The sequence below is a fragment of the Mesorhizobium sp. M8A.F.Ca.ET.207.01.1.1 genome, assembly GCF_004794715.1.
Classification (GTDB): domain Bacteria; phylum Pseudomonadota; class Alphaproteobacteria; order Rhizobiales; family Rhizobiaceae; genus Mesorhizobium.
Genome location: NZ_SRUS01000005.1, coordinates 385233 through 442058, shown reverse-complemented (window position 1 = coordinate 442058; position 56826 = coordinate 385233). Strand labels below are relative to the sequence as shown.

The 56826-nt window shown below is 64.0% G+C and carries 53 protein-coding genes and 1 pseudogene (1 of these 54 cut by a window edge); 28 read left to right on the top strand and 26 right to left on the bottom strand.

Going from position 1 to position 56826, the window contains the following annotated elements; translation table 11 throughout:
• The first annotated feature begins 258 nt into the window (after positions 1 to 258).
• Positions 259 to 1701: a 2-hydroxyacid dehydrogenase gene (locus tag EN850_RS17580; protein WP_136091883.1), complete on the top strand. Its 1443-nt coding sequence runs from the start codon at positions 259 to 261 to the stop codon at positions 1699 to 1701.
• Between the two features lie 10 nt (positions 1702 to 1711).
• On the opposite strand, the gene hutH is transcribed toward EN850_RS17580, so the two are convergent.
• The 5 genes from hutH to EN850_RS17555 all read right to left on the bottom strand — a co-directional run bounded on the left by hutH (position 1712) and on the right by EN850_RS17555 (position 7990).
• Positions 1712 to 3208, bottom strand: coding sequence for a histidine ammonia-lyase (gene hutH, locus EN850_RS17575; protein WP_136091882.1), 1497 nt, complete (start codon positions 3206 to 3208; stop codon positions 1712 to 1714).
• Between the two features lie 142 nt (positions 3209 to 3350).
• Positions 3351 to 4454 (bottom strand): alcohol dehydrogenase family protein, encoded by a 1104-nt coding sequence (locus tag EN850_RS17570; RefSeq protein ID WP_136091881.1) that lies wholly within the window; start codon positions 4452 to 4454, stop codon positions 3351 to 3353.
• 9 nt (positions 4455 to 4463) lie between these two features.
• Positions 4464 to 5843 carry an aspartate aminotransferase family protein gene (locus tag EN850_RS17565; RefSeq protein ID WP_127870499.1) on the bottom strand — a complete coding sequence of 460 codons (1380 nt, stop codon included), beginning with the start codon at positions 5841 to 5843 and terminating at the stop codon, positions 4464 to 4466.
• Positions 5844 to 5875: 32 nt separating this feature from the next.
• Positions 5876 to 7369: an NAD-dependent succinate-semialdehyde dehydrogenase gene (locus tag EN850_RS17560; protein ID WP_136091880.1), complete on the bottom strand. Its 1494-nt coding sequence runs from the start codon at positions 7367 to 7369 to the stop codon at positions 5876 to 5878.
• A 129-nt stretch (positions 7370 to 7498) separates the two neighbouring features.
• A complete protein-coding gene (locus tag EN850_RS17555; protein ID WP_127870501.1) occupies positions 7499 to 7990 on the bottom strand; it encodes an Lrp/AsnC family transcriptional regulator in 492 nt (163 codons plus the stop codon).
• An 83-nt stretch (positions 7991 to 8073) separates the two neighbouring features.
• Between EN850_RS17555 and EN850_RS17550 the strand changes: the two genes are divergently transcribed.
• From EN850_RS17550 to EN850_RS17490, 13 genes are all read left to right on the top strand, one after another.
• Positions 8074 to 9459, top strand: a complete 1386-nt coding sequence (locus EN850_RS17550; protein WP_136091879.1) for a PLP-dependent aminotransferase family protein — start codon at positions 8074 to 8076, stop codon at positions 9457 to 9459.
• A 183-nt stretch (positions 9460 to 9642) separates the two neighbouring features.
• Complete coding sequence (gene ehuA / locus EN850_RS17545; protein WP_127279510.1) at positions 9643 to 10434, top strand: ectoine/hydroxyectoine ABC transporter ATP-binding protein EhuA; 792 nt, start codon at positions 9643 to 9645, stop codon at positions 10432 to 10434.
• A gap of 64 nt (positions 10435 to 10498) precedes the next feature.
• Entirely contained in the window at positions 10499 to 11350 is an 852-nt protein-coding gene (ehuB, locus tag EN850_RS17540) for an ectoine/hydroxyectoine ABC transporter substrate-binding protein EhuB (protein WP_135916082.1), read from the top strand.
• A gap of 166 nt (positions 11351 to 11516) precedes the next feature.
• Entirely contained in the window at positions 11517 to 12176 is a 660-nt protein-coding gene (gene ehuC, locus EN850_RS17535; RefSeq protein ID WP_127870504.1) for an ectoine/hydroxyectoine ABC transporter permease subunit EhuC, read from the top strand.
• A gap of 34 nt (positions 12177 to 12210) precedes the next feature.
• Positions 12211 to 12870, top strand: coding sequence for an ectoine/hydroxyectoine ABC transporter permease subunit EhuD (ehuD, locus tag EN850_RS17530; protein WP_127870505.1), 660 nt, complete (start codon positions 12211 to 12213; stop codon positions 12868 to 12870).
• A 3-nt stretch (positions 12871 to 12873) separates the two neighbouring features.
• Entirely contained in the window at positions 12874 to 13653 is a 780-nt protein-coding gene (gene eutA / locus EN850_RS17525; RefSeq protein ID WP_136091878.1) for an ectoine utilization protein EutA, read from the top strand.
• Between the two features lie 5 nt (positions 13654 to 13658).
• Complete coding sequence (eutB, locus tag EN850_RS17520) at positions 13659 to 14651, top strand: hydroxyectoine utilization dehydratase EutB (RefSeq protein WP_136091877.1); 993 nt, start codon at positions 13659 to 13661, stop codon at positions 14649 to 14651.
• Positions 14648 to 15640 (top strand): ectoine utilization protein EutC, encoded by a 993-nt coding sequence (gene eutC / locus EN850_RS17515; RefSeq protein ID WP_136091876.1) that lies wholly within the window; start codon positions 14648 to 14650, stop codon positions 15638 to 15640. Before eutB ends, eutC begins: the two co-directional genes overlap by 4 nt.
• Positions 15641 to 15775: 135 nt before the next feature.
• Positions 15776 to 16954, top strand: coding sequence for an ectoine hydrolase DoeA (gene doeA, locus EN850_RS17510; RefSeq protein ID WP_136091875.1), 1179 nt, complete (start codon positions 15776 to 15778; stop codon positions 16952 to 16954).
• Positions 16955 to 16959: 5 nt separating this feature from the next.
• Complete coding sequence (gene doeB / locus EN850_RS17505) at positions 16960 to 17961, top strand: N(2)-acetyl-L-2,4-diaminobutanoate deacetylase DoeB (protein ID WP_136091874.1); 1002 nt, start codon at positions 16960 to 16962, stop codon at positions 17959 to 17961.
• 174 nt (positions 17962 to 18135) lie between these two features.
• Positions 18136 to 18804, top strand: a complete 669-nt coding sequence (locus tag EN850_RS17500; protein WP_189591162.1) for a GntR family transcriptional regulator — start codon at positions 18136 to 18138, stop codon at positions 18802 to 18804.
• A gap of 105 nt (positions 18805 to 18909) precedes the next feature.
• Positions 18910 to 19698 carry a DeoR/GlpR family DNA-binding transcription regulator gene (locus tag EN850_RS17495; protein ID WP_136091873.1) on the top strand — a complete coding sequence of 263 codons (789 nt, stop codon included), beginning with the start codon at positions 18910 to 18912 and terminating at the stop codon, positions 19696 to 19698.
• Between the two features lie 82 nt (positions 19699 to 19780).
• Positions 19781 to 22258 (top strand): FAD-dependent oxidoreductase, encoded by a 2478-nt coding sequence (locus tag EN850_RS17490; protein WP_136091872.1) that lies wholly within the window; start codon positions 19781 to 19783, stop codon positions 22256 to 22258.
• A gap of 50 nt (positions 22259 to 22308) precedes the next feature.
• Here the strand turns inward: EN850_RS17490 and EN850_RS17485 are convergent, their stop codons facing one another.
• Positions 22309 to 23178 carry a LysR substrate-binding domain-containing protein gene (locus EN850_RS17485; RefSeq protein WP_127870513.1) on the bottom strand — a complete coding sequence of 290 codons (870 nt, stop codon included), beginning with the start codon at positions 23176 to 23178 and terminating at the stop codon, positions 22309 to 22311.
• Between the two features lie 263 nt (positions 23179 to 23441).
• Here EN850_RS17485 and EN850_RS17480 point away from each other — a divergent pair, with 263 nt between their 5' ends.
• The 9 genes from EN850_RS17480 (at position 23442) to EN850_RS17435 (ending at position 34170) form a co-directional block, all read left to right on the top strand.
• A complete protein-coding gene (locus tag EN850_RS17480) occupies positions 23442 to 24641 on the top strand; it encodes a 2-aminoethylphosphonate--pyruvate transaminase (RefSeq protein WP_136091960.1) in 1200 nt (399 codons plus the stop codon).
• Positions 24642 to 24664: 23 nt separating this feature from the next.
• On the top strand, positions 24665 to 25924 hold the full coding sequence (phnA, locus tag EN850_RS17475) for a phosphonoacetate hydrolase (RefSeq protein ID WP_136091871.1): 1260 nt from the start codon (positions 24665 to 24667) through the stop codon (positions 25922 to 25924).
• Between the two features lie 233 nt (positions 25925 to 26157).
• The gene (phnY, locus tag EN850_RS17465; RefSeq protein ID WP_136091870.1) at positions 26158 to 27615 is read left to right on the top strand and encodes a phosphonoacetaldehyde dehydrogenase; all 1458 of its coding nucleotides are present in this window, start codon (positions 26158 to 26160) and stop codon (positions 27613 to 27615) included.
• 70 nt (positions 27616 to 27685) lie between these two features.
• Entirely contained in the window at positions 27686 to 29044 is a 1359-nt protein-coding gene (locus EN850_RS17460) for an aspartate aminotransferase family protein (RefSeq protein WP_136091869.1), read from the top strand.
• A 1-nt stretch (position 29045) separates the two neighbouring features.
• The gene (locus tag EN850_RS17455; protein ID WP_136091868.1) at positions 29046 to 30056 is read left to right on the top strand and encodes an NAD(P)-dependent oxidoreductase; all 1011 of its coding nucleotides are present in this window, start codon (positions 29046 to 29048) and stop codon (positions 30054 to 30056) included.
• A 254-nt stretch (positions 30057 to 30310) separates the two neighbouring features.
• Positions 30311 to 31339 (top strand): 2-aminoethylphosphonate ABC transporter substrate-binding protein, encoded by a 1029-nt coding sequence (locus EN850_RS17450; RefSeq protein WP_136091867.1) that lies wholly within the window; start codon positions 30311 to 30313, stop codon positions 31337 to 31339.
• Positions 31340 to 31371: 32 nt separating this feature from the next.
• Positions 31372 to 32517, top strand: a complete 1146-nt coding sequence (locus EN850_RS17445) for an ATP-binding cassette domain-containing protein (RefSeq protein ID WP_136091866.1) — start codon at positions 31372 to 31374, stop codon at positions 32515 to 32517.
• Positions 32510 to 33370 carry a 2-aminoethylphosphonate ABC transporter permease subunit gene (locus tag EN850_RS17440; protein WP_136091865.1) on the top strand — a complete coding sequence of 287 codons (861 nt, stop codon included), beginning with the start codon at positions 32510 to 32512 and terminating at the stop codon, positions 33368 to 33370. Before EN850_RS17445 ends, EN850_RS17440 begins: the two co-directional genes overlap by 8 nt.
• A 2-nt stretch (positions 33371 to 33372) precedes the next feature.
• Entirely contained in the window at positions 33373 to 34170 is a 798-nt protein-coding gene (locus EN850_RS17435; protein ID WP_136091864.1) for an ABC transporter permease subunit, read from the top strand.
• Positions 34171 to 34179: 9 nt separating this feature from the next.
• Here the strand turns inward: EN850_RS17435 and EN850_RS17430 are convergent, their stop codons facing one another.
• The 8 genes from EN850_RS17430 to EN850_RS17395 form a co-directional block, all read right to left on the bottom strand.
• Positions 34180 to 34635 carry a MaoC/PaaZ C-terminal domain-containing protein gene (locus tag EN850_RS17430; protein ID WP_189591158.1) on the bottom strand — a complete coding sequence of 152 codons (456 nt, stop codon included), beginning with the start codon at positions 34633 to 34635 and terminating at the stop codon, positions 34180 to 34182.
• A complete protein-coding gene (locus EN850_RS17425; protein WP_127870522.1) occupies positions 34632 to 35717 on the bottom strand; it encodes a Gfo/Idh/MocA family oxidoreductase in 1086 nt (361 codons plus the stop codon). The genes EN850_RS17430 and EN850_RS17425 overlap by 4 nt, the downstream gene beginning before the upstream one ends.
• Positions 35710 to 36039, bottom strand: a complete 330-nt coding sequence (locus EN850_RS17420) for an L-rhamnose mutarotase (RefSeq protein WP_135921369.1) — start codon at positions 36037 to 36039, stop codon at positions 35710 to 35712. Before EN850_RS17420 ends, EN850_RS17425 begins: the two co-directional genes overlap by 8 nt.
• A 10-nt stretch (positions 36040 to 36049) precedes the next feature.
• Positions 36050 to 37162, bottom strand: a complete 1113-nt coding sequence (locus EN850_RS17415; protein ID WP_136091862.1) for a mandelate racemase/muconate lactonizing enzyme family protein — start codon at positions 37160 to 37162, stop codon at positions 36050 to 36052.
• 5 nt (positions 37163 to 37167) lie between these two features.
• Positions 37168 to 38265: a sn-glycerol-3-phosphate ABC transporter ATP-binding protein UgpC gene (gene ugpC / locus EN850_RS17410; RefSeq protein WP_127279175.1), complete on the bottom strand. Its 1098-nt coding sequence runs from the start codon at positions 38263 to 38265 to the stop codon at positions 37168 to 37170.
• 4 nt (positions 38266 to 38269) lie between these two features.
• Positions 38270 to 39136: a carbohydrate ABC transporter permease gene (locus EN850_RS17405; protein WP_127279176.1), complete on the bottom strand. Its 867-nt coding sequence runs from the start codon at positions 39134 to 39136 to the stop codon at positions 38270 to 38272.
• Between the two features lie 17 nt (positions 39137 to 39153).
• Complete coding sequence (locus tag EN850_RS17400; protein WP_127870525.1) at positions 39154 to 40050, bottom strand: sugar ABC transporter permease; 897 nt, start codon at positions 40048 to 40050, stop codon at positions 39154 to 39156.
• Positions 40051 to 40169: 119 nt separating this feature from the next.
• Positions 40170 to 41489 (bottom strand): sugar ABC transporter substrate-binding protein, encoded by a 1320-nt coding sequence (locus tag EN850_RS17395; RefSeq protein WP_127870526.1) that lies wholly within the window; start codon positions 41487 to 41489, stop codon positions 40170 to 40172.
• A 168-nt stretch (positions 41490 to 41657) separates the two neighbouring features.
• Here EN850_RS17395 and EN850_RS17390 point away from each other — a divergent pair, with 168 nt between their 5' ends.
• Together EN850_RS17390 and EN850_RS17385 are read left to right on the top strand one after the other, a co-directional pair.
• Positions 41658 to 42443 (top strand): IclR family transcriptional regulator, encoded by a 786-nt coding sequence (locus tag EN850_RS17390; protein WP_127870527.1) that lies wholly within the window; start codon positions 41658 to 41660, stop codon positions 42441 to 42443.
• 66 nt (positions 42444 to 42509) lie between these two features.
• Complete coding sequence (locus tag EN850_RS17385; RefSeq protein WP_136091861.1) at positions 42510 to 43349, top strand: amidohydrolase; 840 nt, start codon at positions 42510 to 42512, stop codon at positions 43347 to 43349.
• An 18-nt stretch (positions 43350 to 43367) separates the two neighbouring features.
• Here the strand turns inward: EN850_RS17385 and EN850_RS17380 are convergent, their stop codons facing one another.
• The 4 genes from EN850_RS17380 to EN850_RS37155 form a co-directional block, all read right to left on the bottom strand.
• The gene (locus EN850_RS17380; protein WP_136091860.1) at positions 43368 to 44513 is read right to left on the bottom strand and encodes an extracellular solute-binding protein; all 1146 of its coding nucleotides are present in this window, start codon (positions 44511 to 44513) and stop codon (positions 43368 to 43370) included.
• A complete protein-coding gene (locus tag EN850_RS17375; RefSeq protein ID WP_127278598.1) occupies positions 44510 to 45670 on the bottom strand; it encodes a CaiB/BaiF CoA-transferase family protein in 1161 nt (386 codons plus the stop codon). Before EN850_RS17375 ends, EN850_RS17380 begins: the two co-directional genes overlap by 4 nt.
• A 2-nt stretch (positions 45671 to 45672) precedes the next feature.
• A complete protein-coding gene (locus tag EN850_RS17370) occupies positions 45673 to 46224 on the bottom strand; it encodes a MaoC family dehydratase (protein WP_127278599.1) in 552 nt (183 codons plus the stop codon).
• Between the two features lie 111 nt (positions 46225 to 46335).
• Positions 46336 to 46617, bottom strand: coding sequence for a hypothetical protein (locus tag EN850_RS37155; RefSeq protein WP_246689232.1), 282 nt, complete (start codon positions 46615 to 46617; stop codon positions 46336 to 46338).
• On the opposite strand from EN850_RS37155, the gene EN850_RS17365 reads away from it, so the two are divergent.
• Positions 46607 to 47263 (top strand): lactonase family protein, encoded by a 657-nt coding sequence (locus EN850_RS17365; RefSeq protein WP_246689231.1) that lies wholly within the window; start codon positions 46607 to 46609, stop codon positions 47261 to 47263. The genes EN850_RS37155 and EN850_RS17365 overlap by 11 nt on opposite strands.
• A 21-nt stretch (positions 47264 to 47284) precedes the next feature.
• Here the strand turns inward: EN850_RS17365 and EN850_RS17360 are convergent.
• From EN850_RS17360 to EN850_RS17350, 3 genes and pseudogenes are all read right to left on the bottom strand, one after another.
• Positions 47285 to 48285, bottom strand: a pseudogene (locus EN850_RS17360) (Tim44 domain-containing protein).
• Between the two features lie 71 nt (positions 48286 to 48356).
• Positions 48357 to 48656 carry a zf-TFIIB domain-containing protein gene (locus EN850_RS17355; protein ID WP_167531354.1) on the bottom strand — a complete coding sequence of 100 codons (300 nt, stop codon included), beginning with the start codon at positions 48654 to 48656 and terminating at the stop codon, positions 48357 to 48359.
• A gap of 187 nt (positions 48657 to 48843) precedes the next feature.
• Complete coding sequence (locus EN850_RS17350) at positions 48844 to 49833, bottom strand: zinc-dependent alcohol dehydrogenase family protein (RefSeq protein ID WP_136091859.1); 990 nt, start codon at positions 49831 to 49833, stop codon at positions 48844 to 48846.
• A gap of 102 nt (positions 49834 to 49935) precedes the next feature.
• Between EN850_RS17350 and EN850_RS17345 the strand changes: the two genes are divergently transcribed.
• Together EN850_RS17345 and EN850_RS17340 are read left to right on the top strand one after the other, a co-directional pair.
• Positions 49936 to 50838, top strand: coding sequence for a LysR family transcriptional regulator (locus EN850_RS17345; protein ID WP_136091858.1), 903 nt, complete (start codon positions 49936 to 49938; stop codon positions 50836 to 50838).
• Positions 50839 to 50931: 93 nt separating this feature from the next.
• Positions 50932 to 52578 (top strand): acetolactate synthase large subunit, encoded by a 1647-nt coding sequence (locus tag EN850_RS17340; protein ID WP_136091857.1) that lies wholly within the window; start codon positions 50932 to 50934, stop codon positions 52576 to 52578.
• Positions 52579 to 52614: 36 nt separating this feature from the next.
• Here EN850_RS17340 and EN850_RS17335 read toward each other — a convergent pair whose 3' ends face one another.
• The 5 genes in view from EN850_RS17335 to urtB are tightly spaced (at most 42 nt apart) and all read right to left on the bottom strand, a layout consistent with a single transcriptional unit that may run on beyond the window.
• Positions 52615 to 53784: a substrate-binding protein gene (locus EN850_RS17335; protein ID WP_136091856.1), complete on the bottom strand. Its 1170-nt coding sequence runs from the start codon at positions 53782 to 53784 to the stop codon at positions 52615 to 52617.
• 42 nt (positions 53785 to 53826) lie between these two features.
• Complete coding sequence (locus EN850_RS17330) at positions 53827 to 54528, bottom strand: ABC transporter ATP-binding protein (RefSeq protein WP_136091855.1); 702 nt, start codon at positions 54526 to 54528, stop codon at positions 53827 to 53829.
• Positions 54529 to 54530: 2 nt separating this feature from the next.
• Complete coding sequence (locus tag EN850_RS17325; RefSeq protein WP_136091854.1) at positions 54531 to 55235, bottom strand: ATP-binding cassette domain-containing protein; 705 nt, start codon at positions 55233 to 55235, stop codon at positions 54531 to 54533.
• Positions 55232 to 56218 (bottom strand): branched-chain amino acid ABC transporter permease, encoded by a 987-nt coding sequence (locus EN850_RS17320; RefSeq protein WP_136091853.1) that lies wholly within the window; start codon positions 56216 to 56218, stop codon positions 55232 to 55234. The genes EN850_RS17325 and EN850_RS17320 overlap by 4 nt, the downstream gene beginning before the upstream one ends.
• Positions 56215 to 56826: the 3' portion of an urea ABC transporter permease subunit UrtB gene (gene urtB / locus EN850_RS17315; protein ID WP_127277729.1), read on the bottom strand. Its footprint extends 246 nt past the window's final position; 612 of the gene's 858 nt are visible here — the last part of the coding sequence; its start codon lies off the right edge, out of view; the stop codon is at positions 56215 to 56217. Before urtB ends, EN850_RS17320 begins: the two co-directional genes overlap by 4 nt.

The window sequence follows — 56826 nt, the reverse complement described above, 5'->3', positions numbered from 1 at the left end:
CTGGATTTTACGCGCGTCCGGCTTGCCCGTACAAGGGGCCAATGGCGACATCGCACTGTACCTGAAAGGGGTGCCGCGTGCCTTCTCGGCCATGGCCATCAGGGCCTGATCGGCGGCGCGGTCACCGGCAAGATCGTGTCGCAACTCGCTGCTGGTCTGCCGCCGGTGATCGATCTCACGCCGTTCCGGGCGGATAGGTTCTGAGTGTTCAGCGCCTGCTCCACCAGCAGGCCTTCCGTCCTGCATGAGGGGAACGACGTGACCGCGACCACAGACACACACGCCGTTGAGGCGATCGATCCGCAACGCGCCTACGCCGTCCTGGTCTGCGATCTGATCGGCCTGCGCTTCGACGCTGACGGAAAACCGGACCCTACGGAGGTGCGGGCCCATATCGAAGCCAAGGGCGGCCGCTTTCATGCGGCCGGACTTGGCGACAAGGCCGCTGTCGAACGCGGGCGCGTTCATTTCTTCTACCAGCCGGATCTCAGCACTCGCGAAGAGCTGATCGAAGCCGCCGGCGACGGACGCTATGATGCCGTCATAGCCGCCGCGACCTTCTTGCCCGCCGAAACCGTCTTTCCGCTGGCCGGCGTGCGCATCGGCGCCGGCACCGGCAATATGGGCTCGCGCTCGTGGGGTGGCGGCAGTGGCGAGGGCGGCACTGCGGTGCTGATGAACACGCCAGGCATCAACAGCCGCGCCACGGCGCAGATGGTGATGAAGGCGATCCTGAAAGTGCTGCCGGATCTCCCGGTCGACACGCTTCACGGGCGTGTCGCGCGGGGCGCCTTCGACACCGGCAGGGAGCTGCGCGATTTCCGCACCGAAAAGCTCGAAGGCAAGACCATCACGATCATCGGCTACGGCAATATCGGTCGCGAAGTGGCCAAGCTGGCTCGCGCCTTCGGCATGCGCGTGGTGATCCACGCGCGGCCACGGCACCGCGAATGGATAGAAGCCGAGGGCTTTGCCTTTGCCGCGGACCTTGTCGAGGCGGCCGGAGGCGCCGATGTGCTCAGCGTTCACGTTGGCCTGGGCAAGCAGGATGCGCAGACCGGCCGCTACGCCAATGCCGGGCTCATTGGCGCGGACGTCTTGTCCCGCATGAACAAGGGCGCGGTGCTGGTCAACTACGATCGCGGCGAGCTTGTCGATGTCGGGGCTCTTGATGAAGCTCTGAATACAGGCCGGCTACGCCACGCCGCCATCGATGCCGACCTGTTCAGGGATGCCTCGACCGGCCGCCTGTCCGGGCCGATGCTGCCTTATCTCGGCCTCGTCGAGAAGCATGGCGCCAGGCTTGAGCTCCTGCCGCACGCTGCCGCCGATACGGACCACCCGTCGCGCGTCGCAGGCGCCAAGCAGGCTGTCGACCAGATATTCGACGTCATCTGCCGCAAATCGGTAACGAATGCGAAAGGCACAATGCCGCAAGGCTACCTTTCCCTTGGCACCACCACGCCTCCAGGCATTGGACCTGTGACGGCGGACCACCTTTTGAAACTAACCTCCAGCGACTGCGCCGAATTGGCGGATCTCTGCGATCGGCAAGGCCGTCTGTGGAAGGCTCTCTCCGATACCCCGCCTGCCGAGCGAGGCGCGATTGTCGTCGAACAGGGCGACGAGCTTGTCCGGTTGATCGACCGCTTCTGCCTTCTGGCCGAGAACCTCAATCTGAGGGGACCTTTTCAGAAATAGTCCGGAGTTCTCAGTCCCGGGGACCGGCCACCATACGGGCGACCCGCGTCATGTCGGCGCTCATCTCACGATCGTCGTCGAGCGGGCTGACGAGCGCACGCACCGCAGCAAAGGTGCGCTGGGGTCCTTCGCCCATGCTGTCGACGACGCCGCGCAACTCCACGCCCGTCGCCGCGAAGATCAGTTCCATCGCAACGAGATAGCGCAGGCGCTCGATGATTTCGGCTGTCTTGGCCACCACACGCGGCGCCATCGACGACTGGTCCTCGATGCCGTCCGAAACGGCCAGCGGGCTGAGCGACATCGGGTTGGCCAGATGCCGGATCTCGGCTTCCAGCGCGGCGAGCGGCTTCTGCAGTTCCGCGTAGCCCTGGCGACTGCCGCCCCTGGCCGACAGGAAGCGCGGCAGCTCGGCAATTGTCGGCGACATCAGCTTCATGCAGCGGTTGGCGGTGCCAACCGCGCAATGCGCGAGCGCCTGGCCGAGTTGCTCCCAGGCCAGCGTCATCGCGGTGAGGTCGAAATTGCCGTTCGAGACGACGCGTTCGTCTTCGGGCAGGATCACCGGGTTGTCGCCGGAATGGGTGAGTTCGATCTCCGTCGCCAGCTTCGCCTGTTCGAACGCGTTGAGCAGGCCGCCCCAGACTTGCGGCACACAGCGATAGCTGAGCGGATCTTGCAGCCGCCGCGCCGCTCTGTCCTTCCACAGGCCGCTTCCGGCGAGTTCCGCGCGCAGCCGTGCGCCGATCTCGCGCTGGCCGAAGGCCGGCCGCGCGGCCAGGGCATCCTCGTCGATCGCGGTCAGCGAAGAACGGAACGCCTCATAGTTGAGCGCCACCGCGGCCAGCGCCCAATCGATGAGATGGGCGACATCCTCGAGACACAGGCATGCCGTGCCGGTCGACAGGCTGTTGGCGACGATGATGGCGTGGCCGTCCTTCTCGCGCAGGTCGAGTGGTTCGAGCCCGGCCAATGCAAGTGCCTCGGCGGAGGGCATTATCCTGCCCTGGAACTCCGTCTCGCCGTCGCCGCGCAGCGCTCGCGCCATGTGGCCGAGATGAGCAAGGTCCGCCGCGCCGATCGATCCCCAGGTGGGGATCACCGGATGGACGCCGGCGTTGAGCGCCGCCACGAGGCCCATGACCACGCGTTCGGAAGTGCCGGTGCCGCCGGCGGCCATGCCCGAAATGCGCGCGGTCATCAGCGCGCGCACCGCCTCGGTCGGAAGGCCCGGGCCGATGCCCATGCTGTGGCTGAGGGGCACGCTGTGCTGGAAGGCGATGAGATCGGCCTGCGCGAGCGGCGTGTCGACACAGGCGCCGAGGCCTGTCGTGACGCCGTACATCGGCTTGCCGAGCCCGGTGAGGTGCTCGATCAGCGCGCGGCTCGCCCGGATGCGCCGCATCGCCTCCTCGCCCAGCATCAGCCGCGCATTGCGCCGCGAGATCTCGGCGACGTCAGCCGCGCCAAGCGGCTTGGCGTCGAGCAGTATCATTCGGGCTGTCATGTCTCGCCTGTATCCCGTGACCAGAGGCCCGGACCAGCGGCGCGGCGGGCGTCACCATTTGTGGCGGCATGCCGGCTGGACTGCAAGCCATTCCCATTATGGCAGCGATGAGAAGGCAGGCGAAGGGACCAGGATTTTGCGATTACGCCGATCGCTCCGCGACAGCGTCCGGCACCACCACCAGCTTGCCGACAAAATCCTTTGCGACGAAATCGGCCTGCGCGTGGTGGAAATCGGAGAGCTTGTAGACGCCACCGACCAACGGTCTGATCTTGCCCCCCTCGATGTAGCGCACGATGCGGCGGAAGTCGGCGCGCGTGCCCTGGCTGGAGCCATGCAGCTGCAGCTGTTTCAGATACATGGTGCGCAGGTCGAGCTGCACCACAGGTCCGGCGATCGCGCCGGCGGTGGTGTAGCGGCCCTCGGGCCTCAAGATACGCAGCAGGTCGTTGAAGATCGCGCCGCCGACCAGGTCGGCCACGACGTCGATCGGCTGGCCGCCGGTCACCTCGGCCACGGCTTGCGGCAGGTCCGCGACGCCGCGGGTGATGACAGCCTCGGCACCGATGCCGAGCACGGCCTGTTCCTTGCCCTTGCCGACGACGGCATAGGGAATGGCGCCGCGTGCGCGGGCCAGTTGCACGATGCCGGAGCCGACGCCGCCGGAGGCGCCGGTGACCAGCACACGCTCGCCGGCTCTCAGGCCGGCGCGTTCCAGCATCTGTTCGCCGGTGAGGTAGGCGCAGCAGAAAGTGGCGAGTTCGACATCGCTCAGCGTTGTGTCGACGACATGCGCATTCTCGGCCGGCACGGCCTGATACTCGGCGTAACCGCCATCGCGGCCGTGGCCCATATAGTCGATATCGGCGAGTGAATCGTCGTCGCGGTTGTAGATGGAGAAATCGACCATCACCCGTTCGCCGATACGGTCCGGTGATACACCTTCGCCGACGGCGGCGATGGTGCCGACAGTGTCGGTGCCCTGGATGCGCGGGAAGGTCAGCGTATTGCCCTGCCTTCGCCAGGTCGACACCGCGCCCGCATCCTCCTCGGTACCATAGGCGCCCTGGCGCACCCAGACATCGGTGTTGTTCATCCCGCAAGCGCTGACCCTTATGAGCACTTCACCTGAAGCGGGGGCAGGCACTTTGACATCGGTGCGGTAGACGAGTTTTTCAGGTCCGCCATGCCCGGTGAGCAGCACGGCGGCCATGGTGGCGGGGAGGGTTTTGGTCATGGCATTCATGGGTCGGTCTCAGAGATTGGCGAATACGCTGTTCACGGCATCGGCGGTCTTGGCCACCACGATGTCGGCCTCCTCGCGGGTCAGGCACAGCGGCGGCGCGAAGCCAAGTATGTCGCCCTGCGGCATGGCGCGGCCGATGACGCCGCTGGCGGCAAGGGCCGTGGCGACCTGCGGTCCGATCTTGAGCGAAGGATCGAAGAAGACACGGTCGTCGCGATCCCTGACGAATTCCACCGCCGCCAGCATACCGTCGCCGCGCACCTCGCCGACGTGTTTGTGGCCGCCGACGGCCTTGGCCAGTTCGGCACGGAAATAAGCGCCGGTCTCGCCGGCATTCCGCACCAGGTCCATCTCATCGATTAGCTCGAGATTGGCGACGCCGGCTGCGACGCAGATCGGATGCGCCGAATAGGTCCAGCCATGGCCAAGCGAGCCGAGCTTGTCGGAACCCTGCACCAGAACCTGCCACATCTTGTCGGCGACGATGACGCCCGACAGCGGCGCGTAGGCCGAGGTCAGGCCCTTGGCGATGGTGATCAGGTCGGGCTTGATGCCGTAATGGTCGGAGCCGAACATGGTGCCCAACCGGCCGAAGCCCGTCACCACTTCGTCGGCGACCAGCAGCACGTCGTACTTTTTCAGCACCGCCTGGATTTTCTCCCAATAGCCGGCAGGCGGCGGCACGATGCCGCCAGTGCCGAGGATTGGCTCGCCGATGAAGGCGGCGACGGTTTCAGGCCCTTCGGCGAGGATCATCTCCTCCAGCTTGTCGGCGCAATGCTGCGAGAACTGTTCCTCGCTCATCGAGCGGTCGGCGCGGCGGAAATAATAGGGCGCCTCGGTGTGCAGGATCGGCGCGCGGGGCAGGTCGAAGGCATTGTGGAAGAGGTCCAGCCCCGTCAGCGATCCCGTCATCACGCCCGAGCCGTGATAGCCGCGCCAGCGCGAGATGATCTTCTTCTTCTCCGGCCGGCCCAGCACATTGTTGTAGTACCAGATCAGCTTGATGTTGGTTTCGTTGGCATCCGAACCGGACAGGCCGAAATAGACCCTCGACATGCCCTTCGGCGCGCGGTCGATGATCATCTTCGCCAATGTGATCGAGGCCTCGGTGCCGTGCCCGACATAGGCGTGGTAATAGGCGAGGTTCTTTGCCTGCGTGGCGATGGCGTCAGCGATCTTCTGGCGGCCATAGCCGACATTGACGCAATAGAGGCCGGCGAAGGCATCGATGCTCTTCCTGCCGTTGTTGTCCCAGACGGTGACGCCTTCGCCGCCGGCCATGATCCTTGTCGGCGATTCACCGCGAGCGTGCGTGCCCATATGGGTCGAGGGATGGAAGAAATGGTCGCGATCCCAGGCGGCGAGTTCGTTGGACTGGTCGAGCATTTTTTTTTACTCCTTGAAAATTCCAGTGTGGCCTACGCCACGTCGAGGCATAGATATTTGAGATCAGTGAAGGCCTCCAAGCCGTGGCGCGAGCCTTCGCGGCCGATGCCGGACTGCTTGACGCCGCCGAAGGGGATCGGCGCGCCGGTGATCTTCACACGGTTGATGGCGACCATGCCATAGTCGAGCGCGCGGCCCATACGCTGCTGGCGCGCGCCATTCTCGGTCACGACATAGGCGACGAGGCCATATTCGGTCGCATTGGCGCGGGCGATCACCTCGTCCTCGTCGTCGAAGGATGTGACGGCGGCGACCGGACCAAAGGTCTCCTCGCGCATGATCAGCGCTTCGTCGGCGACGTCGGCGAGCAGTGTCGGCTGGTAGAACAGCGGCCCGGCCTGATGCCGCTTGCAGCCGGCAAGGCAGCGCGCGCCAAGAGCCATGGCGTCAGCGACCTGCTCTTCGACCTTCTTGACAGCACGCTCATGCATTAGCGGCCCGATGTCGATGTCATCGCCGAGGCCATTGCCGGTCCGCAGCGCGTCTATGCGCTTGGCAAATGCGGCGCAGAAGCGGTCGTAGAGCGGACGCTGGACATAGATGCGGTTGGCGGCCAGGCAATCCTGGCCTGATGTGGCGAATTTGGCGTCGACGGCAATGGTCACCGCTTTGTCGATATCGGCATCGGCAAAGACGATCAGCGGCGCGTGGCCGCCGAGTTCCATGACCAGCCGCTTCATCGTCGGCGCACTTTGCGCGGCGATCAGCCGGCCGATCTCGGTCGAGCCCGTAAAACTCATGGCCCGCACGCGCGGATCTTCGCACATGCGTCCAACGATCGTCGCGGCCTTGCCTGTGACGATGTTGAAGACGCCGGCCGGCAACCCGGCGCGCTCGCCGAGTTCGGCCAGCGCCAGCGCCGAAAGTGGCGTCTCCGAGGAGGGATGCGCGACGATGGTGCAGCCGGCGGCAAGCGCCGCCGCCGCCTTGCGGGTCAACATGGCCGACGGAAAATTCCACGGCGTGACCACGCCGACGACACCGAGCGGTTCGCGCCGCACCATCATTTCCGCGTTCGGCAGATGGCTGGTGACGCTCTCGGCGTTGAGGCGCTTCGCTTCCTCGGCATACCATTCGATGAAGGAGGCGGCGTAGTCGATTTCGCCGAGCGACTCTTTGAGCGGCTTGCCCTGCTCAAGCGTCATCAGCAGAGCCAGATCAGCCTTGGCGGCGATGATCAGCTCGAACCATTTTCGCAGGATTTTCGAGCGCTCCTGCGGCAACAGCGTCCGCCAGGCCGGAAAGGCGCGCGCCGCGGCGTCGATGGCCTTTGTCGTCTGACGGCTGTCGAGTGCTGCGACGAAGGCGACGGTGGTGCCGGTCGCCGGATCGGTGACCTCGAAACTCTCGGCCGCATCGCTCGCCGTCCAATGGCCGTCGACGTAAGCGAGTTCGCGCAGCAGCCGGCGGTCGGCGAGCCGGTCGAGCGCTTCGTGGCGATGCGAGCGGGCGAAATGCGCGGACATGGTCGAAGCCTCCCGGTCGGTTTGATGCGAGGAGACTATCCTTCACCGGCAGACAGAGAGGCTGTTTGGGCGCCTGATCAGAGAGAGAATCTCTCTATTGCGCCGTGAGGGCAGCCCGTTTCTCCGGCGCTATGCCGATGCCGGCAACAGGTCCGCAATGGGCAGAGCGATATCATCCTTCACCGTCTTGATGACGATGTAGGTGAAGTAGCGGTCGATGCCGATCTCGCGATCGAGCAAGCCGTCGACCAGCCGCTGATAGGCGTCGATGTCGCGCGCCATCACCTTCAGCACATAGTCAACGCCGCCACCCACCGACCAGCAGGCGACGATCTCGGGGATATCGCGGATGACGCGCTCGAAGCGGTCGAAATCGGCCTGACGGTGGCTGGCCAGCGTCACCTCCATCAGCACTGTGGCGACAGGCGCCACGACGCGCATGGCGATGCGGGCGTGATAGCCCGAGACGATGCCGGCTTTTTCCAGCTTGCGCAGCCGCATCCAGCACGGCGTCGGCGACAGCCCGACCTGCTCGGCCAGCGCCAGCTTGGTGATGCGTCCGTCACGCTGGATGGCGTCGAGGATTTTGAGATCGATCGGGTCGAGTTTCGCAGCAGTCATCAGCGCTCACTTTTTCGTCCATCGTACCATGAGGGCGCATTATTTCGATTGTCAATTGCACTGATTTCGATCTCTAATAAGTCATGACATTGTGGCAACCCGATCCCGCGCTTATCCGCCGGCCAGCCTATCAATCATTGGCCGACCAGTTCGCGCGCGCCATCCATGACGGACGCCTGGCCAATGGCGCGAGGCTGCCGACGCATCGCCGGCTGGCGGACGATCTCAAGCTCTCGGTGCAAACGGTCAGCCGGGCCTATGAGGAATTGATCCGCCGCGGCCTGATTTCGGGCGAGATCGGGCGCGGCAGCTTCGTCCAGACACAGCGCCGCGAGCCGGACCCGCCCTATCTGCCCGAGCGCCTCGGTGAGGTCATCGACCTCTCGATCCTGAAACCGGTCTGCGAGCCGATGCATCTGGAGCGGATGAAGCAGGCGCTGGGCTGGCTTGCCGAAAACCTGCCGTCGAGTTCGGCACTGTCGTTCCGGCCAAACATGGTGTTCCCGCGCCACCGCGCCGTGGCGGTCGAATGGCTGAAACTGTGCGGCCTCGAAGCCTCCGCGCAGAACATCAGCCTGACCAATGGCGCCACCGCCGGCATGACGGTGGCGCTGATGAGCGTCGCGCCACCGGGCTCCACCGTTGCCACCGAGGCGATAGGCCATCACACGCTGGTGCCGCTCGCCCGCTATCTCGGTTTCAACCTCGAAGGCCTGCCGATCGACGAAAACGGCCTGATTCCGGAAGCGCTGGACGAGGCCTGCCGGCTGTCCGATATCCGCGCCGTATTCGTGCAGCCTTCGGTGATCAACCCGACCGCAACGCTCATGGATGCGGCGCGCCGTGAGCAGATCGCGGCGGTGGCGCGCAAGCATGACATCGCCATCATCGAGAACGATGTGCTCGGTCCCCTGGTCGAGGATCGACCGCCGCCGGTCGCTGCTTTCGCGCCGGAGCGGACGCTCTACGTCACCTCCTTCACCAAGATCACCGTGCCCGGCCTGCGCATAGGTTATCTCGCCGCGCCCGACCGTTACGTTGCGGCCGTCGCCAACCGGCATCTCGTCTCGAACTGGATGGCGACACCAATGGTGGCCGAGATCGCCACCAAATGGGTAACCGACGGCACCGCGATGGATCTGGTGCGCTGGCAGCGCGCGGCGTTGCGTCGCCGGCAGGATATCGCTGGCGAGGTACTGGCCGGCGTCGACTACCGTGCCCGTCGCGACGGATTGCATATCTGGCTGCAACTGCCGGCTGACCGTTTCGAGGAGAGCTTTGTCGCCCAGGCCCGGTTGCAAGGCGTGGCCATAGCGCCGGGCACCTCGTTCCGCATATCGGATGCGCCCTGGCATCCGGCAGTGCGCATCTCGCTGGGTTCGACCACCGAAGGGGAACTGCGCGCCGGTCTCGGCGTTGTCACCAAGCTCTTGCTTGGCGATCCGGAGCATCTGCTGCTCGCAATCTGAACACGCCACCCACTATCGCCAGGTGGTTCTGGGGCAACGGCATGCCCAAAAAGCCAGCTGTGATTGACCGGAAAATGTGCGCAATCAGAATAATTGTCATGATATTATTTTACCAATTGACATGATTTGGCGTGTTCCCCATCGTTAAGGGGCACCAAGCTTCTCCAGCACGGGGAAATTCATTTGTCCGCAACCGCCCCCATCATCAAGGTCGACGCCATCTCGAAGAGCTTCGGCGCCTTCAAGGTGCTGGACGGCTTGTCCATGCAGGTCATGCCGCGCGAGAAGCTGGCGCTGATCGGCCCCTCTGGCTCGGGCAAGACCACGATCCTGCGCATCCTGATGACGCTGGAGCGCATCGACGGCGGCCACATCCAGATCGACGGCGAGCAGCTCTACCACATGGAGCGCAACGGCCAGCTGCTGCCGGCCGACGAGCGGCATCTGGCAAAAATGCGCCAGAAGACCGGCATGGTCTTCCAGCTGTTCAACCTGTTTCCGCACAAGAGCGTCATCGACAATGTGACGCTGGCGCCGATGCTGACCAAGGGCACACCGCGCGCCGCTGCCGAAAAACGCGCGATGGAACTGCTCGACATGGTCGGCATGGCCGACAAGGCCAAGGCGATGCCGGCGCAGCTATCAGGCGGCCAGAAACAGCGCGTGGCGATCGCCCGCGCGCTCGCTTTGCAGCCGAAGATCATGCTGTTCGACGAGGTGACATCGGCGCTCGACCCGGAATTGGTCGAGGAAGTGCTCAACGTCTTGTGGCGGCTCTGCGCCGAGACCGACATGACCATGCTGCTGGTCACCCACGAGATGGGTTTCGCCCACGACTTCGCCGACCGGGTGCTGTTCTTCGATCGTGGCCGAATAGTCGAGGAAGGCAAGCCCGACGAGATTTTCCGCAATCCCAAGCAGGAACGCACGCAAGGGTTCCTGAAGAAGATCATCGCGGCCGGACACCGTGTCTGACCGCCATGCGGGCGTGCGAACCGCCCACAGGCAAACCAAGAAGAGAAACAAGGAGTTGGGAACAATGAAGAAACTTGGCATTTTGGCTGGCGTCGCCGGCCTTGCAATTGCGGCGGTGCTCGCGACATCGAGCGTAGGCTCGGCCGCGGACAAGAAGCTCGAACAGCTGAAGGCTCAAGGGTTCGCCCGCGTCGCCATCGCCAACGAGCCGCCTTATACGGCGGTCGCCGCTGACGGCAAGGTTTCGGGCGCGGCGCCCGACGTGGCGCGCGAGATTTTCAAGCGTCTCGGAGTGGCCGATATCGTCGCCTCGATCTCTGAGTATGGCGCGATGATCCCCGGCCTGCAGGCCGGCCGCTTCGACGTCGTCACCGCCGGCCTGTTCATGAAGCCGGAGCGTTGCGCTGCGGTCGCCTATTCCGAACCGGTCCTGTGCGACGCCGAGGCGATGCTGGTGAAGAAGGGCAATCCGAAAGGCTTCAAGAGCTACGAGGATGTCGCCAAGGACACGTCCGCCACGATCGGCGCGCCGGGCGGCGGCACCGAGGAGAAGCTGGCGCTCAACGCCGGCGTGCCGCGTGAACGTGTCATCGTCGTGCCGGATGGCCAGAGCGGGCTGAAGATGGTGCAGGACGGCCGCATCGACGCCTACTCGCTGCCCGTGCTCTCGATCAATGATCTGATGAAGAAGGCCGCCGATCCGAACCTCGAAGTCATCGCCCCGGTGCAGGGTGCGCCGGTCTATTGCGACGGCGCCGCCTTCAAGAAGGGCGACGAGGCGATGCGCGACGCCTTCGACGTCGAACTCGCCAAGATGAAGAAGTCGGGCGAGTTCGCCAAGATCATCGAGCCCTACGGTTTCTCCGCGGCGGCGGCGATGTCGACCACACGCGACAAGCTCTGCGCCGCGAAGTAGCGCTTCCTTTTTCCTTCTCCCCGTGAACGGGGAGAAGGTGGCCCGAAGGGCCGGATGAGGGGCAGCACAAGCTTTGCTTACGCTGGCACTGCCCCTCATCTGCCTGCCGGCATCTTCTTCCCGTTCAACGGGGAGAAGGAAGCTAACCGCCAACGTTGGAACCCAGATGACCCAGTGGTCCGGCTATTTCGGCCTGATATTGCAGGGAGCGCTTGTCACCATCGAACTGACGCTGATGGGGTCGGTGCTTGCCCTGATCATGGCCTTTCTTGCTGGCATGGGGCGCCTATCGCGCTTCTTCGTGCTGCGGGCCCTGGCAACGGCCTATATCGAATTCTTCCGTGGCACCTCGATCTTCGTGCAGCTGTTTTTCGCCTATTTCGTGTTGCCGCTGGTGGGTTTCGAGCTGACCCCGCTGCAGGCCGGCGTCTTGGCGCTGGGCTTGAATGTCGGCGCCTATGCCGCGGAGGTGGTGCGCGGCGCCGTGCAATCGATCGGCGGCGAACAGCATGAGGCCTGCATCGCGCTCAATCTGGGCCGCTGGCAAGGCATGCGCCATGTCATCCTGCCGCAAGCGTTTCTGGTGATGCTGCCGACCTTCGGCAACAATGCGATCGAGCTGCTCAAGGCGACATCGGTCGTCTCGCTGATCTCGCTCGCCGACCTGACCTTCCAGGCGCAGGTGGTGCGCGCCCAGACCGGCAACACTATGGTGCCATTCACCACCATTCTCGTCATCTATTTCATCCTGGCCTTGCTCATCTCGTGGGGTGTGCGCTCGCTGGAACGCCGCATGGCGCGCGGCCTCGACGGAGTGCGCGTCTGATGGCCAGCGCATTCCTGATGAATTGGGTCCGCTGATGGATTGGGATTGGGATTTTGTCCGGCAGATCCTGCCGACGTTAATCCAGGGGGTGAAGATCACCATCCTGGCGACGTTGCTCGGTTCGGTGCTGGCGGCGATCGTCGGCTTGGGCATCGCGCTGGCGCGCCGCTCGCCCAACAAGGCGGTGTCGCGCACTGTCGGCTGGGTGGCCGAATTCATCCGCGGCACACCGCTCCTGGTGCAGCTCTATTTCATCTTCTATGTGCTGCCCGACATCGGCATCCTGCTGCCGCCGCTGGTCGCCGGCGTCATCGGGCTCGGGCTGCATTACGGCACCTACACGGCGGAGGTCTACCGCGCCGGCATCGACAATGTGCCGCGTGGCCAGTGGGAAGCCGCCAAGGCGTGCAATCTCAGCGCCCGGCAGACCTGGTCCCACATCATCATCCCGCAGGCCATTCCGCCGATGATCCCGGCATTGGCCAACTACTTCATCGCCATGTTCAAGGAGACGCCGCTGCTCTCGGCGATCACCGTGCTGGAACTGATGAACCAGGCAAAAAGCGTCGCCAACACCTATTATCGCTACCTCGAGCCGATCACGCTTGTCGGCGCCTTCTTCCTCGCCATCAGCCTGATCTCGGTCGTGCTGCTGCGCTGGCTGGAACGCCGTTACGGCAAGATCGAAAGATAAAAGATGAAGCCTTTGCCCCAGATCAAGCTTGTGCCCAACCGGCCAGCGCTCGATGAGCGTCCGCTGGAGCGGCGCGTTGGCCTCATCATCCTGGCCACCGACCATACGACCGAGCCGGATTTTCGCCGCATGGTGGCGAGCGAACGGATCGGCGTCTATGTCGCGCGCATCCCCTATGCCAATCCGACGACGCCTGAGAACTTGCGCAAGATGCAGCCGGCGCTGACGGCGGGCGCGGCCTTGATCCTGCCTGACGAGCCGCTCGACGCCGTCTGCTATTCCTGCACATCGGCCTCGGTGGTGATTGGCGATGCCGAGATCGAGACAGCGATCCAGGCCGCCAAGCCAGCCGTGCCCGTCGTCACGCCAACAATGGCCGGCGTGCGCGGGCTGAACGCGTTCGGCGTGCGCCGGATCAGCATCCTCACGCCCTACACCATGGAAACCGCCAGGCCGATGGCGACCTATTTCGCCGAACGCGGCTTCGAAATCCTAGGCTTTACCTGTCTCGGCTTCGAGGACGATCGCGAGATGGCGCGCATTGCCCCAGCGGCCCTTGTCGATCTGGCGCGCCAGGCAATGCATCCGCAGGCCGATGCGCTGTTCGTGTCCTGCACGGCGCTGCGCGGTGCGCTCGCGGTCACCGGCATGGAACAGGCGATCGGCCGCCCGGTGGTGACCAGCAACCAGGCGACCGCCTGGAATTGTCTGCGCCTTTGCGGCGATGAGACGGCCCATCCTGAATTTGGCAGTCTGATGACGCTGCCCTTGCCGCGCGGCTGACGACCATGGCGACAGTGACCCTTGGCGATATCCTTGACGCGCGCGAGCGAATTGCCGGCAAGGTCGAGCGCACATCGATCGTGCTTTCGGCGAGTCTTTCCGAACGACTGGGCGTGCCTGTTCATCTCAAGCTCGAGCATCGCCAGACCACCGGCAGCTTCAAATTGCGCGGTGCATCCAACGCCGTTGCATCGCTCGATGCCGAGGAGAAGGCGCGCGGCGTCGTCGCGGCATCGACCGGCAATCATGGCCGCGCGCTCGCCCACGCGGCGAAGCTCGAGGGCATGCGCGCGGTGATCTGCATGTCTCGGCTGGTACCCAAGAATAAGCTGGACGAAATCCGCCGCCTCGGCGCGGAAGTCCGTATTGTCGGCAACAGCCAGGACGATGCCCAGCAGGAGGTGGAGCGGCTGGTGGCGGAGGAGGGGCTTGTCATGCTGCCGCCCTTCGACCATCCCGCGATCATCGCCGGGCAAGGCACGCTCGGGCTGGAGATGATCGAGCAGGTCCCGGATGCCGCTCTGGTGCTGGTGCAACTCTCCGGAGGTGGCTTAGCCTCGGGTGTAGCGGCCGCAATCAAAGGCGTTAGCCCCGGCACAAAGATAGTCGGCGTGTCGATGGCGCGCGGCGCCGCGATGAAGGCGAGCCTCGATGCGGGCCGTCCCGTCTTGGTGGAGGAACTGCCGACGCTGGCGGATTCGCTCGGCGGGGGCATCGGCCTCGACAACCGGCTGACCTTCGCCATGAGCCGAGACCTGCTCGACGATGTCGTCCTGCTCAGTGAGGACGAAATCGCCGCCGGCATTCGCCATGCCTATGAACTGGAACGCGAGATCGTCGAAGGAGCAGGTGCGGTAGGCATCGCGGCGCTGCTCGCCGGCAAGGTCAGGGCGGAGGGGCCGGTGGTGGTTCTGCTTTCCGGCCGCAACATCGACATGGAACTGCACAGGAAGATCGTCTGCGGGGAAATGCCATCGATTTCGGAGCGCGCCGCATGAGCAGGATGACCATCCTCACCGAAGCTGAACTGCGCACGATCGTGACGCTCGATCTCGACGCCGTCGCTTGCGTCGAGAATGCTTTCCGCGCGCTGGCAACATTGCCGGTGGCCATGCCGCCGATCCTGCGCCTCGACATCGCCGAGCATCGCGGCGAGGTCGACGTGAAGTCCGCCTATGTACCCGGTATCGACGGCTTCGCCGTCAAGATCAGTTCCGGCTTCTTCGACAATCCAAAGCTCGGTCTGCCAAGCGGTGGCGGCATGATGGTGCTGCTTTCGGCAAAGACCGGTGTGGTCGACGCCTTGCTGCTCGACAATGGCTATCTCACCGACGTCCGCACCGCCGCCGCCGGCGCCGTCGCGGCCAAACACCTGTCGCGAGAGGACTCGTCCGTCGCCGCGATCTTCGGCGCCGGCGTCCAGGCCGGGCTACAGCTCCAAGCCCTGATGCTGGTGCGGCCGATCACGCGGGCCCGCATCTGGGCGCGCGATGCCGCCAAGGCGGAGACGGCCGCGGCCGCCTTGCGCGAAAGGCTCAGCATCGACGTGGGCGCTGTATCAGACGCAGCCAACGCTGTCGCCGGCGCCGACATCATCGTCACCACCACGCCGTCGACCGAGCCGCTGATCAAGGCCGGGTTTGTCTCGGCCGGCCAGCACATCACCGCCATGGGGTCCGACGCCGAGCACAAGAACGAGATCGCGCCGGCGATCCTGCGCATGGCCGATCTGTACGTCGCCGACAGCGCGAAGCAGACGCAGCGGCTGGGCGAACTGCACCATGCCATCGCCGCCGGCGTGATGGCAGCCGGTGCCGAGGTCACCGAACTTGGCCAGATCATCGCCGGCGAAAAACACGGTAGGCGCTCGGCCAGCGACATCACCATCGCTGACCTGACCGGCACCGGCGTGCAGGACACTGCGATCGCCACGCTCGCCCGCGACCGCGCGCTGGCGGCCAATGCCGGAACCATTTTCGAAAGCTGATCCTGGCCGCGGGAGCATGATCTGGAAAAGTGGCAACCGGTTTTCCGACCAGATCGTGCTCCGACAAAACAATACCTGGAGACAGATTCACGAAGTTGAAGCGGGTTCCAGGCCCAACAAACGAGGACCAACAAAATGCAGCCGAACCTGAAATTCTCGCGAAGCGAATACGCGGATCGCCTCGCCAAGACGCGCAAGGCGATGGAAGCCAAAGGCGTCGATCTCCTTGTTATCAGCGATCCATCCAACATGGCCTGGCTGACTGGATATGACGGCTGGTCCTTCTATGTGCATCAGGCGGTCATCGTGCCGCCGTCGGGCGAGCCGGTGTGGTATGGCCGTGGCCAGGACGCCAACGGCGCCAAGCGCACTGCTTATCTCGCGCATGACAACATCGTCGGCTATGCCGACCACTATGTGCAGTCGACAGAACGCCACCCGATGGACTTCCTGTCCAGCGTGCTGAGCGATCGCGGCTGGGGCAAGCTTGTCGTCGGTGTCGAGATGGACAATTACTGGTTCTCCGCCGCCGCCTTCGCCTCCTTGCAGAAGCATCTGCCCAACGCCCGCTTCGTCGACGCCACCGCGCTGGTCAACTGGCAGCGCGCGGTGAAGAGCCCGACCGAGATCGACTATATGCGCAAGGCCGCCCGCATCGTCGAGGCGATGCACCATCGCATCTTCGACAAGATCGAGGTCGGCATGCGCAAATGCGATCTGGTCGCCGAGATCTACGATGCCGGCACCCGCGGCGTCGACGGCATCGGCGGCGACTACCCCGCGATCGTGCCACTGCTGCCGTCAGGCGCGGACGCCTCGGCGCCGCACCTGACCTGGGACGACAAGCCGATGAAGCGGGGCGAGGGCACCTTCTTCGAGATCGCCGGCTGCTACAACAGGTACCACTGCCCGCTGTCGCGCACCGTCTTCCTCGGCAAACCGACGCAGGAATTCCTCGATGCCGAGAAGGCGACGCTGGAAGGCATGGAAGCAGGTCTTGCCGCCGCCAGGCCGGGCAACACATGCGAGGACATCGCCAACGCCTTCTTTGCCGTCCTGAAGAAATACGGCATCGTCAAGGACAACCGCACCGGCTATCCGATCGGTATTTCCTATCCGCCGGACTGGGGCGAACGCACCATGAGCCTGCGTCCCGGCGACCGCACCGAGCTCAAGCCCGGCATGACCTTCCATTTCATGACCGGCCTTTGGCTGGAGACAATGGGGCTGGAGATCACCGAGTCCATCCTGATCACCGAAACCGGTGTGGAGTGCCTGGCCAATGTGCCGCGCAAGCTGGTGGTGAAGGATTGAGCCCGATGTCCAGTCATCGCCCGTCGCCGATCGCGCCGACCGTCGATTTCGATCGCGACGGCGTCCAGCATGGTTTCCTGCGCTTGCCCTATAGCCGCGACGACTCGGCCTGGGGCTCGGTGATGATCCCGATCTGCGTTATCCGCAACGGCAAGGGGCCGGCGGCACTGCTGACCGGCGGCAACCATGGTGACGAGTATGAGGGGCCGCTGGCGCTCTACGAACTCGCCCGAACGCTCGATCCCAGCCAGGTCAGCGGCACGGTGATCATCGTGCCGGCGATGAACTATCCGGCTTTTCGGGCCGGCACGCGCACCTCGCCGATCGACAAGGGCAACATGAACCGCAGCTTTCCCGGCCGGCCGGACGGTACGGTGACGCAGAAGATCGCCGATTATTTCCAACGCGAGTTGCTTCCCCGCGCCGACATCGTCTTCGACTTCCATTCCGGTGGCAGGACGCTGGATTTCGTGCCGTTTTGCGCTGCTCACACCTTGCCCGACAAGGCACAGGAGCAGAAAGCCTTTGCGGCGGTGGCGGCATTCTCAGCGCCGTTCTCGATGCGCATGACCGAGATCGATGCGATCGGCATGTACGACACGGCGGCCGAAGAGATGGGCAAGGTCTTCGTTACCACCGAGCTCGGCGGCGGCGGCACATCGCGAGCCGAAACGGTGCGGATCGCCCGGCGCGGCATCCTCAACGTGTTGCGTCACGCCGGTATCGTCGCCGGGGCGGTCGAGACGGGCAAAACCCAGTGGCTGGACATGCCCTCGGGAGATTGCTTCTGCTTTGCCGAGGACGACGGCATGATCGAAACCATGGTCGATCTTGGTGAGCCTGTCGAAGAAGGCGCGGTACTGGCCCGCATCCATTCCACCGGCCGCACCGGCGTTGCTCCGCGGGAGATCCGGGCGAAAATGTCGGGCATGCTGGCGGCACGGCATTTCCCCGGACTGGTCAAGGCAGGCGACTGCGCCGCGGTGGTCGCCGTGAAGGTCGATTGACTGACGTGATTTCTCCGCCCGGACCAAACCGGGCGGACCCAGCCATCGACGGCTTCTCGTGTCGCTCTTCGGCCAGAAACCAAACCGCTCTCGTACACGGGGATACTTATATCGCCGGATGTTTTCCACTAGGCTGGCGATCGCGTGGCATGGGAGTATCGATTGCGCGGATTTATGGAAGGCCTGATCGAGAGGCCGCAGACGGTGGCGGAACAGGTCGCCAATGTGTTGCGCGAGGCTATAGCCAGCGGATCGCTGAAGGCAGGCACCACGCTGCGTCAGGATGAACTGGCCGAGCAGTTCGGCTTCAGCCGCATGCCCATCCGGGACGCGCTTCGCCAATTGGAGGCGGAAGGCATTGTTTCCATTCATCCCACGAAGGGCGCGCATGTCGCCGGGATGGACGGTGCCGAGATCGCCGAAATCTACGCGGTGCGCGAATTGCTCGAATGCGAGGCGCTCCGGCTGTCCGTTCCGGCCCTGCCCGGCGCCAAGCTTGAAGAAGCCGAGCAGGTGCTCGACCAGATCGACGCGGAGCGCAATGCGGGCCGCTGGGGCGCCCTGAACAGGGCCTTTCACCTGTCGCTCTACGATGCCTGCGGCAACCGCCGTTTGCTTGACCTGATCGAGGCGCATCACAACGCGGCCGACCGTTATGTCCGCATCCTGCTGTCGAACCTCGACTACCGCACCCGCTCGCAGACAGAGCATCGCGATCTGCTGGCCGCTTGCCGGCGGCGTGACGAGAAGAAGGCCGTGAGCGTTCTGAGGCAGCATCTTCGCGAAGGCAGCGACACACTCGTCAATGCCATAGAGGGTGGCGGACTGTCGCGAAAATCCTAAGCCCGAGGGGCAGCGCCGTCCGCGATCGATGCCATGGCGCGCGGTTGCCAGCGGGGCGGTTCGCTGCCACATATTGCAACATCAACGCTCGACATAAGGATCGCCATGTCTCCCGTCAGCCACCTGCCGGCACGTGCCCTTGCCCCGCGCCGCCATGATGAGATCCTGCGGCGGCTGGGCGCCCAGGGCTCCGTCAGCGTCGCCGAACTGGCCGGGTTCTTCGATGTCTCGCGCGAAACCATCCGCCGCGATTTGAAGCTGCTTTCGGACCAGGGCAGGCTCGGCATCGTGCATGGCGGAGCCGCCCGCTTCGAGCCGAGCGAGCCGGCGATGAGCTTGCGCAGCCAGGAAAATGCGGCCGGCAAAGCGGCGATCGGCAGGGCGGCCGCCAGGCTGATCAGGGATGGCATGGTCGTCTTTCTCGATTCCGGCACCACCACCTTGGCCGTCGCGCATGCCATGTCGGAACTTCGCGACCTCACCATCTGCACGGCTAGCCTGAAGATAGCGCTGCATCTGTGCCACATCCCTGGCATGCGCGTGCACATGCTGGGCGGCGAGGTCGACCCCGGCGAGGAGGCGGCTTCCGGCATCGACACGCTCGATGCCATGGCCCGCTTTCGCGTCGACATCGCCTTTCTCGGCGGCGGAGCGCTATCTCCGGACGGGGAGGTGACCGATTTCACCCGCGCCGGGGCCGAGCAGCGCGGCCGCATGATCGCCCTTGCCGGCAAGGCCTATTTCGTGCTCGACGCCAGCAAGTTCGGCAAGCTGACGCCGCTCAGGATTCCGAATTTCGAACGTGCCGCCGGGGTGATCGTCGATGCCAATCCCGAACCCGCGGTTGCCGAAGCGCTTTCGCAAAAGGGTCCAGAACTCATCGTCGCGGCTTGATGTGATATTTTGTGACTTTATGAGTTGATATTTGGTTTTCTCGTGCTAATGTCCCGGCCATCCTTCAAATGGCGGAACGCTCATGGCCCATGAATTTCCCACCCAGGCTCGAATCGTCATTGTCGGCGGCGGCATCATTGGGTGCTCGGTCGCCTACCATCTGACAAAACTCGGCTGGACCGATGTTGTCCTGCTCGAACAGGGGCAACTCAGCGGCGGCACCACTTGGCACGCGGCTGGTCTTGTCGGCCAGTTGCGCAGCCATTCCAACATGACCAGCCTGATCCGCTATTCCACGCAGCTCTACAGCGAACTGGAGGCCGAGACCGGTCTTGCCACCGGCTGGAAGAATTGCGGCTCGCTGTCTGTTGCGCGCACGGCCGACCGTATGACGGTGCTGAAGCGCACGGCTGCGTCGGCGCGCGCCCAAGGGGTCGAGATCGACGTCATCTCGCCCAGGGAGGCCGGCGATATGTGGCCTGTCATGGCGATCGACGATCTCGTCGGCGCTGTCTGGCTGCCCGGAGACGGCAAGGCCAATCCCACCGATCTCACGCAATCGCTGGCCAAGGGCGCGCGCAACGGCGGCGCCAAAATCTTCGAGCGGGTCAAGGTCACTGGTATCAGCGTCAGGAACGGCGCCGCTTGCGGTGTCGAGACCGACCATGGCGACATCGCCGCCGAGATCGTCGTCAACTGCGCCGGCCAATGGGCGCGCAAGGTCGGGCTGATGTGCGGCGTGTCGGTGCCGCTTCACTCGGCCGAGCACATGTACATCGTCACTGGCCGGATAGAAGGCGTGCATCCGGATCTGCCCGTCATGCGCGACCCCGATGGCTTCATCTACTTCAAGGAAGAGGTCGGCGGCCTGGTCATGGGCGGCTTCGAGCCGCATGCCAAGCCGTGGGGCATGAACGGCATTCCCGAAAATTTCGAGTTCGCGCTGCTGCCGGATGATTGGGACCAGTTCGAGATCCTGATGGAAAACGCTCTGGTGCGCGTGCCGCAACTGGCCGAGGCCGAGGTCAAGAAATTCTACAACGGTCCCGAAAGCTTCACGCCGGACAACAATTTCCTCCTCGGCGAGGCGCCGGAGCTGAAGAATTTCTATGTCGGCGCCGGCTTCAATTCGATGGGCATTGCCAGTGCCGGTGGCGCCGGCAGGGCGCTGGCCGAATGGATCGTCAACGGCGCGCCGACCATGGATCTGTGGCCGGTCGACATCAGGCGCTTCGCCTCGTTCAACAACAATCCGCGCTGGCTGCATGACCGGGTCAAGGAGACGCTCGGCCTGCACTACGCGATGCCATGGCCGAACCGCGAACTGGATACCGCACGGCCATTCCGCCGTTCGCCGCTTTACGACCGGCTTGCCGCCAAGGGCGCGTGCTTCGGCTCCAAGATGGGTTGGGAGCGCGCCAACTGGTTTGCGGGTCCAGGGGAGACAGCCGGGAACGACTATGCCTTCGGCCGCCAGAACTGGCATGAGGCGGTGCAACGCGAGATGAAGGCGACGCGCGAAGCCGTCGCCGTCTTCGACCAGACCTCCTTCGCCAAGCTTCTTGTCCAGGGGCGCGACGCCTGTGCCGTGCTGAACCGGATCTGCGCCGGCGACATCGATGTGCCGGTCGGCACGTCGGTCTACACCGGCGTGCTCAATGCGCGCGGCGGTTACGAAAGCGATCTCACCGTGATGCGGCTTGGCGCGGAAAAATTCCTCATCGTCACCGGCTCCGCCCAGGCCGTCCACGACGCCGACTGGATCGTCAAGAACATCCTGGCGGACGCGCATGCCATTCTGACCGACGTCACCTCGGCTTACGCGGTACTGGCGTTGATGGGGCCGCGTTCGCGCGACCTCCTGGGCAAACTGTCTTCGGCGGATCTTTCCAATGCCGGCTTCCCCTTTGCCACCATCCGCGAAATCGATATCGGCTATGCCACAGCCTACGCCAACCGCATGACCTATGTCGGTGAGCTCGGCTGGGAACTGATCGTGCCGACCGAATTCGCGGTCGGCGTCTACGAGGCGCTGCATGAAGCCGGTCGTGAATTCGGCCTTGCCGACGCCGGCTACTACGCGCTCGATGCCTTGCGCATCGAAAAGGGTTTTCGCGCCTGGGGTCGCGAGTTGACGCCTGATATCAACCCGTGGCAGGCCGGCCTTGGCTTTGCCGTCGCGATGGACAAGCCGGGCGGCTTCATCGGCCGTGATGCGCTTGCCGCCGCGAAATCCTCGTCGGCGCCGACCAGGCGCATCGTGTTGTTCACCCTTAATGATGCCGAGCCGATGCTGTGGGGCGGCGAGCTGATCCTGCGCGACGGCAAGCCGGTCGGCGAGGTGCGCTCGGCTGCCTACGGCCACACACTCGGCCGTTCGGTGGCGCTCGGGCTGATCGAGCACGAAGCGGGCGTCGATGCTTCATTCCTGGCCAACGGCCGTTTCGAGATCGATCTTGCCGGCGTGCGCCATGCGGTTACCGCGCATTTGCGCAGCCCCTATGATCCGAAGTCGGAGCGGGTGAAGGCCGATGCAGTGGAGATCAAGGTCGCGGCTTAAAGCATGATCCCGAAAAATGGGAACCGGTTTTCGGAAGAGATCATGCTCAATTAGTCCGCCGACATCGAGCGCGCCATGTCGAGAAAGGCGCGCACCAGTTTGCCGCCGCTGCGCTCGCGCAGGCAGATCAGCGCCTCGTCCATCAAGGTCTCGGGCGCATCGATGGTGATCGGGACGAGCCTCGAATCTTGGCCGAATTCGGCCGCCGAGACAAAGCCGATGCCGGCGCCCGAGGCGACGATCTCGCGCACGGCTTCGCGGCCCTCGGCCTCGATCACCGGCCTGAGCTCGACCTTCGACGCCGCGGCCAGGTCTTCGAGCTTCTGGCGCGTCTTCGAACCGCGCTCGCGCATGACCAGCGATTCCTGCGCGAGCTGCTTGAGCGTCAGCGATTTTTTCCCTGCCAAAGGATGGTCGATCGAGGTGAAGGCGATGATCGGCGTCGAGTTCAGTTTCAGCACCTCGAAATCGCGCCCGGCGGGCACCTCGCCCAGCACGCCGATGTCGGCATCGTAGCTGTAGAGGCTGCTGATCACCGTCTCGGTGTTGCCGGCGCGCACCGAGACCTGTACGCCGGGATAGCGGGCCCGGAAGCTGCCGAGGATGTGAAGCAGGTGGTGCGCTGCATCGGCGACGATGCGCAGCGTGCCGGAACGCAAAGCGCGCGACTCGGTCAGGAGCTCGAGCGCCTGTTGCTCGGTATCGAACATGCGGTGGGTTATTTCGAGCAGCTTCTGGCCCGAATGGGTCAGCGTGACCTGTTTCTTGTTCCGATTGAACAGCAGCACGTCATACTCTTCCTCGAGCTTGCGCACCTGGTCCGATATCGCCGGCTGGGTCAGGAAAAGCGCTTCGGCCGCCCGCGAAAAGCCGCCGGAGATCGCCACCTGATGAAAGGCTCGCAGCTGAACATAGCGCATCCTGTGTGCCTTTCGGGTCTCGAAGCCGCCTGCACCTTATCATAAGCCTGGCTAGCCAAAAGGAAGGAATAAACGATTCCGCTAATGTCTGGGGATGAACCCTACCGCGTTCACAGCCGTGTCATGAGCGGCATGCAGCCTGTCCAATGCAGTTCATCATCGTTCTAATCGATACGTCGATACAAAATAACGATTTTACAAATACGTCGTCCGGACCAACAATGGCGCCACATCAAAAAAGCAGCGACCTGTCGGAGGACATCATGCTCGCCGAGACGAAATTTGCCGCGGAGCCGCTGGCCAGGCCGGCCCTGGGCGAGCCTTACCTTTTGACCCCCGGGCCGCTCACCACGGCCTATTCGGTCAAGCAGGCGATGTTGCGCGACTGGGGATCCTGGGACGGCGACTTCCGCGCCATGACATCAGACATGCGCCGCCGCCTGCTGGCGCTGACCGGCGACACGAAAGGCGAGTTCGACTGTGTGCCGATGCAAGGCAGCGGCTCCTTCTGCGTCGAGGCGATGCTGGGCTCGTTCGTGCCCAGGGATGGCAAGGTTCTGGTGCTGGCCAATGGGGCCTACGGCCTGCGCGCCGCGCAGACCATGCAATATCTCGGCCGCGCCTATACGCTGATCGACAAGGGCGACTACCTGCCGCCGCGCGGCGACGAGGTGGCGGCCGCGCTTGAGGCTGATCCTGCGATCACGCATGTCATCGCCATTCATTGCGAGACCAGTTCCGGCATTTTGAACCCTGTCGCCGAGATCGCCGAAGCCGTCCATGCCAAGGGCCGCAAGCTGCTGGTCGATTCCATGAGCGCCTTCGGCGCCGTCGCGCTCGACGTCAACGAAATCCGCTACGAGGCGATGGTGTCCTCAGCCAACAAATGCATCGAGGGCGTGCCCGGCTTCGGCTTCATCATCGCCCGCAAGAGCGAACTCGAAGCAGCCAAGGGGCGCAGCCATTCCCTGTCGCTCGACGTTCACGCGCAATGGGCGCACATGAACAAGACCGGCCAGTGGCGCTACACGCCGCCGACGCATGTCGTCGCCGCCTTCCTGGAGGCGCTGCGCCAGCACGAGGCCGAAGGTGGCGTCGCCGGCCGTGGCGCCCGCTATGTCAAGAACCGCGACGTCATGGTGGCGGGCATGCGCGAACTCGGCTTCGAGACGCTGCTTAGGGACCGCTGGCTGTCGCCGATCATCGTCACCTTCTTCAACCCGGCCCACGCCAACTTCGCCTTCGATCGTTTCTACGAACTGATGAAGGACAAGGGCTTCATCATCTATCCCGGCAAACTGACGGTCGTGGATTCCTTCCGCGTCGGCTGCATCGGCCAGATGGACGAACATGTCATGCGCCGCGTCGTCGAGGCGGCGGCGCAATCGCTTGATGAAATGGGCGTCGACACCGCCGCTCCACCCGCGGCGGCAATCGCCGAGCGCGCCAAACTCGCCGCCTGAGCGGCCGTTTTCGAGGATTTTTGATGAACCAGATGTCTTCCATCAACGTCGCGGTCAATGGCCGCACCTACGCCTGGCCGCGCGTGCCGGCCATCGCCATCTGCCTTGACGGCTGCGAGCCGGCCTATCTTGACGAGGCGATCAGGGCCGGGCTGATGCCGGCCCTGGTCAGGATCAAGCAGAAGGGCACGGTGCGCTTTGCGCACTCGGTCATTCCGAGCTTCACCAACCCCAACAATTTGTCGATCGCCACCGGTCGCCCGCCCTCGGTGCACGGCATTTGCGGCAACTATCTCTACGAGCGCGAGACCGGCAAGGAAGTGATGATGAACGACCCGCGCTTCCTGCGCGCGCCGACCATTTTCCAGGCCTTCTACGATGCCGGCGCCAAGGTCGCGGTGGTGACCGCCAAGGACAAGCTGCGTGCGCTGCTCGGCAAGGGCCTCGCCTTCGACGAAGGCCGCGCTCTGTGCTTCTCGGCGGAAAAGTCGGACACCACGACAGTGGCCGAGCACGGCATCGACAATGCCTCGAAGCATTTCGGTCTGCCGGTGCCGGAAGTCTATTCGGCCGAACTGTCGGAATTCGTCTTCGCCGCCGGCGTTCAGCTGCTCAGGGAATTCCGCCCCGACATCATGTACCTGACGACGACCGATTATGTGCAGCACAAATATGCGCCCGGCGTGCCACAGGCCAACGCCTTCTACGAAATGTTCGACAAGTACTTGACCGAGCTCGATGCGCTGGGCGCGGCGATCGTCGTCACCGCCGACCATGGCATGAAGCCCAAGCACAAGGCGGACGGTTCGCCCGACGTCGTCTACGTCCAGGATATTCTCGACGAATGGCTGGGCAAGGACGCCGCCCGCGTCATCCTGCCGATCACCGACCCCTATGTCGTGCATCACGGCGCTCTCGGCTCTTTCGCCACCGCCTACTTGCCTGATGGCGCTGATCAGGCCGGCATCATGGCGCGGCTGGCCAAGATCGACGGCATCATGCTGGTCGTCGACAGCCCTGATGCCTGCGAGCGTTTCGAACTGCCGGCCGACCGCATCGGCGACATCGTGCTGATCTCGACGGAGAACAAGACGATCGGCACCAGCGAGCACAGGCACGATCTGGCGGCCCTCAACGAACCGCTGCGCTCGCATGGTGGCCTGACTGAGCAGAAAGTACCGTTCATCGTCAATCGCGTGCTGCCGGACCTGCCGAACGAGCCGACATTGCGCAATTTCGACGCCTTCTACTATGCGACGATGGCGGCGGCGCTGGCAGGCTGAGCGCTGATGTCGACCCCCACTCCGTCGAGCTTCGCTCGACACCTCTCCCCCGATCGACGGGGGAGAGGAAAGCCGCCCAGCCGATTGCGCCGCGCTTTGGGCCGTAAACGACTAAGCGCTGACCTTGCCGAACTTCCTCTCCCCCGTCGATCGGGGGAGAGGTGGCCCGGAGGGCCGGAGTGGGGGGCGATCCTCCGCCGCAACGCGCCCATAAATCTGCTGGAGCAGAGCCTATGACCAAACTCGATACGTCCATCAGAGTCCGCCACGAGCCGATGCGCATTGCGGGGCGCAAGGTCCGCGCCGACGACGTCGTCCCCGTCCACTACCCCTATACCAATGCTGTGGTCGGCACCGTGCCAGCCGGCCGTGCCGAGCATGCGCGAAAAGCTTTCGAGATCGCCGCCGGCTACCGGTCGAAGCTGACCCGCTACGAGCGCCAGCAGATCCTGTTCCGCACGGCGGAAGCACTGGCGTCGCGCCGGGTAGAAATTTCCGATCTCATCACGCTCGAGCTCGGCATCTCCAAGACGGATTCGCTCTACGAAGTCGGCCGCGCCTATGACGTGTTCACGCTGTCGGCGCAGATGTGCATCCAGGACGATGGCCAGATCTTCTCCTGCGACCTCACCCCGCACGGCAAGGCGCGCAAGATCTTCACCACCCGCGAGCCGCTGAAGGCGATCTCGGCGATCACCCCTTTCAACCACCCGCTCAACATGGTCTCGCACAAGGTGGCGCCGGCGATCGCCACCAATAATTGCGTGGTGGTGAAGCCGACCGAACTGACGCCGATGACGGCGCTGCTTTTGGCCGACATCCTTTATGAAGCCGGCCTGCCGCCGGAAATGCTGTCGGTGGTGACCGGCTGGCCGGCCGACATCGGCAACGAGATGATCACCAACCACAACATCGATCTGATTACCTTCACCGGCGGCGTGCCGGTCGGCAAGATGATCGCCCGCACCGCCGGCTACAAACGCCAGGTGCTGGAACTCGGCGGCAACGATCCGCTGATCATCCTCAACGACCTCTCCGACGACGATCTGGCCAAGGCTGCCGATCTCGCGGTCGCCGGCGCGACGAAGAATTCCGGCCAGCGCTGCACGGCGGTCAAGCGTATCCTGGTCCAGGAAAGCGTCGCCGACCGTTTCGTACCGCTGGTGCTGGAGCGCGCGAAAAAAATCCGCTTCGGCGACCCGATGGACCGTTCCACCGATCTCGGCACCGTTGTGCACGAGAAGGCGGCGGCACTGTTCGAAACCCGCGTCCACATGGCCGCCGAGCAGGGGGCTGACATTCTTTACAATCCGGGTCGCCAGGGCGCGCTGCTTCCGCCGATCGTCGTCGACCGCGTGCCGCACTCATCCGAACTGGTGATGGAAGAGACGTTCGGGCCGATCATCCCCATCGTGCGCGCGCCGGACGATGACGATGCACTGATCGCGCTCTCCAACTCGACCGCCTTCGGCCTGTCGTCGGGCGTCTGCACCAACTCCTTCCCCCGCATGCAGAAATACATTGCCGGCTTGCAGGTCGGCACCGTCAACATCTGGGAAGTGCCGGGCTACCGCATCGAGATGTCGCCCTTCGGCGGCATCAAGGATTCGGGCAATGGCTACAAGGAAGGCGTCATCGAGGCGATGAAGAGCTACACCAATGTGAAGACATTTTCGCTGCCCTGGTCGTGACCGGGCAGCATCGACCGGCAGACATCGAGGGGGCGTTCCACGCTCCCTCATTCGCGTTTCGGAGATAATGATGGCCGCGATATCCGAGCTTGTGCATACAGAGGGCGATTCCAACACCACGGCGGCGCGCGGCCGCTGGGATGCCGGCCAGGACGGTCCCCGCATTCGCGGCCTGCTTGACCGCGATGCCGCCGCCTTCATGCACCAGAGCCTGTCCAGCCCTTGCCTTTCGACGATCGCCAAGGCTGAAGGCATCTGGATCGAGGACACCGCCGGCCGCCGTTTCATGGATTTCCATGGCAACAGCGTGCATCACCTCGGCTATGGCCACCCGAAGCTGGTGGCGGCGATCAAGAAGCAGCTCGACGAACTCTGCTTCGCGCCGCGCCGCTTCACCTGCGAGCCCGCCGTCGAACTGGCCGAGAGACTGGCGGCTCTCGCGCCAGGCGATCTCGGCAAGGTGCTGTTCACCACCGGCGGCTCGGATGCCATCGAGGTCGCGCTGAAGATCGCGCGCGCTGCCACCGGCCGTTTCAAGACGGTGTCGTTCTGGGACGCCTTCCATGGCGCCGGCTTCGGTGCGGCAAGCGTCGGCGGCGAGGCGACTTTCCGGTCGCATATATCAGGCCCGATGATGACCGGCACCGAGCATGTCGCGCCCTGGGACGGCTACCGCTGCCCTTACGGCCACGACACCCTGGAAGCCTCGGGGCTGGCATGCGCCAACATGATCGCCTATGTGCTTGGCCGCGAGCAGGATGTGGCGGCGGTCGTTGCCGAGCCGATGCGCGCGACGCCCAATCCGCCGCCGCCCGGTTTCTGGAAGCGGGTGCGCGAGGCCTGCGACAGGCATGGCACGCTGCTGATCTTCGACGAGATTCCGACCGGCCTCGGCAAGACCGGAAAATTCTTCGCCCACGAACATGACGGCGTTACGCCCGACATCGTCGTCCTCGGCAAGTCGCTGGGCGGCGGCATCCTGCCGATCGCCGCCGTCATCGCGCGCCGCGACCTCGACGTCACCGGCGGCTTTGCCATTGGTCACTACACCCATGAGAAGAACCCGGTGACGACGCGCGCCGCGCTGGCGACCATCGACATCATCCTGGAGGACGGGCTGGTCGAGCGTTCGGCCGAACTTGGACGGCATATGCTTGGACGCATGCAGGACCTGATGGCGCGTTCGCCCCATGTCGGCGATGTCAGGGGCAGGGGACTGATGGTCGGGGTCGAACTCGTCGAGGATCGCGCCTCGCGCCAGCCGGCACGCGACCTCGCCGAACGCGTCTTCTACGCCTGCCTGGAACAGCGACTGAGCTTCAAGGTCAGCCAAGGCAACGTGCTGACACTCTCGCCGCCATTGGTCATTTCAAAGACCGATCTCGACCGGGCGCTCGACATCGTCGAGGCCGCGGTGCTGGCGGCCTGACATGAAGGCCGTCCGCACAGATCGCGAACTCGAATGTCCTGAAATCGATGCCGGCTTGCGGGCGAGGGGCGTCGACCTGGTGACGTTGCCGGACGGCATTCCCGAAGCCGATCTCATAAAAGCAGTGGCCGACGCCGACCTTCTCTTGATGTGCTACACGCCGATCACCGCGCGGGTGATAGACGCGGCGCCAAGGCTGAAGGGCATCGTGAAATATGGCGTTGGTATCGATGCAATCGACATCGCCGCCGCGATGAGGCGTGGTATTCCCGTGGTCAACGTGCCCGAATATGCCGAGGAAACCGTTGCCGAAGGCGCCTTTGCGCTGATGATCGCGCTCGCCAAGCGGCTGCCTGCGATCACGCAGGCAATGTCGCGCGATGGCTGGATCTGGCCCGAGCAACGCTGGCTGGGGCGTGATATTTCCGGCGCCACGCTTGGGCTCGTCGGTTGTGGCAAGATCGGCCGCAGCATGGCGCGCATGGCAGGCCAGGGATTTCGCGCGCGCGTGCTTGGCTTTGATCCCGCTGTCGATGCAGCGACAATGCGCGCCGCCGGCATAGAGAAGGCCGACGACCTCGATGCCATGCTGGGCGCATGCGATTTCGTTTCCATCCATTGCGTGCTGAACGACCAGACACGCGGCCTGATCGGCAAGCATGAGCTCGCCTGCCTCAAACCCTCGGCCATCATCGTCAATGTCTCGCGCGGTGCGTTGATCGATGAGGCGGCCCTCGTCGAGACGATCGTTGCCGGGCGCATCGGTGGTGCCGGGCTCGATGTCTATTCGGCGGAGCCGCTGTCGAAGTCAGGCCATCCGATGAGCGCGCTGTTCGGTCGCGACAATGTGATCCTGTTTCCGCATCTCACCTTCTTCACGCACGAGGCGATGCGCCGGCTCGAGGACGACACGCTCGCGCGCTGTTTCGAGATTCTCGAAGGCCGGCCGGTGACCGTCCGTTCGCATGATCCGCGATTGCGGGCGCAGACGGCAGGTATTGTGTTCGGCTGATAAGCGAGATTTTTCAAGCTGATAGCTGCCTTCGGCGCAGCCACATTCATGGCCAAGACGTGGATGCGACAGTTCCATGACAAATATCAGAGGAATTTTGGCTCTCATAAAATAAATAGATTTTACTTATCGATCGCCGATCCCCAGAGTTGTCACAACGAAGACATCCAACCGGCTCAACGTCCGTCAGAGACCCAAGGCCGGTTGGTCCTAGTGCATCGCAGAATGTGCCTTCAATCAAAGGGGAACTGGTCATGAAATCAAGAAACGCAACCATGGTCGCGGCCTTCGCCGCATTGCTCGCGTCGGCGGCTCTCGTTGGGCCGGCGCTGGCCGACGGCGTCGTCACGGTCTACTCCGCCGATGGCCTGCATGACGGCAATGGCAGCTGGTACGAGACCGAATTCGCCGCCTTCACCAAGGCCACCGGGATCACCGTTCAGTATATCGAGGCAGGCTCGGGCGGCGTCGTCGAGCGCGTCGCCAAGGAAAAATCGAACCCGCAGGCCGACGTGCTTGTGACCCTGCCACCCTTCATCCAGCGCGCCGCCGCCGACGGCCTGCTGCAGGACTACAAGCCTGAAGCCGCGTCCCAGATCGACGGCGGCACCGACAAGTACCGGCCGCTGGTCAACAACTACATGAACTTCATCTACAACAGCGCAGTGCTGACGGAAGCGCCGAAGAGCTACAACGATCTGCTCGATCCGAAGTTCAAGGGCAAGATCCAGTATTCGACCCCCGGCCAGGCCGGTGACGGCACCGCCGTCATGCTGCAGATCATTCATGCCTTCGGCGGCGAGGACGCCGGCTTCGAGTTCATGCAGAAGCTGCAGGACAACAATGTCGGCCCATCCGCCTCGACTGGCAAGCTGACCGCACTGGTCAACAAGGGCGAGCTGCACGTCGCCAATGGCGACCTTCAGATGAACATGTCGCAGATGGCCGACAATCCCAACATCAAGGTGTTCTGGCCGGCGGGGCCTGACGGCGTGCGCTCCACCTTCGCGCTGCCCTACGAAATCGGGCTGGTCACCGGTGCACCGAATGGCGACAACGGCAAGAAGCTGATCGATTTCCTGCTGTCCAAGGAAGCCCAGTCGACCGTAAGCTCGATTGCCATCGGCGTGCCCGCCCGCAAGGACGTGACGCCGTCCGACGCCAACTTCGCCAAGCTGCAGGAGGCCATGAAGGGCCTGACCATCTGGTCGCCGAACTGGGACGAGGCGCTGAGCAAGCTTCCCGACTACGTCAAGAAATGGAACGAAGCGACCGGAAGTTGATCCGCCAAGGAAACAGTCCGGAGAACAACACCATGTCGGCAGCCGCCTTCACGGGTTCTGAAGTCACGGATATCGACGCCGCGAAAGTTCGCGGCGCCGGCTCCAACGTCCACTTCGACAAGGTCGTTGTCGCCTACGGCGCACATGTGGTCCTGCATCCGCTGACCCTCGACATCGCGCCGGGCGAAATCCTGGCGATGATCGGCCCCTCCGGGTCGGGCAAGACCACGGCACTGCGCGCTGTTGCCGGCTTCGTGCGGCCGAGAAGCGGCCGCATCCGCATCGGTGCCACCGACGTGACCGATCTGCCCCCTTACGAACGCGGGCTCGGCATGGTGGTGCAGAACTACGCGCTGTTCCCGCATATGCGGGTCGAGGACAACGTCGCCTTCGGCCTGCGGGCACAAGGCGCCGACAAGGCGCTGATCGGCGAACGGGTGAAGGATGCGCTCGCCACCGTCGGCATGGCGACGTTTGCCCGGCGCTATCCACGCGAACTTTCGGGCGGCCAGCAGCAGCGCGTCGCGATTGCCCGCGCCCTTGCCGTGCGGCCACGCGTGCTCCTGCTCGACGAGCCGCTTTCAGCGCTCGACGCGCAGATCCGCCGCAACATGGTGGAGGAAATCGCTCGCCTGCACCGCAGCCTGCCCGGCTTGACCATCCTTTATGTCACGCATGACCAGACCGAGGCACTGACGCTTGCCGACAAGATCGCCATCATGCGCGATGGCAGGGTCTGTTCGCATGGGCCAACGACCGAACTCTATCGTCGCCCGCCAAACCGCTTCACCGCCGAGTTCCTCGGCCGCGCCAATCTTCTGCCGGTGACGGTTGCCGAAGCCGCCGGCCCGAAAGGCTTCGCCACGGCAAGGCATGGTGATGCCGTGCTCACCAGTGCCGGTCGCGACGAGAAGGCCGGCGACAAGAGCCTGCTTTGCATCAGGCCGCAGCATCTGAGCCTCACGGCAGACAGCGAGCACACCAACCGCATTGTCGGCACGCTCAGGGAAGTGCACTGGCAGGGCGAACTCACCCATCTGGTGCTCGATGTCGGCGGCACGCCGGTGCGCGTCTCGGCAACGAAACTGCCTGTCGCCTTGCCCGAAACCGGCACGAAGGTGCCGCTGTTCTTCGCGCCGGCGGATACGTCACTTCTTCCGGAAGACGCCAGTGTCTGAAGCGCTCGCCATTGGTGCTCCGATGGCCAGGAAGCGAGAGCCGGGCCGGCTGTGGATCGTGCCGCCGGCTGCCCTGCTGGCGCTGCTGTTCTTCTACCCGCTGGCGCTGATTGTACGTCAGGCGTTCCTCGACGACAGCGGTGTCGCCAATGTCGCGGAGATCATCCGCGTCCTGCATTCGCGCTTCTTCCTCAACGCGCTGGTCAACACGGTGACGATCTCGGTCGCGGCGACGGCCGGATGCCTGATCGTCGGCCTGGTGCTGGCGCTGATCCTCGCCTTCGTGCCATTTCCCGGCAGCGGCTTCATCGCCCGGCTGATCGACACCTTCATCGCCCTGCCGACCTTCCTGGTGACGCTGGCCTTCACCTTCCTTTACGGCTCCGCCGGCATGCTCAACTCGGGGCTGGTGGAGGCCTTCTCGCTGCCGCTGCCGCCGGTCGATTTCCTCTATTCGACCTGGGGCGTCGTGCTGGCGGAAGTCACGGTGTACACGCCGTTCATCCTGCGGCCGCTGCTCGCCGCTTTCTCGCTGGTCGATCGCGGCCAGATCGAAGCCGCGAGCGTACTCGGTGCGCGGCCGTTTCGCATCGTGCGCCAGGTTATCCTGCCGGCGGCGGTGCCCGCGCTCATCGCCGGCGGCAGTCTCTGCCTGCTGCTGACCGTCAACGAGTTCGGCATCGTGCTGTTCATCGGCGCCAAGGGCGTCATCACGCTGCCGCTGCTGATCTACGGCAAGGCGATCCAGGAATCGGCCTACCAGGTCGCCTGCATCATCGCCGTGGTCAACATCGCGCTGTCGCTCGGCCTGTTCGGTCTCTACCGGTTTGCCGCCGGCCGGTTGGGAGTCTAGCCATGCTGGTTTGGTCGCGCTCCGGCCGCTTGATCACCTGGGTGATCTTCGCGCTGATCTTCGGCGTGCTGTTCCTGGCGCCGCTGGCGGTCATCCTCTTGTCCAGCCTTGCCGACCAATGGAACGGCGTGCTTCCCAATGGCTTGACCACGCAGCACTATGCCGACGTCGCCAAGGGCGCGGCCTGGAACGCGGTCAAGGCGAGCCTCGTCACCGGCTTCGCCGCAAGTGCATTGGCGCTGATCAGCGGTACCTGGGCGGCGTTGTCGCTTCGCCTGCAAGGGCCGGCCTTGAAGCGGCTGCTCGGCCTCTTGTTCTTCATCCCGAGCGCCGTGCCGTCGGTGTCCGTCGGCCTCGGCCTGCTGGTTGCGTTCAGCCATCCGCCGCTGTTGCTCAACGGCACGATCGCAATCGTCATGATCGCGCATTTCGTGCTGATCTCGGCTTTCACCTTCGGCAACGTCTCGGCGGGACTTGCGCGGCTGTCGCCCGACTTCGAGCAGGTCGCGTCAAGCCTTGGCGCGAGGCCAGCCTACCGGCTCTGGCATGTCACGCTGCCCTTGCTCGCGCCTTACCTGGTTGCAGCCTTCGGATTGAGCTTCGCGCTCTCCATGGGCGAGCTTGGCGCGACCGTGATGGTCTATCCGCCGGGCTGGGTGACGCTGCCGGTGTCGATCTTCTCGCTCACCGATCGTGGTGACATCTTTGCCGGGGCTGCACTGACCATGATCCTGGTGGCGGCGACGCTGGTCCTGCTGCTTGGGCTGGAGCGCGTTACCAAGCGTGCCACCGGTTCGTAGGCGCTAAGCTCAGCTCTGCGCCGGCTGGCGTTCGACGATGTAGATATGGTCGGCCGCCAGCACCACCTCGCCGCGCTGGTTGATGACCTCGCATCGCTCGATCACGCGTCCCGACCCTGGCCGCTTCGGATCGTCCTTCTTGGCCGCGATGGTGGTGCGCGTGCGGATCGTGTCGCCGATGAAGACCGGCTTGATGAAGCGCAGCCGGTCATAGCCATAGGAAAAGGCGACGGGGTTGATCACGTTCGACGTCAGTCCGATGCCGACCGAGAACACCAGCGTGCCATGCGCGATGCGCTGGCCGAACGGCGTCGTCTTCATGAATTCGGCGTCCATGTGGTGTGGGAAGAAATCGCCGGTGTGGCCGGCATGGACGATGAAGTCGGTCTCGGTGATGGTGCGGCCGCTGGTGAGGCGTGACGAGCCGATCTCGTAGTCCTCGAAATAGGTGATCTGTTCCATCAGGGCCTTTCCGCGATCGGCGTCGCAGGCGCCGCGCTCGAACGATAGGCCGCTTCCACCAGCGCCATTGTGTTCCAGGCGTCGTCGACCGAGCTGATCAACTCATCGTCTTCGCCTGATGCAAAGCGCTGGACATTGGCCATGCGGCCGACGAAGGCGTCGGGAAACCATTCGCCGGCCAAAGGCACTGATATCCAATCGCTCCCGCCTTTCGGATAGATCTCCAGAATATCCGGCTCGCCCTTGGGATAGTCGAGGTTGAGGCCGAGCTTCAGATAGGCCGCACCCTCGGTGCCGCTGATGCGGAACTCGCAGGCCTGGTGCCGGCGCCCGAACTTGTGGTCGTGGTTGATCGACAGCGCGCAGCGCACCGTGTCGCCATAGTCGAGAATGGCACTGGTGCGCGTCTGCGCCACCTTATGGTTGGGGTGGCCAAGCGTCTTGGCATGCACGCCCTTGGGATCGCCGAGCAATTGCCGGATCAGGTCGAGATAGTGGATCGAGTGCATGGCGATCTCGACGCGCGGCGCCTTGAGCAGGAATTCCCACAACTGCCACGGCGTCGCCAGCGCCAGCCAGGCGTCGAAGTCGACGACCTCGCCGAGCCAACCCTTGGCGATTGCGTCCTTCAGCGCCAGCATCATCGGCGCGAAGCGCAGCTGGAAATTCACCGCCGCCTTGAGCTTCTTGGCGCGGCAGATTTCGAGGATTTCGGTTGCTTCGCCGAGATAGTTGCCCATCGGCTTCTGGATCAGTGCGAACGCACCGTCGGGCAGAGCCTTCAGGATCTCGGCATGCCGCCCCGGTGGCGTTGCCAGATCGAAGATCGCGTCCTTCACTGCAGCGGCTTCTTCCGCCGAACGGAACGCCGTCACACCCCATGTGTCGGCCAGGACCCGCGCCTTGGCCTGGTCCGGATCATAGAGGCCGGCGATCTGAAATCCCGCCTTCCGGTACGCGGGAAAATGCGCATCGCCGACGATGGAGCCGGCGCCGAAGGTGACGATCGGCCGGGACTTTGAGGGTTTGGGCCAGGACTGGACGAGCGAGGCAGGGTCGAAACCGCCCTCAGTCCCTTCAGTCATGGTGAAAAACCTCGTCCATCGCGGCCCACCACTCGCCCTCCTTGCGTGTCGCCAGCGGCTCCTGGCAAGGTATGCAGACCGCCCACCACTCCTGCGTCCTGGGATCAGCGGCCATCTTGGCCATGTCGGCGGCATAATCGGTGCCATGGTATTCGAAATTGGAAAACAGCAGGTTCTCGGGCCTTTTCAGGTAGATCGAGTAGTTCTTGATGTTGCAGGCCGAAATCATTGTCAGCACGTCAGGCCAGACGGCGGCGTGCAGGCGGACATATTCCTCGACCTTTTCCGGTTTTAGCCCCAGTACAAATCCCATCCGCTGCATATCAGCTCCCTTATGCCGTGATCGTCGTGGTGAATTCGGCGATGCTCATGCTCTTCACCGCGTCCCAGTCCCAGTCGATGCCGATACCCGGTTCGTCGGGCGCCAGGGCGTGCCCATCCTCGATGCGCATGTGCTTGCCGGTCAACTGGTCGAGTTGCGGAATGTACTCGACATACCTGCCGTTCTGAACAGCGCAGGTCAGGCTGACATGCAATTCCATAAGAAAATGCGGGCAGACCGGAATGTCGAAGGCCTCTGCCGCATGGGCGATCTTGAGCCAGGGCGTGATGCCGCCGATGCGGCCGACATCAACCTGCACGATCGAGCAGGCGCCCTTCTGCATGTATTCCCGGAAATGGCGGACGGAATAGAGCGACTCGCCGATCGCGATCGGCGTCGGCGTCGAGTTCGACAGCCTGATATGCCCGTCTATGTCGTCGGCCGGCAGCGGCTCCTCGATCCAGGCGAGGTCGAGTTCGCGCAACCTTGCCGCACGCCGGATCGCCTCGTCGACCGAAAATCCCTGATTGGCGTCGGTCATGATCTCATAGCCGTCGCCCACCGCCTTGCGCACCGCCGACAGGCGCGCAAGATCCTCGGACCCATGCGGCCTGCCGATCTTTACCTTCGAGCCGCGAAATCCTTTGGCCTTGGCAGCGAGCGCATCATCGACCAGCGCCTGCGTTTCGATGTGCAGCCAGCCGCCCTCGGTCGTGTAGAGCGGGCAGCGGTCCTTGGCGCCACCGGCCAGTTTCCACAGCGGCAGGTTCTGCTTCTTCGCCCTGAGATCCCAGAGCGCCGTGTCGATCGCCGCGATGGCGATGGCGGTGATGGCGCCGATCGTGGTGGCATGCGTGGCGAATTCGAGATCGTGCCAGATCGCCTCGATCATGTCGGGGTCGCGGCCGATCAGGCGCGGCGCCAGATGGTCGCACAAGAGCCGCATCACCGAGGAACCGCCAGTGCCGATCGTGTAGCTGTAGCCGGTGCCGACCGCGCCGTCGGAATCGGTGATCGTCACGATTGGCGTTTCCTGGCTGACGAAACTCTGGATAGCGTCGGTGCGCTTGACCTTGGGCACAAGGTCCACCATCCGCAACTCTATCTTTTCGATCTTGGCCATGTCCGTCATCTCCGCAAAGTCTTGCCGGTGTCGGCGGCAAACAGATGCGCCTGTGACAGGTCGAGGCTCATCGCCACTTGTTCGCCCGGCTTCAGCGGTCGCGGGTTCAACATGCGCGAGACCCAGTCGCTGCCGTTGAACTCGACGAACACCAGCGTCTCGTTGCCGAGCGGTTCGGTGACGGTGATCGGCAGTTCGATCTGATGCACGTCGGCGGCACCACCGGAGCTGATGCCATGGCCGGTCGGATAGATGTCGTCGGGCCGCAGCCCGAACACGACCTTGTCGCCGGTGGCGACGTTGGCCTTGAACTGGGCGGGCAAAGGCAGCTTTTCGCCGCTGGCGAAAACCAGTTGGCCATTGTCGACCGTCGCCTCGTGCAGGTTCATCGGCGGCGAGCCGATGAAGCCGGCGACGAAGCGTGTCGCCGGCCGCCGGAATACTTCGTCGGGCGTGCCGACCTGTTCGATGTGGCCGTCGCGCATGATGACGATGCGGTCGGCAAGCGTCATCGCCTCGACCTGGTCGTGGGTGACGTAGATCACCGTCGATTGCACCTTGGCGTGCAGCTTCTTGATCTCGGTGCGCATCTGCGTGCGCAGTTTGGCGTCGAGGTTGGAGAGCGGCTCGTCGAACAGGAAGACATCAGGATCGCGCACGATGGCGCGGCCCATCGCGACGCGCTGCCGTTGCCCGCCGGAGAGTTGCGACGGGCGGCGGTCGAGCAGTGTGTCGAGGCCGAGGATGGCCGAAGCCTCGGCAACGCGGCGGTCCATGTCTTCCTTGGCGGCCCCGGCGATCTTGAGTGAAAAGCCTAGATTCTCGCGCACCGTCATATGCGGGTAGAGCGCGTAGGACTGGAACACCATGGAGATGTTGCGCGAGCGCGGCGGCAAATCGTTGACGACGCGCCCGCCGATCTCGATCGAGCCGGCGCTGATCTCTTCCAGCCCGGCGATCATGCGCAGCGTCGTCGACTTGCCGCAGCCGGACGGGCCGACCAGCGCGATGAATTCGCGGTCGGTAATATCGAGATCGATGCCATGCACGATCCCGATATTGCCGTAGCGCTTGGTCAGTTTTTTGAGGGAAACCGTTGCCATGGGGTCAGCCTTTCACCGCGCCGGAGGTCAGGCCGCCGACAAGGTGTTTCTGGACAATGTAAGTGAGGGTGAGCGCCGGAATGATCATCACCACGGCGAGCGCGCACATGCCACGCCAGTCGATGGTGAACTCGGCCGTGTAGTCGAGCAGGCCGACCGGCAGCGTCTTGGCGCTGACCGAGCGGGTCAGTTGCGAGGCCAATGCGAACTCGTTCCAGCAGGTCAGGAAGGCAAAGATTGCCGCCGACGCAATGCCCGGGCCGGCAAGCGGAAACTCGACTTGCCAGAAGGCCTGCCAGCGCGTGCAGCCGTCGATTTGCGCCGCTTCCGCAAGGTCCTTCGGCACCTGGCGGAAGAAGCCGTCGATCAGCCAGATGGTGAAAGGCACGTTGAGCGCGACATAGGCGAGGATCAGGCCGAAATGCGTGTCGATGATGCCGAGCCGCACATAGAGGAAGAACAGCGGCAGCGACAGCGCGATGCCCGGCACCGTGCGCGTCAGCATCAGTCCGAGGAAAACGCCGGATTTGCCGCGGAAGCGGTAACGCGCGAAGGCATAGCCGCCGGCCATGCCGATGGCGACCGCGATCACCGTCGAGGTCACGGAGATGATCAGCGAGTTGCGGAAATATTCGATGACCGGGATGCCGCCCTTGCCGATGCCTGAGAACATCGCGACATAGGCGTCGAACGAGATATCCTGCGGGATCCACACCGGCGGCTTGGCCATGATCTCGACCGTCGGCCGCAGCGACGACAGCACGATCCAGAGGCCGGGCAGGCAGATGGTCAGCATCGCCAGGAACAGGCCGACGCGATAGACGATACCAAAGAGCCGGCGCTTCAGGCGGGCGGAAGAATTCTCGTCCATTTTCACCACTCCGCCCTTCACCACTCAGCGCCGATCTGCGTGCGCGCCGCGGCGAGCTTGTTGAAGAAATAGACGGTGAAGGCGATCGACAGCAGGATCGAGAAATAGGCCATGGCGTTGGCCATGCCCATGCGTCCGTCGCTGTAGGCGGTGCGGGCCACCAAAGTCCACAACAGCTCGGTGCGCCCCGCCGGCCCGCCATCGGTCATGATCTTGACGATGTCATAGGCGCGCGCGACGTCGAGCGAGCGGATGGTCATGGCGATGTAGGCGAATGGCATGACGAAAGGCCACGTCACATAGCGGAATGTCTGCCACGGGGTGCAGCCATCGACGCGCGCCGCCTCGATCGGCTCCTTGGGCATGGCGAGCAGCCCGGCGAGGATCAGGATGGCGAAGATCGCCGTCGAGGACCAGATCTCGGCAATCGAGATGGCGATGAAGGCGAGATGGCCTTCGATCAGCCAGGGGATGGCATCCCTGGTGATGCCAAGCGACTGCAGGGCGTTGTTCACCAGGCCGATATTGTCGTTGAACATGAACTTGAACTGGAAGCCGACGAGGATCGGCGAGAACATCATCGGAAACATCATCAGAGTGCGCAGGATGCGCTGCCCGCGCGTCGCCTTCTCGACCAGCATCGCCAGGCCGAGGCCAAGCAGCATTTCGAGATTGAGCGCGATCGTCAGCAGCAGAACCGTGCGCCCGAACGCCCACCAGAAATCGGTGTTGCCTAGGATCGAAAGATAGTTGCGGAAACCGACGAAGACGAAAAACGTCTCGGGCTTGGTCAGCCGGAACGGCGTGAAGCTGGAATAGAGCGAGAGCAGCAACGGCACCACGACGACCGCCGCCAGCACGATGATAGCCGGAAGCAGCAGCAGGAATGGCGCGGATGGCTTGAAGCCCTTCATCGGGGTCCTTTGGTGTCTGGCATGCAATGTTGGGCCGAGGCCCGATCCGGTGAACAGTACCGGCAAGACGCGATCGCCTCCCCCATTCACGATGGGAGAGGCGGCCTTTGGAGCATTGGTTAGAGTTTGCCGGCGTCCTGCAGGATCTGCGTCGCCTTGGCGGCGGCTTCATCCAGTGCCTGCTTGGAGGTCTTGTCGCCGAGGATCGCGGCCTGCAGCTCGGGATAGACGGCGTTCGAAATCTCGATCCACTCGGGCGTCTGCGGCACGGCAAAGGCGTGCTTGGCTTCTTCCTGGAAAGCCGACAGAACCTCCTTCTTGTAGGGATCGTTGGCCGCCTGCTGCAGGTCCCAGTCCCAGACCGCGCTGCGGGTCGGCAGCGGGCCGGCGGCGGCCTCGAACTTCTGGCTGTCCTCGTTGGTCAGCCACCACACCAGCGATGCGGCAGCCTCCTTGTTCGGGCAGTTCTCGGTCACCGAGAATCCATGGAAGCCCGACCAGCCGGTGCGTACTCCGGCGGAGCCTTTCGGCGCGACCTTGACGCCGACATTGCCGGCGACCTTCGACGACTTCGGATCGTTGAAGAAGCCTGCCCAGCCCGGCCAGTCCAAATTGATGGCGACGGTGCCGGAGGCAAAGCCCTGGCCGAGATCGTCCCAGAGATAGTTGGTGGTGCCGGCCGGAACGGCCTTGGCCTTGTAGAGGTTGACGAACCAGTCGAGTGCCCGGATGCCAGCCTCGGAATTGAAGACGGGCTTGCCGTCCTTGTCGAGATATTCGCCGCCCTCGGCGACAACCATCTCGTAGAAGCGGCCGTTGATCGCCTCTTCCTTGCCGGCGAATTGCGTGCCGTAGAAATTGGGCGGATTGGCGAAGAACTCGGCCTGGTCGGTGACTTCCTTCCAGGTGTCCGGCGGCACCAGGTCATAGCCGTATTTCGCCTTGAACTTGGTCTTGTTGTCGGCGTTCTCGTACAGGCTCTTCTGGTAGTAGAGGGCCGAAACGTCGAACTGCGCGCGCGGCAGCATCTCCAGCTTGCCGTCGATGGTTGCCGCCTTGATGGTCGAGGGTACGAAGGCGTCGATCTCCGACTTCGGCAGCAGTTTGCTGAGGTCGGTGTAGAGGCCCGTATATTGCGGCGCGAACGAGGAATGGTTCCAGCCGACGCACCAATTGGTGCTGCCCGAGGCGATGTCGGACTTCAATTCCTTGTCGATGTCGAAGCCGTTCTTCTTGGTCAGGATGTTGACCTTGGCGCCCGTCGCCTTCTCCCATTCGGGTATGCGCTCGTAGAGCTTTTCATATTGCTGGCCGCCGATCAGCTTCACGTCGACGGTCACGCCCTCGAACTTGCCGGGCAGGTCGCCGGCAAGGGCTGCGCCTGCGCCTGACGCAAGCACCAATGCGCCGGCGCACACGCCGGAAAGCAGTCTGTTCATCGATATCCTCCCTGGGTGCGCCTCGATGGCGCCCGCAACTCGTCACGTGACAAAAGATGCTACATTCATATACAAACAAAACATTCATACGTACGTCAAGGCGAAATTTGTTTCCGCCGGCGGCGTTCCTGCGTATATGAAGAGCTGAATTCACTGGAGGGATGGGCCATGGACGACAGCGAAGACGAGCGCTACCGCGCGCCGGCGCTCGACAAGGGGCTCGACATTCTTGAACTGCTGGCGGGCGTCGACGGCGGCCTGACCCAGGCCGAAATCGCCAAGAAGCTCGACCGCAGCCCCAATGAATTCTACCGCATGCTGGACCGGCTGGTGCGGCGCGGCTACGTCACGCGGCTCGATGGCGACCGCTATTCGCTGACACTGAAGCTGTTTGGCCTGGCCCAGTTGCACGCGCCGGTGAGGCGGTTGGTTTCCTATGCGACGCCGCTGATGCGCGAGCTTGCCGAGACCTCGCAGCAGGCCAACCAACTCGTTGTTTTTGATCGCGGTTCCGCCGTGGTGATCGGCCAGCAGGAAGCGCCGAATTACTGGGGCATCTCGATCCGCGTCGGTTCCCACATCAGCCTGTTCGACACCGGTTCGGGCCACGTCCTGCTCGCCTTCCGTTCGCCGGAAGAGCGTCAGATGATGATTTCCGAGCACGTCCGCAGCACTGACAAGACGGCGCAGCCGGCCGAGTTCTTCGCCCGTCTCGACCAGATCCGCGACCGCGGCTACGAGATGATGGCGTCCATGCAGACGGCAGGCGTCTTCAACCTCTCGGCCCCGGTGCGCGGTTCCGACGGCAAGGCCATCGCGGCGCTATCCATCCCCTACATCACGGTGGTCAATGCGCCGTCCGCGCCCGATATCACACGGACCATCGAGCTGTTGCTGGCAACCTGCGAAAAGCTGTCGCATCTGGCCGGGTCGGCTGTCGGCTCAGCGGCGTGAATTCTTATTTGAATGAAGAATTCCTCCGTGAGATGATCTGAAAAAAGCTATCGGAGGAGCCTCGCCATGATCATCGACACCCATCTGCATCTCATCGATCGCTCGGCCCTGCGCTATCCCTGGCTTGCCGGCGTGCCGGCGCTGAACCGCGATTTCTCCTATGAGGAATATGCGGTGGAGGCCCAGCGTGTCGGTGTCGGGCGCGTGCTGCATATGGAGGTCGATGTCGATCCGGCCGACATAGAGGCGGAAACCGCCCGTGTCGAAGGCCTGTCGCGGCAGTCCGGCAGCATGTTGGCCGGGGTGATCGCATCCTGCCGACCGGAAGAGGGTGACTTTCCTGCCTATCTCGAACGCCAGCGTGCGAACACCTTCGTCAAGGGTTTCCGCCGCGTCCTTCACGTCGTGCCGGATGAGCTTTCGGAAGGGGCATTGTTCCGCGACAACATCAAGCGGCTTGGCGGCACCGGCCTGACCTTCGACCTCGTCGTGCTGCCGCACCAGATCCCCAGGGCGATCGCGCTCGCCGATCTGGCTCCCGATGTCCAGTTCGTGCTCGATCATTGCGGCGTCCCCGACATCAAGGGCAACGCCGAGCATCCCTGGCGCGAACATATGAGCGAGATCGCGCGGCGTCCGAACGTCATGGCCAAGATTTCAGGCGTGGTCGCCTATGCCGATCCCGGCAGTTGGACCGTCGAGACGCTGCGGCCTTATGTCGAACACACGATCGGTGCGTTTGGCTGGGACCGTGTCGTCTGGGGCAGCGACTGGCCCGTTTGCACGCTTGGCGGCGGTCTGTCGACCTGGGTGGCGGCGACCCATGCGCTGCTTTCGGGCTGCAGTGTCGCGGAGCGCGACGGGCTGCTGTCGGGCAATGCCCGCAGGCTATGGCGGTTGAAGTAACGATGCAGTTCAGGTCCCTCAGGTGGGCGCCTGGGTACTGGCCCGGAACAGGCTGATGAGATCGGCGACGACCTGGCCGGCCGGATGGCCGGAGGTCAGCCCGGAATTGATGCGGTCGGACGCCGCCTGCTGGAACGCCATGTAGCCGTCATGGCGCGGCCGCACCCAGGCGCCCTCCAGCGTTGCGCGCGTGTCCCGATAGAAGCTGCCGGTCGCTTCATTGACAGCCTGGTCCTCCCAGCCAGCCGTGTGGCCCGGCTGGCCGCCGGCGGCGGCATAGATGCCGCGCTGGACATCGCAGCTGGCGACCCAATAGGCGAAATCGATCGCCGCCTCTTTAGCCTCAGAGAAAGCTGAAACGGCTATGCCTGTGCCGCCGAGTGCCGAGCCGATCGGACCATCGGAACCAATGACCGGGATGTCGGCAAAGGCCAGCCTGTTCGCGCGAAAACCCGACGCCGAATAAGAGACATAGCCGTAGATCAGCGGTGCGCAGACAATGCGGGAGCCGGCCTCGGCCATGCGCTCCGAAACGGCGATCGGGTCCATGTCGAAACAGGCCGGGTCGAGCAGCGCCGCGATCTCGCGCATCCTCTCGAAGACTTCGCTGCCCGTCTCCGTATCGATGAGATCGTGGGACGGGTCGGTCCCGCAAGGACGTCCCAGATTGCCGGCCAGCGTGTAGAAGGTCATCAGGCAATGCGGTGGCCGCAGCGGCAGCAGCACACGGCCCTGCCGGGCGAGATCGAGCACCTCGCCCCACGTCGTTGCCGGCGCATCGAGCGCATCCGGCCGCCAGGCCTGCGCCTGCGCCGCCGCGTCGATCGGAAACGCCCATTGCCGGCCTTGCCAGCTGTAGCTCGGATAGGACTGGCCGACGCTGCCCGAGGCGAGCGCCGCGCGCTCGGCCTCGCGGCCGGCGACATCGAGCGGTTCAAGGCAGCGCTCCGCCGTGATCTGGCCGACATGCGGATGGTCGATGACGATCAAATCATAGGCCCGCGCCAATTCCTCGACCGGGAAAGATTCGAAATCCTGCAGCGAGCGCTTGTCCCATTCGACGGCAACGCCGGTTTTCTGCTCCCACCGAGATGAACACGCGACCATCGGATCGTAGCCGCGCGGGTGGCTCCAGGTCATGCCCTTGAGTTTATGCACGCTCACAGATCGAACTCCGCGCGGATTTTCGCACTGTGTTCGCCGATGCGCGGCGCCGCGCGGTCGACCTTGGCTCTGATCCCATCGACCCTGAGCGGCGAACTGGTGGTGAGGATGGAAACATCATCCTCGCGCGTCACCGTCTGCAGCATGTCGAGCGACTGGAAGCCTTCGCTTGCCAGCATCTCGGGCCAGGTCAGCACCTTGGCGCACCAGATGTCGGCTGGTTCGAGGATATCAAGCCATTCGTCGATGGTCTTGGTGGCAATTCTCCGCGCGATGATTGCCTTGATGTCGTCGCGCGCGGTGAACCACGATGCCGGTCTGTCGCGATAGGGGGCCAGTTCTCCGAGCGACAAAAGGTCGGCCAGCTTGGGGATCGGCGTCATGGCGATGGCGAGGTAGCCATCCTTGGCCGGATAGACGCCGTAAGGCGCCGACAGATAGGCATGCGCACTGCGGAAACTTGAGCGTCTGGGCAGGCGGCGGCCGTCATTGAGATGCGTGGTCAGCACCTCGAACTGGAAGTCGACCAGCGCTTCCAACAAGCTGGTTTCGATATGGCTTCCCTGGCCGGTGATGCCGCGCCGAACCAACGCGGCCAATATGCCTTGCGCGCAGGCCGCGCCCGCCAGCATGTCGCCGATGGCGAGGCCGAACGGCACCGGCCCCTGGTCCTCGTCGCCGTTCAGCCACATCACGCCGGAGCGCGACTGCGCCAGCAGGTCCTGGCCGGGCCGCTTGACCCAGGGACCTTCCTCGCCATAGCCGCTGATCGAGGCATAGACCAGGCGCGGATTGATCTGGCGGACGGCCTCGTAGTCGAGGCCGAGCCGTTCGATGACACCCGGCCGGAAATTCTGAATCAGCACATCGGCCTTGGCCAGCAGCCCGCGCAATGCCTTGAGGTCCGCCTCGTTCTTCAAATCGATGGCCAGGCTTTCCTTGGCCCGGTTGATGGCATGGAAGATGGTGGAATCGCCGCCGATCTCAGTGTCGCTGAGATAGAGCCGGCGCGACAGGTCGCCCCCGTCAGGACGTTCGATCTTGATGACGCGGGCGCCGAGATCGAGCAGCCTGAGCGAGCAGTACGGCCCGGACAGGAACTGGCTCATGTCGACGACGACGAGGCCGGCAAGCGGCAATTCGGCTGCTGCCGGCATCTTCATTTCTCCGTCTTGCCGACGAAATCAGCAGGGTTGCGGTATTTCACCGTCTGCAAATGCTCGCAATACAAAACGAGTTCGCCTTCACCCTTGAAGACCTCGTAGCTGGCGCGGATCAGCCCCATCTCCTTGTAGCGGGGCTTTTTGTCGAGGTTGGAGCGGATCGAATAAATCGTGTCACCAATGAAGACGGGCTTTATGAAGCGCAGCTTGTCGTAGCCATAGGAGAAGGCGTTGACACAGTTGGTGGCGACCAGCCCGAGGCCCGCCGAGAAGACGAACGCGCCGGCAATCAGCCGTTTGCCGAAAATGCCCTCGCTCTCGGCAAACATCTGGTCCTGCACATAGGGGTGGATGTCGAGGACCAGTGTGTTGAAGAGGTGGCTGTCGCCCTCGGCCATGGTGCGGCGCAACGAGCGGATTTTCTGGCCGACCGGCCAGTCCTCGTAGAACCAGTTCTCGGCGTTCCACACCGGCAGGGCGGCATGATCGGCAGGCATGTTCGCAGGGTGCGTCGAGGCAACGCCGACGGTTGGCGCGAAATCGTTCATGGCGCAATCCACCGATCTCGCGAGAACGCCCGGTCTATCATTCGAGCACGCATCAAGGCGCCTGACTGCACGACGTCTCCTCCCGTCAATCTTCTTTTGTAAATACTATTTTCACATATGGGGTTGCGTTGCAAGCAAGGACAGGCGAAATTTTGAACGGGTTTGGCGCGCGGCAGCGCGGGCAGGCAGGAGGAAATCATGCGCGGTGTCTGGAATGCCTGTCTGGTGTTTGTCGGCAGTCTGAACCGCGAGGCGCCGTATTTTCAGGGCGCCCGCGGTGTTGGTCTTGGTGTTTACAGTTTTGATGAAAGGACGCTGGCTGTTCAAAAGCTGGCTGAGACCAACGACATCGACAACCCGACCTTCCGCGCCGCTGGCCAGCGTGTCGCACAAGGGCACCGGAACGAATGCGGCGCGGCAGGAGCGGTCGCATGCTCACAGCGTCAACGAAACCATTGCCGGTGGAACGGCAATCGTCGCCGACCTCGGCATCGACCGGCTGGTGTCCTACCGGATCGGTCAGGACGGGAGTCTGGTGAAGCTCGCCGAATCCGCACTGCCAGCGGGTGCCGGTCCGCGTCACATCGCCCTGCACCCGAACGGCCGCTTCGTCTTTGTCATGAACGAGTTGGATTCGACGATTGTCTCGATGGCACTCGACAATGCGACCGGCAGGTTGTCGATCATCGACATCAAGCCGGCGGTGCCGGACGAGGCGCGTGAGACCAACCACTGCGCCGATATCCAGATCTCGCCGGATGGCCGTTTTGTCTATGGCGGCAACCGCGGCCACGACAGCATCGTCATCATGGCGGTCGATCAGGAGACCGGCGGCTTGCGCCTTGTCGGCTATGTTCCTTGCGGGGGTGCCACGCCGCGCAACCTTGCGCTGACACCGTCGGGCGGTCATCTGTTCTCGGCCAACCAGAACGCCGACCGCATCTTGATCTTTGCCCGCGATGCCAGCACCGGCATGCTGACCGACACCGGACGCGCCATCGAGATCGGCACGCCGATGTGCGTCAAGATCGTGGGTTGATCGCCAGCAGGCTCGCCGGACTCAAGCCTCTTGTATTGCCGAGAGCTTCCAGGTCGAGCCATTCTGGCGCGTGAACGTCCACAACTCTGTCGCCTCTGTCGGATGATCCTCGTCACCGTCGACGACCTTGCCGCTCGCCCGTTCGCGCGTCACGTCGCGAGACTCGTAGCGCAATGCGGCCGTGGCGTAGTCGCGGTCATCCTCGCGCCAGCTTTCCGCGATGTCGGCCTGCAGCAGGGTGACATCGGACACTTCGTTTCTGAGACCTTTCTGGGCATTGTCGGCCAGTTCTTCCGACAGATAGGACACCATCTCGGGCGTCACCGACCGGCGCAATGCGGCATGGTCTTCGCGGCCGAATGCTTCCTGGACCTCGGTCAACAACTGCTGGAAGGCGTCGAGGTCCGTCTGGGCCAGCGTGATCTCCTCGGATCCGGTGGCCTCATGGCCTCCGCCCGAACCGCCGCCAAAGCCGGGAATCGTGAAGGAACCCCCGGTTCCGGTCTCCTTCTGTGCCGTTGCGCGGTTCTCGAACCGCGCAGCCTGGGCATTGCCCATGCCGGCGAGCGCGGGCGCGGGACCACGCGCAGATTGCGACCGGAAGAACCGGATGGCCAGCATGATGGCGCCACCGATGAGCAGGGCCTGGAGCAGGAATCCGAACATGCCGGCGAGGCCGCCGAAGCCCTGGCCCACGAGCAGTCCGATCAGGCCGCCGAGCAGCAGGCCGCGCATCATCGTTCCGCCGAAGCCGCTCATGAAGCCAGGCCTCTGCGGGCCGGCCTGCGGCTGCCGGGCAGCATTGTTGACCCCGGTGTTGGGTGTCATCGAACGCTCGACCGGCGCGGTCGGCGCCGGCGCGGTCCTGGTCGGCGGTGCCGACTGGAAGGTGCGCGTGCCGCGACTGCCGAAGCTGCCGCCGCGCCGCGCCTACATGCGCCGGCATGATCGATCGCGACCATGGAGAAGGCGAGGAACAGTCCAGCGAAGAGGGCGGCAAATCGGCTTGTGCGGGAAGTCATCGGGGTGACCTTTATCGATGTGGTTTCGGAAATTTCAGCAAAACGTCGGCCGGGTGGCGGGCGTCATGCGATCAGTCGAACAACTCTTCGAAGAACGACTTCTTCCGCTTCGGATAGCGTTGGCCATGCGAGCGGGAATAGTCGTCATCGCGGTCCCGGCCATGGTGCGGCTGGGAGAATGCTGCCGGCTGTGGTTGCGGCGCGGGCGGCGCATCCCTGCCGGAGCGCTCGATGATCTTGTCGAGTTCGCCACGATCGAGCCAGACGCCGCGGCACTGCGGACAATAGTCGATCTCGATCCCCTGGCGTTCGCTCATTACGAGCGCGACGCGGCAGGAGGGGCAAACCATACCAAGCAGAGATGATGTCATCAGGGGCTCCGAACCAATGAAGGAATGAGCCCGCTCGACCGAAAAGAATGGAAAGGGGCCCGTTATAGCGGTCCGACATCACGGTCGCCGAAAAGCGACAGTCAGAGGGGCCCGGCCCGCATTCGGGATTTAGGAATGCGGGGCGGCGCCTTCAAGGGGTAATATTGCCGGTGAGAATGATTGCTGCTCAAACCGTCATGACGATCTTGCCGAACTGCTCGTTCGATTCGAGATAGCAATGCGCCTCGACGATCTGGTCGAAGGGAAACGTTCTGTCGATGATCGGCCTCAGCGTGCCGTCCTCAAGCCCTTGGAGGATGAACGCCTTGGCACCCTCCAACTTCTCCGGATTTCCGGTGATCTCGTGGACGAGATAACCGTGCAACGTCAGTGTCTTGCCTAGCACCGCAGGCAACGGGAACGGCGTCGGCTCGCGGCTGAGGCCACCGTATTCGATCAAAATGCCGCCCGACGACATGGACGCGGTCAACGGCTCGAAGATCGGCCCGGCGATCGGATCGAACACGACGCGTACGCCTTGCGGCCCGGCGATCTGGCCCAGTCTTTCCGCCAGTTCCTCTTCCTCGAGCACCACCACATACGCTGCGCCGGGGTCGAGAAGTGCTTGCCTCTTCGCTGACGTCCGCGTCACCGCGATCGCTGTCGCACCAACCCTGTTGGCAATCTGGATCGCGGCGAGCCCGACGCTGCTGGAGGCGGCGGTAATGACGACGAAGTCTTGTCCACCCAGCTTGGCGATCTCGATCAACGCACCATAGGCGGTGAGGTACGGCATCCAGATCGCCGCTGCCGTCCCCCAGTCGAGGGACGGCGGGTGTTTGACGATGAGCCCGGCGGGAAAGGTGACAAGCTCGCCATAAGCCGGCCAGCGAACCATCGATTGCGGCGGGATGACACTGACGGCATCGCCGGGGCTCAGCCCGGTCACGCCTTCGCCAATTGTCTCGATGACGCCTGCCGCTTCCAGCCCAAGCCCGGAGGGAAGCACGGGTGTCTCGATATAGCTGCCCGCGCGCAGCAGCGCCTCGGCGCGGTTGAGGCCGAGTGCCTTGACGCGGATTTGAACCTCATCCTGGCCCGGCGGGGGAAGATCGACCTCCTCGATGCGCAGGACCTCGGGACCACCATGCTGGTGGAAGCGGACGATACGGGTCATTTTGCTCACTCCAAATTATCTGAACCGAATGAGCTATGAGGCGAAGCCCGTTGGCGATAAATGGCTGTTTATATTGTGCAGTAGAAACCAGGAGTTTCGAAAATGGATAGGCTTGAAAGCATGGCCGTGTTCGTCAGGGCCGTTGATCTCGGTTCGTTCGCGGCGGCGGCCACCGTGCTCGATCTATCCGGACCGATGGTCGGCAAGCATGTCCGGTTTCTTGAGGACAGGCTTGGCGTGCGTCTCATCAACCGGACCACGCGCCGCCAGAGCCTGACCGATTTCGGCCGCGCCTATTATGAGCGGTGCCGGCTGGTGCTGGCCGAGGCCGAAGCCGCCGATGCGCTTGCTGCTGATCAGCTCTCGGAACCGCGGGGAAAATTGCGCGTCACCATGCCGGCGCATTTCGGCCGCCACTGCGTGACCCCTCTATTGCTGCAATTGGCGCGGCGGTATCCGATGCTGGAGCTCGACCTGTCGCTGAGCGACCGCTTCGCCGATCTCGCCGAGGATGGCTACGACCTCGCCATTCGGACCGGTGAACTGGACGACAAGGCCGGCGTGATTGCGCGCCGCGTTGCACGCCAGGACATGGTCGTCTGTGCCGCGCCTTCCTATCTGGAAATTCATGGCGAACCACGGCGGATCGAGGACCTCGCCGGTCATCAGGCGATTGTCTACCGCCGGCTCGGCATGATCGCTCAGCCCTGGCTGTTTCCGCGCGAGGGACAAGCCGCGCTCGAACTCATGCCAAACGGCCGGCTGCGGCTCGACGATCTCGATGCCATCGCCGATGCCGCCGTCGGCGGCATGGGCCTCGCGTGGCTGCCTCATTGGCTGGTTCGCGAACGAATCCAGGCCGGCGCGCTGGTGGCACTATTGCCGGACCAGCCGCGCTATCCCTACGACTGTCATGCGCTGTGGCTGCAGACGCCGCATCTGCCGCTCAAGGTCCGGCTGGCCGTCGACGCATTGGCGGCCGCCCTGCCTAAAATGATGGCGTGATCGCCAGCAGGTGACTAGCCCTCTTTGCGGCATCGCCTTCCCTGCCATATGAAGATGGCTGGCGGAATGCGCGCATCCCAGGAGAGACGGTTGATGACCAAGGGTTCGGATCTGTTCGTGGCTGCCCTCGAGAATGAAGGGGTCGATCGGATTTTCGGCATTCCGGGCGAAGAGAATCTCGACATCGTCGAGTCCATCCGCGGCTCGTCGATCCAGCTCATCCTGACCCGCCACGAGCAGGCGGCCGCTTTCATGGCCGCCACCTATGGCAGGCTCACCGGCAAGCCGGGTGTGTGCATCACCACGCTTGGCCCCGGCGCGCTCAACCTGACGACCGGTGCGGCCTATGCGCTGCTCGGCGCCATGCCGATGATCATGCTCACCGGCCAGAAGGGCATCCTGTCGTCGCGGCAGGCGCGCTTCCAGATCGTCGACATCGTCGCGGCGATGAAGCCGCTGACCAAGCTGTCGCGCCAGATCGTCTCGCCCAGGATGATCCCTTCGCTGGTGCGCGAAGCTTTCCGCGTCGCGCAGGAGGAGCGCCCCGGCCCGGTGCATCTCGAGCTGCCGGAAGACATTGCGGCGGCGCAGTGCGAGCCGGTCGCGCTGGTGCCGACACACCCGGTCGACCTCCCCATAGCCAGCGCGGCCGCGCTCGATCGCGCCGCCCGCATGATCGTCGAGGCCAAGCGTCCGCTGCTGATGTTCGGCGCGGCGGCGTCGCGCCCGCGCGTCACCCCTGACATCGCCCAATTCGTGCTGCGCACGCAGATCCCCTACTTCACCACTCAGATGGGCAAGGGCACCGTGCCCGGCGGCACCGAACTCTACATGGGAACGGCGGCACTCTCGGAACGCGACTATGTGCACGAAGCCATCGAGCAGGCCGATCTGATCATCACCATCGGCCACGACACGGTCGAGAAACCGCCCTTCATCATGGGCGCCAACGGACCGAAGGTCATCCATGTCGGCTACCACTCAGCCGACGTCGAGCAGGTCTATTTTCCGCAGGCCGAGATCGTCGGCGACCTCGGTCCGTCGCTGGCGCTGCTGGCGGACCGCGTCGAAGGCAAGATCCACAACGCGCAAGCTCTGCTGCCGCTGCGCGAAGGCATTCTGAGCCGCATCGCCGCGCGCGCCACCGAAGACCGCTTCACGCCACAGCGCATCGTGCACGACGTGCGCGCCGTGATGCCGGCCGAGGGGATCCTCGCGCTCGACAACGGCATGTACAAGATCTGGTTCGCGCGCAACTACCGCACGCGCATGGCAAACACGCTGCTGCTCGACAATGCGCTCGCCACCATGGGCGCTGGCCTGCCGTCGGCGATGATGGCGGCTTTGCTCTATCCCCAGCGCCGTGTCATGGCCATTTGCGGCGACGGCGGCTTCATGATGAACAGCCAGGAATTGGAGACCGCCGTCAGGCTCAAGCTCAACCTCGTCGTCCTGCTGCTGGAAGACCATGCTTATGGCATGATCCGCTGGAAGCAGGCGGTCGACGAGTTCCCGGATTTCGGCATGACCTTCGGCAATCCCGACTTCGTCAAATACGCGGAGGCCTATGGCGCCAAGGGGACCAGGGTCGGCGCGATCGCCGACCTGCAACCGACGCTGGAACAGGCCTTCACCGGTGGTGGGGTCCACCTCGTCGTCGTGCCGATCGACTATTCCGAAAACACCAGGGTGCTTGTCGACGAATTGCGCGAGCGCCTGCCGGCGCCAAAGGCGAGCTGACGGCAGCGGCACCACCGCCGTCAGACCGGTTGTGGCCTACAGCTTGCAGTAAGGCGTTACCGGGGCGATGGTGCCGAAATCCTTGGCGATCTCGTAGCCGATGCCGTCCGCCGCCGCCTTGCCGACATAGGAATGGCAAAGCGTGTGGTTGTTCGAGGCATCGACGCGGATCTTGCCTTGCGGTGCGTCGAACTCGATCGTCGGCAGCGCCTTCAGCACATCGTCGTCCTTCAGCGAGCCCGCTTTCTCGGCGGCCAGAGCATAGAGATGCAGGCCGTTGTAGCCGGCTTCGCCGATGCCGTTGACCATCTTCTCCTGGCCGAACTTTTCGCGGAAGCTCGCGATGAACTTCTTGTTGACCGGATTGTCGAGCGCCATCCAGTAGGGCTGCGGCGCGTAGGTGCCGGCGGCGACACCGGGCGGCAGCGCGTCCTTGTTGAAGACCTCGTCGAGCGGCGCGATCAGCGGCTGCTTGATGTCGAAGCTGCGGTACTGCTTGAGCTGGGTGACGGCGTCGTTGCCGACCACCATCGACCAGACGACATCGGGCTTCAGAGACTTGATCTTCTGGAACGCCGGGCCGAAATCGGTGGTACCGAACGGATAGTAGTCGGCGCCGATGATCTTGCCGCCGGCCTTTTCGTAAGCCAAGGTGATCGCCTCGGTCATCTTCTGCGGCCAGGCATAGTCGGAGGCCATGATGTAAATCGTCTTGCCGAGGTTGTCGGCCACCCATGGCATCATCGGGTCGACCTGCTGCATCGGGATCGGGCCGGTGGCGACGAAGTAGCGGTTGCATTCGCCACCTTCGAAATTGGTCGGGTAGAAGAACAGCTTCTTGGCTTTCGCGGTCACCGACAGCGTGGCGCTGCGCTCGGGCGAGATGATCGTGCCCATGATCACGTCGACCTTGTCTTCGTTGAGAAGCTTGCGCGCCTTGTCGATCGACCCCTTCGTCGTGGTCTGGTTGTCTTCGATGAAGAGCTCGACCTGGCGGCCGCCGATGCCGTTGGCGGCGTTGAGCTCTGCGGCGGCGAGCTTGTAGCAATTGAGCAGCGTCTCGCCGAGGATCGCCTGCAGCCCGGTGATCGGGATCGACAGTCCGACCTTGACCGTATCGGCGGCACGCAGGATGGACGGCGCGCCGACGATGGCGAAGGCGGCCGCGGCGCCGCCGGATTTCAGGATAGTTCTTCTGCTTATCATTGTTGTGTTCCCTTCCAATCCCAGGCGCGCCCCATGCACGCCTTACAAAGCCAGGAGATCCTTCAGCAGGGTCTCGTCGGCGAATGCTTCGGGCGTGCCCTCGTGCACGATCCTGCCCTTCTCCATCACCAGGCAGCGGTCCGCCGCCTTGAGAACGAGATCGAGATTCTGCTCGACCAGAACGATCGCGATGCCGCGCTCGCGGGCGATGCGCGGCACAAGCTCGGCGATCGACTGCACGATGTTGGGCTGAATGCCTTCCGAGGGCTCGTCGAGCAGCAGCACCGACGGCAGGCCGCACAGCGCGCGGCCGATCGCCAGCATCTGCTGCTGGCCGCCCGAGAGCGTGCCGGCAACCTGCGTCTCGCGCTCGCGCAGGATGGGAAAATAACCAAAAATGTCGCCCGGAATGCCGCCGTCGCCACGGTCCTTGGCGGCGCGGATGCCGACCTCCAGGTTCTGTCGCACGGTCAGCCGATTGAAAATGCCACGGCCCTGCGGCACATGCGCGATGCCCGCCCGCGCGCGGCGGAAGGCCGGGGCATTGGTGAGATCCTGGTCGCCGAGAACCACAGCACCGCCGCTTGCCTTCAAGGCGCCGGCGATGACGCGCAGCAGCGTCGTCTTGCCGGCGCCGTTGCGGCCAAGCAGGCCGACGACTTCGCCTGGTGCCACGCTGATATCGATGCCGTTCAGCACGGGGAGCGGGCCATAGCCGGCCGAGACGGCGAGTGTCCGCAGCATGGTCAGCGCCTCCCCAGATAGACGTCGCGGACCATCTCGTCGGCCTCGATGTCGTGGAAAGGACCGCTGCGCAGCCGGCGGCCCTGATGCAGCACCAGCGTCTCGCAGTTCAGCGCCCGCACGAAGCGGATGTCGTGCTCGACGGCGACGATAGAAAACTCACCCTTCAGGCGCAGCAGCATTTCGGCTGTGGCAAGCGTCTCCTGCGGCGTCATGCCGGCGGTCGGCTCGTCGAGCAGCAGCAGCCGTGGCTCGATCGCCAGCGCCATGCCGATTTCCAGCCATTGCTTCTGGCCATGCGCCAGTTCGCCGGCCAATGTAGCCGCCCGATTGGTCAGCGCGACCAACTCCATCAATTCACCGATTGGCCGGGCCGGCGATGGGGCGCCCCACCGTGCGACCTTGAGATTGTCCTCAACCGAGAGGCTCGGGAAGACCGACGGGATCTGGAATTTTCGGGCGATGCCGAGCCGGGCGATGCGGTGCAGCGGCAGGCCGGCAATGTCGTGGCCAAGGAAGCGAACGTTGCCGCTGGTCGGGCGAAGCGTGCCGGTCAAAACGTTGAGGAAGGTGCTCTTGCCGGCGCCGTTCGGCCCAATGATGCAGCAGAGTTCCTTGTCGCGCACCGTCAGGTTCAACCCTTCCAGCGCTTGCAGGCCGCCAAAGCGGATGCCGACATTTTCGGCCTGGAGCAGGACGTCGCTCATCGCGCGTGCCTCCGGCCTTTGAACAGGCTCTTCAGCCGCGCGTAGATCGACAGGATGCCGTCCGGCAGCACAAAGACGATGATGACGAAGACGCAGCCGAGCAGCAGCGGCCACAGGCTCGGATTGAAGGTGCTGATGGTCTGCTGCGCGCGCTGGATGGCGATGGCGCCCAGGACCGGGCCAAGCAGCGTGCCGCGCCCGCCGACCGCCACCCAGACGATGACTTCCGTCGACAGCAGCAGCCCGGAGAGATCTGGCGCCACAAGCCCCGCCATGCAGACATAGAACGCGCCGGCAAGGCCGGCGATCGCCGCGGACAGGACGAAAGTGACAAGCAGCCGCAAGGGCGCATTGTGACCAAGTGCTGCCGCCCGGACCTCATTGTCCTGGATTGCGGTCAGCACCGTGCCCCGGCGGCCACGACTGATCGACCACAACGCCAGAACGGCCACAGCGACAATGGCCGCGACGAAGATATAGCTCGGCAGGTCCTGGCTGAGGTCGACATGCAGGCCGCCGATATCGAACGCGATCGGCGGGATGCCGATCAGGCCGCTGTCGCCGCCGGTGACCGAACTCCAGGAGACCGCGGCCTGCTGGCAGATGACGCCCATGGCGAGGGTGACGATGGTGAAGTAGCTGCCGCGTATGCCGCCGAAGAACAGGAAGTAGCCGATGATGGCCGCGACGAAGGCCGCACCCGTGACCGCGCCTGTGATGCCGAGCACGCTGCCGAAAGGAATGGCGTCGTTGAGCGTGACCAGCGCCATGATGTAGCCGCCAATGCCGAAGAAGGCGGCGTGGCCGAAGCACAATATGCCGGTACGGCCCCAGAAGAAGTCGAGGCTCGCCGCGAACAGCCCGAAGATCAGCGCATCGCGGATCACCGTCAACTGATAGCCGTCGGCGATGAAGGGATAGAGAACCGCGAGCGCCACGCAGACGGCGAAGACCAGCAGCCAGTTGCGGTCGCGGGCGATCATCGCGACGCTCCGTTGAACAGGCCGTTTGGCCGCAGCCGCACGGCAACGATGGCCGCGAGCAGCACGATCGCCTGCGCCAGCGATGGCGAGATCTGGTAGTTGAGGATGCTGGTCAGCCCGCCGACGAAGACGCTGCCGGCGACGAGGCCGCCGATCGAGCCGACACCGCCGACGATGACGACGAAGAAGGCGTTGGCGAGATAGTTCACCCCCATCTGCGGCAGCACGATCGCCAGCGGCGCGACCAACCCGCCGGCCAGGCCCGCGATTGCCGCGCCGAAGGTGAAGGCGATGGCGTAGGTGCGGCGCGTGTTGATGCCAACGCCCTCGGCCATTTCCCGGTTCTGGATGACGGTGCGGATGTCGAGCCCGAAGGATGTGCGGCTGATCAGCAGGACCACGCCGAGCAAAGTCAGCATGGCGATGCCGATCAGGATCAGCCGGTAGGCCGGATAGACAGTGAAGAACAGGTCCAACGTACCCTCGATCGGCGGCGTCACCGGCTTGGCGCCAAGCCCGAATGTCAGCTCCAGCCCTTGCTGCAGGATCAGGCTGACACCCCAGGTGGCGAGCACGGTCGAGACCGGCCGCGAGTAAAGGTGGCGGAT

Bases quoted from the DNA above. Each gene is read 5' to 3' on its own strand.
- EN850_RS17350 (WP_136091859.1), bottom strand. From the start codon at position 49,833: ATGACCCGTATCGTCCGCTTCCACCAGCATGGTGGTCCCGAGGTCCTG.
- EN850_RS17370 (WP_127278599.1), bottom strand. From the start codon at position 46,224: ATGAACGATTTCGCGCCAACCGTCGGCGTTGCCTCGACGCACCCTGCG.
- EN850_RS17345 (WP_136091858.1), top strand. From the start codon at position 49,936: ATGGATAGGCTTGAAAGCATGGCCGTGTTCGTCAGGGCCGTTGATCTC.
- EN850_RS17390 (WP_127870527.1), top strand. From the start codon at position 41,658: ATGGACGACAGCGAAGACGAGCGCTACCGCGCGCCGGCGCTCGACAAG.
- EN850_RS17420 (WP_135921369.1), bottom strand. From the start codon at position 36,039: ATGCAGCGGATGGGATTTGTACTGGGGCTAAAACCGGAAAAGGTCGAG.
- EN850_RS17555 (WP_127870501.1), bottom strand. From the start codon at position 7,990: ATGACTGCTGCGAAACTCGACCCGATCGATCTCAAAATCCTCGACGCC.
- EN850_RS17330 (WP_136091855.1), bottom strand. From the start codon at position 54,528: ATGCTGCGGACACTCGCCGTCTCGGCCGGCTATGGCCCGCTCCCCGTG.
- EN850_RS17450 (WP_136091867.1), top strand. From the start codon at position 30,311: ATGAAATCAAGAAACGCAACCATGGTCGCGGCCTTCGCCGCATTGCTC.
- EN850_RS17455 (WP_136091868.1), top strand. From the start codon at position 29,046: ATGAAGGCCGTCCGCACAGATCGCGAACTCGAATGTCCTGAAATCGAT.
- EN850_RS17340 (WP_136091857.1), top strand. From the start codon at position 50,932: ATGACCAAGGGTTCGGATCTGTTCGTGGCTGCCCTCGAGAATGAAGGG.
- EN850_RS17570 (WP_136091881.1), bottom strand. From the start codon at position 4,454: ATGAATGCCATGACCAAAACCCTCCCCGCCACCATGGCCGCCGTGCTG.
- hutH (WP_136091882.1), bottom strand. From the start codon at position 3,208: ATGACAGCCCGAATGATACTGCTCGACGCCAAGCCGCTTGGCGCGGCT.
- EN850_RS17395 (WP_127870526.1), bottom strand. From the start codon at position 41,489: ATGAACAGACTGCTTTCCGGCGTGTGCGCCGGCGCATTGGTGCTTGCG.
- EN850_RS17375 (WP_127278598.1), bottom strand. From the start codon at position 45,670: ATGCCGGCAGCAGCCGAATTGCCGCTTGCCGGCCTCGTCGTCGTCGAC.
- eutB (WP_136091877.1), top strand. From the start codon at position 13,659: ATGGCGACAGTGACCCTTGGCGATATCCTTGACGCGCGCGAGCGAATT.
- EN850_RS17460 (WP_136091869.1), top strand. From the start codon at position 27,686: ATGGCCGCGATATCCGAGCTTGTGCATACAGAGGGCGATTCCAACACC.
- EN850_RS17335 (WP_136091856.1), bottom strand. From the start codon at position 53,784: ATGATAAGCAGAAGAACTATCCTGAAATCCGGCGGCGCCGCGGCCGCC.
- EN850_RS17550 (WP_136091879.1), top strand. From the start codon at position 8,074: ATGACATTGTGGCAACCCGATCCCGCGCTTATCCGCCGGCCAGCCTAT.
- EN850_RS17490 (WP_136091872.1), top strand. From the start codon at position 19,781: ATGGCCCATGAATTTCCCACCCAGGCTCGAATCGTCATTGTCGGCGGC.
- doeB (WP_136091874.1), top strand. From the start codon at position 16,960: ATGTCCAGTCATCGCCCGTCGCCGATCGCGCCGACCGTCGATTTCGAT.
- EN850_RS17405 (WP_127279176.1), bottom strand. From the start codon at position 39,136: ATGGACGAGAATTCTTCCGCCCGCCTGAAGCGCCGGCTCTTTGGTATC.
- EN850_RS17560 (WP_136091880.1), bottom strand. From the start codon at position 7,369: ATGTCCGCGCATTTCGCCCGCTCGCATCGCCACGAAGCGCTCGACCGG.
- phnY (WP_136091870.1), top strand. From the start codon at position 26,158: ATGACCAAACTCGATACGTCCATCAGAGTCCGCCACGAGCCGATGCGC.
- doeA (WP_136091875.1), top strand. From the start codon at position 15,776: ATGCAGCCGAACCTGAAATTCTCGCGAAGCGAATACGCGGATCGCCTC.
- EN850_RS17385 (WP_136091861.1), top strand. From the start codon at position 42,510: ATGATCATCGACACCCATCTGCATCTCATCGATCGCTCGGCCCTGCGC.
- EN850_RS17485 (WP_127870513.1), bottom strand. From the start codon at position 23,178: ATGCGCTATGTTCAGCTGCGAGCCTTTCATCAGGTGGCGATCTCCGGC.
- EN850_RS17355 (WP_167531354.1), bottom strand. From the start codon at position 48,656: ATGACATCATCTCTGCTTGGTATGGTTTGCCCCTCCTGCCGCGTCGCG.
- EN850_RS17495 (WP_136091873.1), top strand. From the start codon at position 18,910: ATGTCTCCCGTCAGCCACCTGCCGGCACGTGCCCTTGCCCCGCGCCGC.
- ehuB (WP_135916082.1), top strand. From the start codon at position 10,499: ATGAAGAAACTTGGCATTTTGGCTGGCGTCGCCGGCCTTGCAATTGCG.
- EN850_RS17445 (WP_136091866.1), top strand. From the start codon at position 31,372: ATGTCGGCAGCCGCCTTCACGGGTTCTGAAGTCACGGATATCGACGCC.
- EN850_RS17325 (WP_136091854.1), bottom strand. From the start codon at position 55,235: ATGAGCGACGTCCTGCTCCAGGCCGAAAATGTCGGCATCCGCTTTGGC.
- EN850_RS17415 (WP_136091862.1), bottom strand. From the start codon at position 37,162: ATGGCCAAGATCGAAAAGATAGAGTTGCGGATGGTGGACCTTGTGCCC.
- EN850_RS17565 (WP_127870499.1), bottom strand. From the start codon at position 5,843: ATGCTCGACCAGTCCAACGAACTCGCCGCCTGGGATCGCGACCATTTC.
- ugpC (WP_127279175.1), bottom strand. From the start codon at position 38,265: ATGGCAACGGTTTCCCTCAAAAAACTGACCAAGCGCTACGGCAATATC.
- EN850_RS17320 (WP_136091853.1), bottom strand. From the start codon at position 56,218: ATGATCGCCCGCGACCGCAACTGGCTGCTGGTCTTCGCCGTCTGCGTG.
- EN850_RS17500 (WP_189591162.1), top strand. From the start codon at position 18,136: ATGGAAGGCCTGATCGAGAGGCCGCAGACGGTGGCGGAACAGGTCGCC.
- EN850_RS17425 (WP_127870522.1), bottom strand. From the start codon at position 35,717: ATGACTGAAGGGACTGAGGGCGGTTTCGACCCTGCCTCGCTCGTCCAG.
- EN850_RS17400 (WP_127870525.1), bottom strand. From the start codon at position 40,050: ATGAAGGGCTTCAAGCCATCCGCGCCATTCCTGCTGCTGCTTCCGGCT.
- EN850_RS17435 (WP_136091864.1), top strand. From the start codon at position 33,373: ATGCTGGTTTGGTCGCGCTCCGGCCGCTTGATCACCTGGGTGATCTTC.
- eutC (WP_136091876.1), top strand. From the start codon at position 14,648: ATGAGCAGGATGACCATCCTCACCGAAGCTGAACTGCGCACGATCGTG.
- eutA (WP_136091878.1), top strand. From the start codon at position 12,874: ATGAAGCCTTTGCCCCAGATCAAGCTTGTGCCCAACCGGCCAGCGCTC.
- phnA (WP_136091871.1), top strand. From the start codon at position 24,665: ATGAACCAGATGTCTTCCATCAACGTCGCGGTCAATGGCCGCACCTAC.
- EN850_RS17480 (WP_136091960.1), top strand. From the start codon at position 23,442: ATGCTCGCCGAGACGAAATTTGCCGCGGAGCCGCTGGCCAGGCCGGCC.
- ehuC (WP_127870504.1), top strand. From the start codon at position 11,517: ATGACCCAGTGGTCCGGCTATTTCGGCCTGATATTGCAGGGAGCGCTT.
- ehuD (WP_127870505.1), top strand. From the start codon at position 12,211: ATGGATTGGGATTGGGATTTTGTCCGGCAGATCCTGCCGACGTTAATC.